A 57,671-nucleotide genomic window follows, 5' to 3' on the forward strand; every position below is an offset into this window, starting at 1 on the left:
CAACACTTACTTTACGACGTAATGCAGTCCAACAACCTATAACAAGAAGTAAAGGTAGGATGTTTGGAGCAATTTTATCTAGTATATCAGCTTGTACGCTTATTGGTTCTCCTATTGAAAGTGGAATATCATACTTAACTTTAAAATTAATATAACGTGCAGTTAAAGTTCCTGCAGCTAATAAACCAACCATACTTGCCCCTTCTGTTACCTTGTTTAATAAACCTGTTGCCATAAGTTTCGTTAGTAAAGGACGTCCTTCTTTATAAGACTTTCTAAACCACCAATAATCTAAAGGATATGAAATACCTAATGCTAATATTGTAAACAATATCGGTCCAAAAGAATTTCCTTGTAACCCTAAACCAATACCTATTGACAATAATATTGGGAAAATAGTTGCTTGGAAAATAGAGTCTCCCAATCCTGCAAGAGGTCCCATAAGAGAAACTTTAACTGCATTTATAGTTTCACCTTCTACTTCAGCTCCATTTGCTTTTTGCTCTTCCATAGCAGCTGTAATCCCTAATATTATAGAACCTGTTGTCCCATTTGTATTAAAAAAAGTTAAATGTCTTTGATACGCTGAAACTCTATCTTCCTTTTTACTGTAAAGTTTCTTTATAACAGGTGAAATAGCGTGGCAAAATCCAACTCCTTGCATCCTTTCATAGTTCACAAAACCATTTAGAAAACATACCCATCTTGCCCAAATCCCTAAAAGATCACGATCATTTAAAGTTACTTGTACATTTTCTTTAGCCTTACTCAAAGTTGCCCACCCCCCTTGTTTTAGGTATATAAATCATAAATGCTACACATATACCTATACCTACAACTGCCAATATGTCTAACCCTAAAAATGCTGCTAGGATAAATCCAATAAAGAACATTGGTAGCATTCCTAAGCTAGTTGCTGTCATATAATGTAATAACATCGAATATCCTACAGCTGGTAAAAGTTTACCTGTTGCTTGCAGACCAGCAATTAATGGGGCTGGTAAAAATCCAAGAACAGCTTCCACTGCTTCTGGCCCATAATAAACAGCAAGGAAAGTCGCAATTCCTGGATATATAAAGGCAAATACAATTGGTGGGATAACATTAACCATAGCAATACCTCTAGGATTATCTTCTTCAGCATATTTATCTGCCTTATGAGAAAGAACGGAAAAGAACGATTGCCTTAGTGTTCTAAAAGAAACCCCTACTAGAGCAATAGGAACAACAACAGCAAGTGCCATTGCAGGTGTCATATCAGCTAATATTCCTAATGCAGGTCCAAGGACACCTGCAGTTCTGGTATCTGCAGGTGTTTGATCGCCAACTACTATTACTCCTATATATACTGCATTAATAGTTGCACCAATTATTGTTCCTTTTACAGGATCACCTAATATAAGACCAACAATTAATCCAGATACTAGTGGACGCCCAAAAGCAAAAAATCGAGTGTTAAATGTTAAAGGACTTTCAATCCAGAATGCATAAAGAGCCACTAATAAAGCTTTAATAAACATTTTTATACCTCCATCTCTTTAAAAATTTTTTAATTTGTTTTCAGTAATCCTCCTTCATGATTTATTATTTTAGGTGATTAATTTTATCTACCCTCCTTTACAATAAATTTTTATAAAGATTTGTCTATTTATTAAAAATTTTTATCTGATATTTGTCATGACATTTGTTCTTATGTGACATACTCGTAAATTTTCTCTGTAGTCCTTTTTTTTTCTGAAAATTTTCCGAATTTAAAATTATGTAATCAATTTTTACTTTTTGCAATTTATGTGCCAATCTAATTTTCAAAAAATAATAATATTGTTTATAAAACCATCTTATGATAAGTAGATACTTTCAATAGATATAGTCATTGAAAATCATATACTAATTTAGTGTAAATATTTACAAATATTATATTTCCATATATAAAGAAGAGCGGATTATTAAAATGATAATCTTTTTATCATTTTGATAATCCGCTCTTCTTTTGTAAAATGCTAATGTGTTTTATTTCCTGAACATAATTATCGTTTTGATAATTATGTTTTCATTTTTCTATATAGAGTTGCTACACCAATACCCAATTTCTCTGCTGCTAATTTTTTACCTTCCGTACTGGTTCCATATATATCTAGAGCTTTTTGTATGTATTCATGTTCCAATTCTTGAAGTGTTTTTAGCGTTTCTTCATTATGCTCCTTTCTATGTTCTTCGTTATAAACTGTTCGATTGTTTAAAACAGCATCTGGTAACATATTTTTTCTCAGTATACCTTTATCACCACAAAGGTTTATCATAAACTCAATAGTATTTTGAAGCTCTCTTACGTTTCCAGGCCATGAATAGTTTGATATTGCCTCTTTGACATCATTTTCAATTGTATGAATATATTTATTAAAAAGTCGGCCATACTTTTCAACAAGTTTTGTCATTATTAATAAAACATCTCCCTCTCGCTCTCTTAATGGTGGCAGTTCTACAGGGATTACATTTAATCTATAATATAAATCTTCTCTAAACTTTTTCTCTTTAACTTTTTCTTTCAAATTGAAATTAGTTGCTGCAATAACTCTTATATCTAGTTTAATTGACTGATTAGATCCTACTCTGGTAAGTGTTCTTTCTTGTAATACTCTTAACAATTTAACTTGTAGATATAAAGGCATGTCTCCTATCTCATCTAAAAAAATAATTCCACCGTTGGCAAGCTCAAATTTTCCAATTTTGCCATTAGGGTTAGCGCCAGTAAAAGCACCTTTCACATAACCGAAAAGCTCACTCTCAATGAGAGTTTCAGGAATTGCACCACAGTTTACTGCAACAAAAGGTTTATGTCTTATGTCACTTTCAGCATGGATTGCTCTTGCTACTAATTCTTTTCCTGTACCACTTTCTCCAGAAATAAGAACTGTAGATTTTGTAAAAGCTATTTTTCTTATCTTTTCTTTTAATTGTCTCATTGGTATAGATTCACCAATTATTGTATCTAGTCTTATCTTTCTTTCACTTGTTGTTATTTTATAGATATCCGAATTTATTTTATCCATGTTGTTAAAAATGAATACTTTTACATATTCCTTGGAAATGGAATGTATTGGTATCATATTTCCAACAAGAAAAAAGCTTTTATTATCTATTTTTACCTCGTGAAGCTCTCCGCCCATTATGTACTCATTCTTGTTTATAATTTCTACCTGCTTATTTATATAAAATGGAGAAAGGACTAACTCTCTCATAGCACTATTATTAATTATTGTTATTTTATTTTCAGCATCTAATACTATAACTCCTTTATCAATATTATTCAGAATTTTTTTTAGCATATCTGTTCTTTGAGCCTGCATTTTTGTTTCTTGACGCTGATAAATCTTTGAACAAATAAAATCACTTATCTGATACAAAAACTGCATTTGTGAGTCTAAGTCTTCCATTATACGCTTTTTTTGCTCATTAGTCGAACACACTAAGCCAATTACTCCTATTATGTCTTCTTCATAAATAAGTGGAGTTGATATCTCCATCTTTTCTATACATGTATCTTTTTCAATGCAGTCTTTGCAAATTTCATGCTCTCTTGGATTTACTATTACTTGAGATTGTCCTGTTTCAATTACAGTTTTATAAACTGAGCCTTTATTTACTATATCTATTCTATCTTTAAAAATACCTGTACCAGCAATTCTTCTCATATCTATATCAACAATTTCTACATCTACTTTTATTGCATTAGATATTACTTCAGCATACTTCATTACATCCTCTTTTATTTCTGACAATAGAGAACTATCCATGATCCACCTCTTTCCTATCATTATCATATAATTAACTCTACCAACTCAAATTAAAATCATTGTATATTGAACAAATTTTCTAATATTTTATTAAGTTCTATTATATTGAATGATTTATGTATCGTCAAAGGTGTCTTTACATACATTTCTTGTGTTTTTAAATTATATGCTTGAATTTTACTCTATACTTGACAACTTGTCTATTAATTCATAATATAGTTATTGACTGAAATTAAGGGAGGACATAATTAATGAACAGCTATACACCAAGAGGAGTTTGCTCTAAATTGATTAATTTCACTATTGAGGGTAATATAGTAAGGAACGTATCTTTTTACTCAGGTTGTCCAGGTAATCTTCAAGGTATCAGCAAATTGGTTGAAGGAATGGATATATATGAAGTAATTAATAAATTAAAAGGAATAACCTGTGGCGGAAAAAGTACTTCTTGTCCAGATCAACTATCTAAAGCGCTGGAAGAGTACATGAAAGAAAATAGCTCAATTGAAGAGATTGCGTAGCTAATAGATAGCAGAGTATACACTCTGCTATTTTTTTGTATTTTTTTATGACAAATAGGAAAAATAAACTGTACATAGAGATAAAAAAAGGAGTATTGCTATGGAAAAAAGATATTTATCACCTTCTGAAGTTGCAAATGCAACTATAAACGCAGGTATTACAAAAGCAAAGCTATCTATAACTAGAATACTGCTATTAGGAATCTTTGCTGGTATATTTATAGGACTAGGTGCTTTTGGCGATATTGTCGTAATGCAAACTTTAAAAGGCATTGATATTGGAGTAATGAAGCTTATTGGAGCTTCTGTTTTCCCAGTAGGTCTCATGCTAGTTGTAATAGCTGGTGCAGAGCTGTTTACAGGAAATTGTTTAATGACAATGGCTATTATGGATAAAAAAATTACGCTTGGTGAAATGCTCAAAAATTGGTTTTTTGTTTATCTAGGCAACTTCATTGGAGCAGTTCTATTAGCTTTTATTATACTCAAAGCTGAATTATTACAAGGCCATGTATTAGAGATGGCTGCTAGCATAGGTACTGCAAAGCTATCTCTAAGTTTTCAAGCCGCTTTCCTAAGAGGGATTCTATGCAATATTGTTGTTGTACTCGCTGTATGGTTAGGTGCTGCAGCACTTGATGTAGTTTCTCGATTATTAGCAATCTGGTTTCCTATAATGCTTTTTGTACTGTCAGGCTATGAGCATAGCATAGCTAATATGTTCTTTATACCATTAGCTAAATTTGCTGGTGTTAATGTGCCTTGGTTATCAATATGGACTGATAATCTTATTCCAGTCACTTTAGGAAATATTGTAGGTGGAGCTATTATTGTACCTGTAGTATATTACATAGTTTATGTTCTTCCAGCTAAAAACTCAGATTAATAAAAAATATAAGTAAAATAGCTTGTAGTATAATCATATCCATTTTCTGCAATTATAGCAGAATTACTATGGTTAAGCATTTTTTGATTATCTGCCTTCACTTCGTCCATAGCAGCAAGTAAAGTAATAATAGAAGCTGGAGAATCCATAAAGTCATTATTCATGCAGTTTATTTGCTGTATGTTTCTGTCTTCTAGTGCACTTCTTGTAATCTCATCCATTTCATTAGCTTTTTCTAGTGATAAATAATGAGAAAAATCTACCGATGCTATAAAAAGACACTTTTTCTCTTTCATTAAGTCTTCTAAGCTCTCTCCTAGCTCCTTTGATTGTTTCAAGGTATATGTGCCAGAAACCAAAACTGGTACAATCTTGGCATCTGGCATAAAATATTTAATATATGGAACAATAGCTGAAATAGAATGTTCATTTTCCATTAGTTCAAAATTAGTCTCAGCTATTTTTGTCTTAACTAAATAATCTGTTACTCCCCTATCAGATTCTAATATTCCAAAAGGGGTCATCCACCCCCAACCTCCAGTGTGAACCTTACTCACCCCAGCTCCGGTATGATTGGGACCAATTATTATGACTGTTTCAGGCTGTTTAACAGATGCTACTTTAAAAAATTCTGCAATCATTTTATCTGCTAAGAGATGATGTGGAACTATTCCGCCCATTATTTCTACCTTATCTAGTGTACCCTCTGAAGTTGTATTTAAAGACATGTTGAATCTTGTCTCATCAAAGTATTTGCACACTAATAAGTTTTGATGTTCCTTAGCACTATTATTTATACACTTTGGTGTATTACTCTGTTCAGAAATATTAAATATAATAATAAAAGCTATAACTAAAATAATAATAGTTTTTTTCATGACAGACCTTCCATTTAAAAAGTATTTTTATCTAAAATTTGATTATCTATAGACAAACTTTAGATATATTCTACCAAAATTATACTACAAAACCATATGACAATAAATAATCATGTTAGCTTTAATAAGTTTAGTTATAAAAAATGCTCTTTCTGGATTTAATTTTATTTTATTTTTCTCCAAAAAAAGCATTATTTTCATTTATATACACTTATATTTCAATATCTAGCTTTCTTAGCCTCTCTTATACAATGCTAATTTTTTTCCTAACTCTTCGCATTTAGCCTCGTCTTCACCCTCTGGAGTTAACTTAACTATTAATCCATCATCAATTAAAGTTGCACCATAGCTTCTCATCTTATCTTCCCAATCTCTTATCCATTCTCCATCTCCCCAATCATATGAACCAAACAGTGCAATTCTTTTATTACTAAAATCTACCCCTTCAAGAGAATCTATAAATGGCTCCATAAAGCTTTCTTCGAGAACCTCATTTCCCATAGCTGGGCAACCAAAAGCCACAGCATCTGCTTTTATAACGTCTCCTTTTGTAGCTTCTTCAACACTTATAATATCTACTTTATTGTCATTCAAGCTTGCTCCCTTTGCTACTAAGTTTGCCATTAATTCAGTGTTTCCTGTTCCACTCCAATAAATTACTTTAACATTTTCCATTACCTATCCCTCCACTTTTTTAAATTTTTAAATATAAAATAAAATATTTTCTGGTTTATTATATTTTAGTAGTTCTTTTATCATTTTTTTTGCGTTTATAATACTATTAAATTTTTCATCTGATATTTTAGGATCTCCATATACTCTCCATCCATTTACTTTAGTAAGCTTCAAAGAAGAATGTCCTATAAATCCCATAACATCCTTAAGTGGATATCCCAAGAATATTCCTATTTCATCAGGAATACGTCCATTTTTCATTTTCGATATGATATATTCTAAATAACTGTCCATTTTATATTCATCTGGATACCCAAGACTCTTAAGAAAATAAGTGTTTCTATGATCTTTTAAACAGTTATCTAAAACCATCGGATTGTAAAAAAACACTTTAATACTACTTTGATTATATGAAAATATTTTATAAGAAAGCTTATTACATTTTTTCATGCAATTTTTGACAATGTTTAACTTATTTGATGCCTTTTTATCACATATAGGCAAACTTATTAGTTCAGATGGTTTAGTTCCATATAACAATGGTCCAAGATTTTCCACAAGCCATGTTATAAATTTATCATTATTGTTTTGCTTTAATATACATTCTTTACATGAATTTTGCATAATATTGTCTCCCCAATATATTGATAATTATTATTTATTGATAATTATCATTTATTGATAATTATTATCAATATTATGTTACCATGATATTCTTATTTTGTAAATAGTGATATCATAAAATAATTTTTTCCCTAATATAAAAATAAAAAGATTCCTATAGAAGCATTAATATATTAAAGAGACCTTTTTTGAAACCAATTTTACGCTGAGAAATTTAGGACTTTCTTATAGGTTATAAAAAAATTGCCAACCTATAAGATTTTTATAACGATCTCATAAACTTGGCAATTATAATAAGCTATTTATTGAATTTTTGATTTTTTCTTATTCATTAATATCTACATGATATTTATTTTGAAAGCTTTATTCTTTAATTATTATCCTTTGCTGATCTGCAACACCTAGCGTATCACTCATATAATGTTTCAAAATAGCATAATCTGATGTATATTCTCCTGGACTTACAGCTCTTGCATAATATACAATACCATCCTTTGGCTCTCCTTTTTTATAATAGTATCCAAAAGTTACCTTCTGACCGTTTCTGTCGTTTGGATACCATCGTCTGTCTCCATAGTTGAAGTCTTTAACGTATCTTAGTCCTGATGGCAGAATATCAGTTACTTCATAATATCCATCAGGGGCAGTTTCTGAGAATTCAGGTGTCAAAACAATTTTTACTAAGGTTGAATGCTCAAAGCTGTCAGTAAGCTTGCCTAAGCTAGAATAGCTTCTTGATAAGGATATATTATCATCTTTATCGCTAATGGCATCTATAACAGAGCTCATAAAACTGTTAGCAACTTCTACCTCTCCTTCTATATCCTTAAACTTAATACTATTAACTTCTTCAGGCTTTAACAGCAATTCACAGGTCTCATTGTTTGATAATGTAACTTTTTTCTCTATACCATTTAATGCATAACTAAAACTTACTTTTTGTTCTTTTGCAGGTTTATCATTCGCAACGCAAATAAGCTGCTCTAAATTTGTTAATATATCTTTTGCTTGATTTTGCACTACATATTTAAACAAAGCATATCTATCATTCATTTTCAATTTTGTTGAAAGAACTGAAGCTAAAGAAGTTGCCTCTAAAATATCATCCTTGTCACCATCAACACTTACATAACTACTAGTTCCACTTGATTTACCATAATTATTTATCAATTTGTTATACATTTCTTCTGCTTTAACTGTATCTCCAAGCTCAAACAGTGCAACACCAAGTATTAATTCATCCTTAACACTCAAATCTGGCTCTTCAAGTAATCTCTCAATATCAATCAAAACAGGCTCATCCAATACTGCTAACCCCCAGTATGCATAGAATACATCGTCCTTTGTAGAGTTTTGATTATTAATGATGTTATAGAAATATCCCTTTAACCCATTCTCATCAAATAAATCTACTGCCAGTGAAGCAACTTTAGCTGATAAGCTTGGTTCACTATCAGAATAAGGCAGAAGTGCGATACCGCCATCGTTCAACTGATATTTACTAAGCTCATCATCTTGAATATATCCTTCTGTATTATTATTCTTATTTAACATACTTGTAGCCATAATCCTAGAAAGCTGCTGGTCAACTCTTTCTCCCCATGTATTCTTTAGAGATGTAAGTGAATTATAATAGAGTGCACTACTTTTATTATAGAATTGAAGTCTTGTGAGTCCCTTTCCGCTTTCAAATTCTATATTCTTATTTAACCTCTGATAATTTGTTTTAATAACCTCAAGTGTAGAATCTACAACTTCAAATTCCTTTCTAATCCCATCATAGTATCCATTACTTCGTGCTTCTATGGTAACTGCATACTTGCCTTCATCAAGGCCTTTGAGTCCTACATTTGCATATTCGTTGCCCTTAGCAATTTTATTAAAGCTTTGTATATTACCCTTCTGATCTGTTAGTAAAACTGTGTAGCTTACATCATCCTTTTCACCTAACTCTGTTCCAAAGCTTCTTAAGGTCATATAAGGACTATCGTCCTTCATATATTTGTCAGTCATGATAACATTAACAAAGAAGGGAAGCTTAGCATTTATATTCATTCTTCCATTTCCAGCATATAAGTTTTTTGTTATACCTTGATATGTTATTCTCCAAGAGGTCAGATTATCTGGAAGCTTAAAGCTTATTGAAGCTTTTCCATTGTTATCTGTTGTCGCCGTTTTAAAAATTGCAGTATCTTTAAAATCAGTTCTTAATGCCTCATTGTCACCTTCTCCACCTTCAGCCATTCCTCTACCATACAAATTTATTTCCGTATATGAAACATAATCCATAATCATACCTGTTCCATAACAGTAATTATATATTGACCGTAGAGTATCTACATATTGCTCCCGTACTGCAAAAAATGCTTCATCAACAGCACTTATATTGACGTCGGCTTTTACTGGTTTGCCCTTTAAATCCTTAGTGCTTATATCGAGTTTAACAGTGTCCCCCGGTTTATATTCTATCTTATCTGTGTTGATGTCTATATTGATTTGCTTTTCCGTATAGTCATATAATACTTGCTTTAATCCAGCCTTATATATGTTTTCCCCATCAAAATATACTCCTCTGATATAATAATTTGGTATTAAATCTTTTTCAAATTCAAAGCTGTTTTTCACATTGTCAGAAATCTCAAATGACTTTAGTCCATCCTGTAAAACAAGATATAGCATTTTATCTCCATCCGATTCACTTACATCTTTATTCATGTATTGGAGCTTTAGTTTAACATCCTCACCTGTCCTATAACTATCTTTATTACTATCTGTTTCTACGATATTGTATTTATTTTCGAAATATGGATCATAAATATCATAGATACTTATGTATCTGCTTTCTGTAATGGCATTCCCTCTTGTGTCTTCTCCAAATACTTCGATATAATAATTTTTTTCTTCTTCTAATGGGATTTCAAATAAGTAAATACCACTAACAGTTTTAGCATCTATCTTTTTAATCAACTTGGATTTTTCAGTGTAATCATATTTTTTATATATCTTTTTATTTACAAAATCATAATATTCTCCAACTTCATGTTTTTCATAATATCTTTCATATATTTTAACTTTAAGGTTTCTATCTATTGGTTGGCCTTTAAAGATATCCTCATAATTCCAATTGTCCTCTTTTTCAATTTTCTTATTTATATCTATTTTGTTAGTCTCAATGCTTACTTGTGCAGCTGTTTTGTCTTCAGATATCTGCATCTTTGTATTAATCATAATATCCTTAGGAAATACTTTTATGCTTTCGTCAATCCATACTTCCTCGTCTTCTGCTTCTGCATTTTGAATATTCATATATATATTTTTTGGACGCCAGTCAACAGTAGCTATGTCAGGCTTATATTCAAATTCTACAAAACCATTTGTATCACAATTAAGAGTACCTGATTTACGCTTACTTTCTCTGCCACTATCTTCATAATAATGATAATCTAGCTTTAGACCTGATACTGGAGACTCTTCAAAAAAGTTTGCATTTATTTTCAACTTAGAGGTATCCCAAGCAAAAATATTTTTCTTATCAAATTCAGCCTTTACTTTATATGCAGGCTTAGTATATTTGGCAATCTCAAAGTATTTCTTAGATATGACCTCATCATTAACTTTTAGTTCTATAGAATATCTACCTGGCATAAGGTTTGTAAATTCAAAGCTCCCATCATAGCAGCCAAATTCGTTAAATATCACTTCTTTTTTCTCTACTTCAAGATTTTTGTCTCCATAGTCTGAACTATTTAAATATAACACTCCTTTTTTAGGTACATCTAAATGGTCTCTAGATTTTACCAGTCCCCATATGTTTATTTTATCATCAGGAAGATATAGACCCCTATCCATATATAGATATGTCCAATATGAAGTGTTATCTATGTCTCCATAATAATCATCAAAGTAATAGTGTTGATAATCATAGAAATCCGGTATTACCCTAACAAAAAAGCTAGGTCTTTCAGTTTTATCTATTTTAAAATAAGCTCTGTTAAATGGCTCTTCAATTGATACACTATCTTCTATAATTGCAATACCTTGTTTATTAGTGACACTATGCTTTTTATCTCCTGCAACAAATACTTTAGCTGATTCTACAGGCTTGCCTGTAATGCTATCATTAACCCATATTAAGTTCTCTTTCTCTCCTACCATTGCATAAACTGCTAAATCATTGACTTGAATATGAGTTTGATAGTTTTCATCATTATGTATTACATTTATCAAATAATCTCCTTCACTTAAAGGTTCAGGTAATCCTATAAACGTACTATTCCAATAGTTTTTATCAGCACGCATTAAAGTTGTGTTAAATCCTAGTATTTTATCTAGCTTGTTTAGATCTAGCGCAACCTTTATATCACTTTTTTCATGCCAGCTAAATTTACAGTCATCTATTTTAATAATGTTATCTATAAAATCCTGTTTTTGCTTATACTTATACACTTCAATGTTCAAATCCTTACCCTTGAATGTCTCACTGGCATATACTTCTAGATACGAAATGTTCTTTGAAGTTACGTTATACATTTCATCTGAAAATCTAAAAAAGCTGTTGAATCTATCTGTCTTTTTTTCTGTCTTAAACTTAAAAATATATTCTTCACTAGTTTTTTCTGTGCTGTTTTTTAGTTTTATGCCAGGCTTAAGCTTAACAGTATATACAGTATTTTCTTCGAGACCCTTATGTATAAAAACAGCAGTGCCTTTATGATATTCAAATCTTCCTTCTACCTTTGGAGTAATCTCAAAATAATTATCTATCGGCTCAATGTCAGAATAGCTGAATTGTATTTCTATACCTGAATTGATTGGAACATATGTACCTTTATCTCTAGGAAGAGATCGAACAACCTTAAACTCTTTTTTTGTTTGGAATGCCCATGAAAGCTCTCTATCACCTTCATTTTTTAACGATACTTTATAAAGACTATTTGGCGATAAAGTTTCATTAAAGCTGATAATAAACTCTTTGTCAGAAACCTTTTTAACATCATATGGCTTACTCGGCATAATAGAGAGTAACTTTTTAACATCTGATAATTTCACTGGATCTCTACAGAGCAATTTTAACTCAGAATTCAAATTCATTCCCGCGCTATCTGCAGATAGTGCAACAATGTCAAAGTTTCTATCTATGGGAATGATTTCTATATCAGATGAGGTCCTATCTAAACTTCTACCTCGAACAGCATAATATATCATTCCAGTAACAATTACTAATAATAACAATAATACAGCCCACTTTTTTTGATTACTCATATCCTCTCAACTCCCCTGAATCTTTTCTAGAATATTATACATATACTTAGACTATTTTCCTGCTATTTTGTTCCATTATATGCAAAAAAATAAAAAAAGTCTATTACCACAATCAATGGCATAAGACTCTTCTTCTCTCTTTGCAATGATTTTTACTTCCACGATTTATCTAATAAATAACTTTAACATCTTTAAAGTCATGCTACCGATTCTAGGATATATCTTTCGTACCTCATTAACAAATACTTCTTTATCTACAGGGAATTTCATCAACACATCACCAGTACCCTTTGTTTCATAAGCTCCTAATATACCTTTTACTGTGTCTCCAACAGCTATATTAGCTTGAGCATAAGCCCCTATAGCAAAATGCTTTGCAATTGCCATACCACCTATCGACATGTAGTAACTAATGGTTGCACCACCTAAAGCAATTCCTAATGATCCTGCAAATCCACCTAGAGCAATCAACAACCCTAAAGAAAATCCTCCTAATGACAATAATCCTATAGAAATACCACCAACACTTACAACTCCTACTGAAATTCCTCCTACTGCAATAATCCCTCTAGCAAATCCATTTCTTCTGTAGTTTATGTGAACTAATGGCCACCCAAATACTCTAGTTTCTGAAATATATTCATATTCACTTCTATAATCTTCCTTTATACTTAGATTCTCTCTAAACTCCTTTGCCACCTCATGTGGATCTCCTAAAAGCTTCCACGGATCATTTTCTCCTGTTTCTTGCGATTTAACTTGTATGTGACTTAATAAATCTTCTTTTATCTTTTTTCGAGTCTTTCCATTACACCTAATATTATTTACAACAGAATTGATATACCTTTCATAGCATGATTTTGCCATTTATTTCCCCTCCTCGTCTAGCAAACTTTTAGCCGCTATTAAGAATTCATTCCACTCATCAATATAGACATTTAAAACAGCGCTGCCTTTTTTAGTAATTTTATAGTATTTTCTTGGCACAGTTCTTTTAGCAGGATCCTTATTCCAATAGCTTTCAATTAGTTCTTCATCTTCAAGTCTATATAGTATTGGATAAAGTGAACCCTCCTTAAGTTTAAAATATCCTCCACTCTTATCTTCCATAATCTGAATCATTTCATATCCGTACATATCTTGCCGGTTTATAAGCTTTAGTATAAGAATCTCTAAAACACCTTTTTTAAGCTGTTTACCAATTTCACTCAAGCTTACACCTCCTATTGCATAGTATTTAGTATTACTAAGTATATTATTACACTAATCATTTAAGAGTGCAAGTGTTTTTTTGATAATGCATATAAAAAAAGAAACCAAGGTCTTCTATATCCTGGTTTCTTTTTGAGTTAAAAAGTAAACTATATTTATTTTACATTAACTATTCACATAATAAGTCATGAGACCATCACCTGCGTCACCTAAATCATTAAAGTTTTATCACTATTGATACTAATATCGGAACTGCAGTTGAAAGTATTACTCCATTTATGAAAGAAACTATGGCTGTTTCTGGATTTGTTGAGCTTGATATTAATGGCAAAGAAGTATCCATTGATGTAGCTCCTGCTGGTGCTATGCTTTCAAAATCACCGATATACTTAGCTATTATAGGTATAATCAACAATGCTATTATCTCTCTTGTAACATTAGAGATAAATGCCAATGCACTTAGCTTTGCAGAATAAGTCGATAGCATCATGGACGATAGTGAATACCATCCTAATCCTGCTCCAACTGCACCTGCTTCATTCACAGGTAGTCCTAAAAATAATCCTGCTATAATACTGCCGCCAATACTTCCTATAATAATAGCTGCTGGGATTAACAATACTTTAAACCCTATTTTTTTAATTTTTTGAAGTACGTCTTTATTTCTGCCAATATCTATTCCAACAAAAAACAACAGCAAACAAAGTCCAATGTCTATAATGTAATCAGTGTATTGAAGTATATCTCCTGGCAGTAGAAAATACCCCACACCTACTCCTACAGCTACTGATAATATAATCCTAAGGCTCATTATTTCGAACCTCCTTTTCTCCATTTCTAACTATAAGTTTTTTTGCAAGCTTAACAAGCAATACACTAAATGCTATGGTGAAAATAGATATTATTACAGCTTGAAAGCCAAGTTCGAGAAAAGAAGAAATGACCTTATCATCAAGTCCCATTCTTACTCCCATAATAAACAGTAGAAACAATAGACATATAGTTTGTATAATATTTAATTTAGACTCTAGCTTTTTACCACCAAGCTCCTTGTATCCAGCTAAAGCCCCTATGAGTAAGATTCCCAGATACAATAATAATCTTGTACCCATCCTTGCTACCTCCTATTCTCTACTTAATTTTAAAGGTGTGATACCATCAACAGAAAAAGCTTTAAATACTAACCCAAATTTGAAGCTTTCAGCAGAAAGCTTATACTGAGGTAGCTGCTTAGGTCCACAGCTTCCACTGCCTAGTCCTAACTGCTTGTAATCAATATTCAATGTTACAAAATCTCTGGGCCGAAGCTCATTCATATGCTTTGCTTTTTCTAAATCTTCAACGGTAAACCTATGTGTACTAAATTCAATATTCTGCTTTCCTTTTACAAACAGTCCTATTCCTCTTTCTTCTGTTATAGATAGCCACTTTACATCTGTGTGATTACCATTTTCTTGAGGATAAACATATGGAGTAAACATTTCATCTACTGTACTTTTATATAACCCTATTTTGTTTGCTCTTTTGCTATCACAATAATTTTCTCCAGGACCTCTTCCATACCACTCTACAATGTCAAAGTCACGAGGTAGCTCTAGGTTAACTCCAATTCGAGGAATTGAATCAGGCAGCTTTCCAATAGACTCTCCCTCTACCTCAAGCTCTATAGTTCCATCTCCATAGATTTTGTAGTTATAACTACACTTAATACTCCAGTTAAGTGTAGGAGGTGCTATAGTTACTCCGACATTTATCTCAGCAGAGTTACTATCTATAGCTTTAAAAGCTACTTCATCTATTCTGTGCTGAAGCCTATCTAGATAATTTTTTCTCCATTCTTCAACTAAATACATATCATTATCTATCGCTGCACGCCAGAAGTTAAGTTTTGGTCCCCTACTTACTATATTTACACCATTATACATTATTTCTTCGACCATTCCATTAAACTTATTGAACGTTATGTTGAAGTTATATCCTTCAAGCTTAATATATTTTCTATCCTCACTGTGATTTAAAGGATATCCATAATATTTCTTATCAGTTTTGATTACTTTATTTTCTATAGGAAGCTTAAACTGCTCTGAAGTTATTTCATATCCATTTTGAGCCCAAACAGTATCATGTGCTAATGTAAAATAAATGTTTAACAGATATTCTTCACATGATATTAGTTCATCAGTACTATAAGGAATTAAAATATTTTTTGACATTCCAGCTTGGATATCTGGTAGTTCAACAGTGCCACTTTGAATAACCTGTCCATCTCCTATTATACTCCATGAACAGTTTAAATGGTCAAGTGTTATAAAATCATAAAGATTTTTAACGTTTATTTCTCCACCGTGAAGATCAATAAACTCCACTTTAACAGGTTCTATTACCTTTTTATATTCTAATAATCCTGGCGAAGGCTTATGATTTGGATAAACAAGCCCATCTATGCAAAAGTTAGAGTTGTTAGGATAGTCGTTAAAGTCACCACCATAAGCAAAATATTCTCTTCTATTCTCATCATATTGTCTTAACCCATGATCATTCCATTCCCATACAAATCCACCTTGAAGTCTCTTATACTTATAAAACGTATCTATATACTCAGTAAGTCCTCCAGGCCCATTTCCCATAGCATGTGCAAACTCACAGATAATATGAGGTTTATCTAGTCCTTCTTTTCGTCCATGCTCTTCCATTTTTTCAACAGACGAGTACATAGTGCTATAAACATCACTTACTTTTGCTTCAACATCACCTTCATAGTGTACAAGTCTTGTATCATCTATCTCTTTACACACTTTTGCCATAGCTTCATGGTTACAGCCGAAACCAGATTCATTACCTAAAGACCACATTATAATGCAAGGATGGTTTTTATCTCTGTGAACCATTCTCTCCATTCTATCTACGTAAGCCGATTCCCAATTTGAATCATTACTTATAATATTAATATCACCTATAAGTTCAAATCCATGGCATTCTAGATCAGTTTCATCTATAACATATAAGCCGTATTTATCGCATAAGTCGTAAAATCTTGGATCATTTGGATAATGTGCAGTACGTACTGCATTTATATTGTGTTGCTTCATAAGCATTACATCTTCCTTCATCCATTGATAAGGAACTGCTCTACCTAAACCAGGATGATAGTCATGTCTATTTACACCCTTTAGCATTATTGCTTTACCATTAACTAAGAAGTTTCCATCTTTTAATTCTATTTTTCTGAAGCCAACCTTTGATGCAACTGAGTGAACTTCTTTGCCATTGTCATCAACAAGAGTTATTATGAGACTATATAGATATGGTTTTTCTGCCGACCACTTTTCAGGATCTGCAACTGGTATTTCTATATCTACTATTTTGGTTTCATTCTGTCTTATATTTAATTCTGCTTCTATTTCATTAGAAACTATGCTTTTATTTATTGCATCTAATAAGTCTATCTTTATTTTATAATTCTCAATGCTTTGTACAAGATTATTATTCCAAGTTGTTTTTAATTTTAGAATACCATTCTGATAATTTTCATCTATGTCGGTTTTTACATGAAAATCATTTAGATGAACTAATGGACGTGAAATAATAGAAACATCTCTAAAAATGCCACTTAACCACCACATATCTTGATCCTCAATATAACTTCCATCACTCCATTGATATACCTTTACCGTAACATCATTTTTGCCATAATGTATGTAAGGAGTTATATCAAATTCTGAAGGAAGTCTACTTCCCTGACTATATCCAACAGGCTGTCCATTAACCCATAAGTGAAATGCACTATCTACCCCTTCAAATCTAATAATAGTTTGTTTATCAAACCAATTATTAGAGATATAAAAATCTCTTTTGTATATACCTACAGGGTTTTCTGATGGCACAAATGGCGGATTTATGGGAAAAGGATAATAAAGGTCTGTGTAATGAGGTTTATCATACCCATTGAGCTGCCAATGAGAAGGCACTACAATTTTATCCCAATCCTCAGTATTACAATCAATATCATAGAAGTTTTCTGGAATATCATATGGATTATTTGAATAATAAAACTTCCACATACCATTTAACAGCTGGAACCAGTTAGAGTTCCCTCTTTCTAGTGTTAAAGCTGAATTCTTACTCTGGAAATATATAAAATAACTCCTGTTAATTAGTCTATTTCTATGAAGCATATTATTATTTTCCCAGTCATTAGTAGATTTCATTTGATTTTTCATCACCTTTACCGCCCCCTATGCTTATTTTCTAAAACCATTTGGATTGTTTTTATGCCAGTTCCAAGCTGTCTGAATGATTGCTCCAAGATTATCATATTTTGGTGTCCATCCTAGCTCAGCTTTAATTTTATCCGACGAAGCTATAAGTACAGCAGGATCTCCTACTCTTCTTTGAGCCATCTCTGTAGGTATGCTGTGCCCAGTAATCATCCTAACCGTATCAATTACTTCCTTAACTGTAATTCCACTTCCGCTGCCTAGATTATATAAAGAACTATCTCCACCATTTCTCATTTTCTCAAATGCTAATATATGAGCCTGCGCAAGGTCAGAAACATGAATATAATCTCTAACACACGTTCCATCCTTTGTGTCGTAATCATCTCCGTATATTAGTATCTTTTCTTTTTTGCCTAAAGCTACTTGAAATATTATAGGTATCAGGTGTGTTTCTGGAATATGATCTTCTCCAATTTTCCCGCTTTCATCTGCACCTGCTGCATTAAAATATCTAAGTGCTGTGTATCTAATCCCATAGCCTTTATTAAACCACTTCATCATCTTTTCCATACTCAGCTTTGTCTCACCATATGTATTGGTCGGTTCTGTTTTATCACTTTCCAGTATTGGTATGTTTTCAGGTTCTCCATATGTAGCTGCTGTAGATGAAAATACTATTTTATCAACTCTCTTTTCCTTCATTTTGTCTAAAAGCATAAGAGTACCATACACATTATTATGATAGTATTTGAATGGGTCATTCATACTTTCACCTACTAAGGAATCAGCAGCAAAATGTATAACACCCTCAATATCATTTTCTTTGAACACCTTATCTAAAAACTCTCCATCCCTTATATCTCCAACATAAAGCTTACCACCTAGTACTGAATCCTTATGTCCTTTGTAAAGACTATCGACTACTATAACTTCTTCGCCCTTATTTAAAAGCTCAAGTACAGTGTGAGAACCTATATAACCTGCTCCTCCAGTAACTAAAATAGACATTTTAGTCCTCCTTTATCTGTTTTACTCCATCTCCAATATTACACACATAAAAATCAGCATCATGACCAAACTTACTCCTATACTTACTTCCAACAATCCTTTTATAATCATCAACATTTGCCTTAAGCACAAGTGATACTGTACATCCACCAAAACCAGCTCCAGTCATTCTAGACCCCATTACTCCATCAACGCCTAGTGCCGTATCCACTAGTAAATCTAGTTCTCTACATGATACTTGATAAAGTTCTCTTAGGGATTCATGTGATTCAGTCATCAGCCCTCCTAGCTTATCAATGTCATGGCTTTTCAATGCTTGAACTGATTTTAACACTCTTTCATTTTCATTTATTACATGAAATGCTCTATTTCTTGCTACATCATCTTTTATTAAATAGCTATAGCTATCAAAATCTTCTTTACTTAGTTCACTAAGATTACTGATATCACAAAACTGTGTTTTCATGTATTTTACAGCAATCTCACATTGCTGTCTTCTTGTGTTATACTCAGAATCTACAAGTTCTCTTTTCTTATTGGAATTGCTAATCACTATCCTATAATCTCCAATATCAAATGGAACCAGTTCATAATCTAAAGTATTACAATTGATCAGTAATGCATGGTTTTTCTTCCCGAGAGATACAACAAACTGATCCATTATGCCAACATTCACCCCAATAAATCGGTTTTCGGATTCTTGTGCAATTCTTGCTATTTCTACTCTATCAACATCATAGCCTTCATATGTCAGAAGCCCAAAGGCTGTAACTAGCTGTATCGAAGCGGATGATGATAACCCTGCTCCATTTGGTATATTGCCGCAATATAGTATGTCGTAACCGTTAAGCTCATATCCTCTTTTAGCAAGATGATAGATAATACCTTTTGGATAGTTTGTCCATCCATGACCTGTATCATATTCAATATTATCTAAAGAAACTGATCGTTTAAAAGAGAAGTTATTAGATGAAAAATTAATGATTCTATCGTTTCTTCTTCTGATGACCATATAAGTCCCAAAATCTAAAGCAGCAGGGAAAACAAAACCTCCATTGTAATCAGTATGCTCACCGATAATATTAACTCTGCCTGGTGCAAAATAAACCTGCATGCTTTCCTTACTTTTGCCATAAAGCTGTTCAAAGTCATCTAATAAATAATCTAAGTTTTCCATACTAATCACCTTCTCTCTAAGAATCTTCTATAGGCTTCTTTTAATTCTTTTGCTGTTTCTTCTACAGCTTTTGTATTGCATGGAGCCCATGCTCCTGTTTCTGATGAAGCGTTATATTTCACTTTATCTTTTGATCTCATTGGAGGATAAAATTCTATATGAAAATGATAATAATCATCTACACTCTCACTATTTACTGGCGCTTGATGTATCGCCATCATATATGGGAATTTATAATCAAATAATGAATCAAGTGTGCCAGTAGTGTCTTTCAGTATTTTTGCAAGGCTGTTTTTCTCTCTTGAATTTAGCTGAGCTATGCTGCTTTTATGATTTTTGCTGACAATAAATACTCCATAAGGATAGTCAGTAAAAAACGGAATATATGTAATGAAATCTTCATTCTGTATTATTACTCTTTCTTTGAATTTGATTTCTTCATCATTCATTTTACAGATTAAGCATTCATTGTTAGTTTGGAAATATCTTTTGCAGTTATCAAGCTCTGTTCTTATTTTCAACGGTATATATGGATAAGTATATATTTGCCCATGAGGATGCGGCATTGTTACACCTACAAGCTCTCCTCTGTTTTCAAAAATAAATATATACTTATGTTTAAAATCTTTTGACAGTTCTACTGTCCTTTCAATCCACAAATCAACAAGCTTTTCTATATGCTCTACACTAAGCTCAGGTAATGTAATAGTATGTTCGGAAGAATAAAGTATGACCTCGCATTTGCCATATGCTTGTTTTGTCTGATAAAGCTCTGAACCTACGTTATCTGGCTGTGGAGGTTTCTGTGACAACGCTGGAAAGTCGTTATCATACTTTAATACTTCATATTCATCTGGTACTTTGCCAGAGCCTGGACAAAATGGACACCAGTCTTTAGGCATATCAGGCCTATTTTGTCTATGAGATGCAACCATAGTCCAATCATCTAAAAGTGGGTTATATCTCAGTTCAGCCATATTTATCACTCCTAACTTTTTAAGTTTGGTTTTGGACTCTTAAATAGTTCTCTTAATACTAATGTAGCTGCTCCAATTAAACCACAGTTCTCACCAAGTCCTGTCGGTCCTATGAAAGTATTTCTCGCATTATGTGACATTGCTTTATGAAGTACAGTTTCTTTTATTGGATCAAACAAAAATTTTCCTGCATTTGATACTCCACCGCCAATTAGTATCATCTCAGGATTTAATAAATTTACAATTACAGCTACACCTAATCCAATATACTTTCCTGTTTCATTCAGTACTTCTACAGCTAGCTTATCTCCCTCTAGTGCTGCATGATAAATTACAGCACCGTCGATTTCATCTAGCTTACCATTAACAAAATCAACAGCGATAGATTTCTCCCCATATTTAATTTTTTCAATAAACCTATCTACTATGGCTATCCCAGAAGCCGCAACCTCTAAGCAGCCGTAGTTACCACAGTTGCATTTAGGTCCTCTATTCATTACGTTTATATGACCTATCTCACCAGCACCAAAGCTTGAACCTCTGTAAAGTTCTCCATTCAGAAACATTCCTGCTCCTATTCCAGTTCCAATATTTAAGCATACGAAGTTAGATGCTTGCTTTGCACTTCCAAACCATTTTTCTGCTAATGCCATAACTCTTACATCATTGTCAACAATTACTGGTACAGAAAACTCTCCTTCAAAGTATTCTTTGAAGTCTATGTCATGCCAATTAAATGCTGGAGCATAAATTGATATGCCTTTATCATGATTTACCAGTCCATGTATTCCCATCCCAATACCAATAATTCTTTCAATATCTTCTTCATTTTCTGGCATAGCACTAAGTATAGATTCTTTAATAGTTTTTAGTACATCAGCATACGAACTATTTGTATTAAATGGATTTACAACTTTTTTAACTATTTCTCCTTCTATATCAATTAGAGCAGTGGAAACTTTTGTTGTTCCCATATCTACTCCTATAACATAAAATGCTTTAGGATTAAGCTCCAAAAGAACAGGTTTTCTTCCTCCACTTGACTCCCCTATACCTATTTCTCTAATAATATTCATGTCGATTAAATTTCCAACATTATTTGAAACAGTTGCTCTATTTAGCCCAGTTATTTTGGATATGTCTGCTCTGGATATAGGTTCATTATTTCTAATTATTTGTAATATAGTTGATGTGTTAATTTGCTTTATTAAGCTTTTGTGCGCAATTTTAATTTTACCCATGTCTATCAACCTACTTTGTTTTATGATTAAACTAAGTATGTATTTACATACCTATACATACATTTTTAGCTTATCATCCTCATATATTCTGTGTCAACCTAAATATCTAATATTCTGGGTATGATTAATTATCCTGACTGTTCGTGCAATATTATCTTAAGCATTTCAGCTATTATCGACTTAGTTTATATATTATACAAAGTATTAGTAATGTATCTTATGTGCAAACATGTAATATATTTTTATATATACTAATAGAATGAATTAAGACAACTTCCTAAATATATTTTATATTTTTTTGCTTTAAAGCAGGAAAGTTGTAAAGCAACGTAGAATTATATATTAAATTTTTATTAATTTTTTGTAATACTTATTTAAAAAGGAGGAATATAATGAAACGTTCAGTAGCTATTTTTTTGGTTATGTGTTTGGTAATATCAATGGTCGCGGGTTGTTCAGCAAAAAACACATCAAATCAAGCTGAAAATGGGGATGTAATAAAAATAGGTGTATTTGAACCAATGACTGGTGCTTCAGCAGCTGGTGGAGAAATGACTGTAGAAGGCATTAAGTTAGCTAACGAAATGTTTTCAGAGGCTCTTGGAAAAAAAGTTGAAATCATAGTATTAGATAACAAATCTGATAAGGTAGAGGCAGCGAATGCAGTAGCAAGACTAATAGAAAAGGATAAAGTGAATGCGATAATAGGAAGTTACGGAAGCTCACTTTCTATGTCTGCCGGGGATCTAGTTAAACAAAATAAAGTCCCTGCAGTTGGATGTTCACCTACTAATCCTCTAGTTACATTAAACAATGATTTTTATTTCCGTGTATGTTTTATAGATCCTTTCCAAGGAACTGTAATGGCTAATTATGCAGTTAAAGATCTAAAAGCTAAAAAAGCTGCTATTATCCAAGACGTTACACAAGACTATTCTGTTGGACTAAGCAAGTTCTTCGTTGAGTCGTTTAAAAAGTTGACAAACGACGAAAATAGTATTGTTGAAATCAGTTCATACAACACAGGTGATCAAGACTTTACTGCTCAGTTAACAAACGTTAAGAGCAAAAACCCTGATGTTATATTCGCACCTGGAAACTATGGTGAAAGTGCATTACTTATAAAGCAAGCTAGAGAGTTAGGCATAAATATTCCAATATTAGGTGGGGATACTTGGGAAGCTCCTGAATTCTTAGATATCGGTGGAGATTCTGTTGAAGGTATAGTATTCAGTACACACTTTACTGCTGAAGCTCCTGTAACTGATATGTCCAAAGATTTCCTAGAATCATATAAGAAAAAGTATAATAAGGATGCTAATGCGTTTGCAGCTCTTGGATTCGATGCTTATCTAGTTATACTAGATGCAATTGAAAGAGCAAACTCTGCAGCTCCTGTAGATATACAAAAAGCTCTATCAGAAACTAAAAACTTCATGGGCGCTACTGGAATAATAAATCTAGACGAGAATGGCGATGCAGTTAAGAGTGCTGTAATAAACCAAGTTAATGGTGGAAAATTTAAATATTTAACTACTGTTGAGCCTCAATAGAATAAAAAGTTTAGAAACTTCCAGTATTTGCTGGAAGTTTCTAATTACACTAATCCTAAGGTTAGGAGGTAATAATATGAGTTTTGAGCTGTTTTTTCAGCATCTGTCAAATGGAATATCATTAGGAAGCTTATATGCTCTAATTGCTATTGGCTACACAATGGTATATGGAATACTTAGACTTATAAACTTTGCTCATGGAGATATATTCATGATAGCAACATATGTAGCTTTTTATGGAATAATGATCTTTTCTCTGCCATGGCCATTGGCTTTTATTATTGCAATTTTACTTACTGCTTTAATAGGTATGGGTATAGAAAAAACTGCATATAGACCGCTAAGAAATTCTCCACGTATTTCGATTCTTATTTCTGCTATAGGAGTTTCTTTTTTTATAGAGAATCTAGCAGTAGTTGTTTTTGGCGGAAGACCTAAGGCTTTTCCAAGACCAGAAATGTTTGATAAAGTATTAAACATAAAAGGCGTCTCTATCACAAGTCTTTCTTTCTATATTCCAGTTATTACATTAGTACTTCTTTTTGTACTAGTATATGTTATTCATTACACTAAAACAGGAATGGCAATGAGAGCAGTATCAAAAGACTATGAGACAGCCAGGTTAATGGCTATAGATGTAAATAAAATAATTTCTCTTACATTTGGTATAGGTTCAGGTCTAGCTGCTGTAGGAGGTATAATGTGGGGACTAAAGTTTCCTCAGATTCTTCCATTAATGGGTGTTATGCCAGGACTTAAATGTTTTATAGCAGCAGTTGTAGGAGGTATAGGAAATATTAAAGGAGCAGTTTTAGGTGGCTTCATACTAGGTATAGGTGAAATAATGCTCGTAGCATTTTTCCCTTCTTTAACTGGATATAGAGATGCATTTGCTTTTGTACTGTTAATCTTTATATTACTATTAAAGCCAACCGGCTTAATGGGCCAAAAAATTGCGGAGAAGGTGTAAGTTATGAATACGAAAAAATTAAAGTATACCTTAATCTCATTAGTTGTTTTTATTGTATTTTTGATATTAGCAAATCTTTTTATGAATCAATATCAACTTAGAATACTTAATTTATGTGCTATATATGTGATCTTAGGTTTAAGTCTTAACTTAGTAAATGGCTTTACAGGTCTTTTCGTTCTAGGACATGCAGGCTTCATGGCTGTAGGAGCATATACCACTGCTCTACTTACTCTTTCACCAGAAATGAAAGCATCAAACTTCTTTATTAAACCAATAATTGCACCACTAGCAACTATACAGCTTCCATTTCCAATTGCATTATTAGTTGCAGGATTAATGGCAGCTATTGCTGGATTTATAATAGGTGCACCAGCACTTAAGCTGAAAGATGATTACTTAGCTATTGCTACACTTGGCTTTGCGGAAATAATTCGTGTTGTATTTACTAATACTCAGTCTATTACAAATGGAGCATTAGGATTAAAAGGTGTTCCTGTACTTACTAACATTTGGTGGTCATGGGGTTTAGCTATTCTTACAATACTATTTGTAGTGAGAATTGTGAAAAGCAGCTATGGAAATGCTTTTAGAGCTATACGTGATGATGATATCGCTGCTCAAGCAATGGGAGTTAACTTATTTAAGCATAAGGTTATATCTTTTATGATAGGTGCTTTTCTAGCAGGTGTTGGTGGAGGTTTACTTGGGAATCTATTAGGTACAGTTGACCCAAATATGTTTAGATTTTTGTTAACATTCCAGATCCTTTTAATAGTCGTACTTGGCGGCAGTGGTAGCATAACTGGAACAGTTATTTCAGCAATTGTTGTAACTGTAGGAATGGAGGCATTAAGAGTACTTGATCAAGATATAAACTTAGGATTTACTGTTATCCCTGGTATATCTGGAATGCGTATGGTTATATTCTCTGCACTACTACTTATTGTCATATTGTTTTATCAACAGGGTCTTATGGGTAACCGTGAATTTTCATGGGACTATATAGATATTGTTAAGATAAAACTGCGTAAATTGATTAAGAAGGATGTGGAAGCATGAGTTTATTAAAGGTTGATAATATTACAATGAGATTTGGTGGACTTGTTGCTGTTTCTGATTTTTCACTACAAATGGATCAAAATGAAATAGTCGGCTTAATAGGCCCAAACGGAGCAGGCAAAACTACTGCTTTCAATATGATAACTGGAGTTTACCAACCATCTGAAGGAAATATATATTTTGAAGATACTAACCTAGTAAAGAAAAAGCCTGATCAGATAACAAAGCTAGGTATAGCTAGAACCTTCCAAAACATCCGTCTTTTTAAAGAAATGACTGTACTTGAAAATGTGCTAGTTGCTAATCACCTAAGAATTAAATCTGGATTATGGTCAGCAATACTTAACTTGCCGTGGTATAGCTCAGAAGAAAGAAAAATGTATGATAGATCTATGACACTGCTAGAAAGCGTAAATCTTGCTGATGTAGCAAATGAAAAAGCAACTTCATTGCCTTACGGAAAACAAAGACGTCTAGAAATAGCTAGAGCATTAGCTACAAATCCTCGGATTCTACTTCTAGATGAGCCAGCTGCCGGCATGAATTCTCAGGAATCTATTGAGCTTATGGATTTTATAAAAGAAGTACGGGATAATTTTAATATTTCTATTCTAATGATTGAGCATCACATGCAGGTAGTTATGGGGATATGCGAAAGAATAATAGTTCTAGACCACGGAGAAACAATAGCTGAGGGTGTACCTAAGGAAATTCAATCTAATCCTAAGGTCATAGAAGCGTATTTGGGGGTGGATTAGATGCTTAAAATAGAAAACTTACATGTGAATTATGGAGGTATCCAAGCACTTCAGGGTATAAACATTGATGTTTCTGAAAACAAGATTGTAACTTTGGTAGGAGCTAATGGTGCTGGTAAAAGCACTACTTTAAGAAGTATAGTTGGCCTGGTAAAGAAAACAGAAGGAGCTGTTCATTACAACAACGAAGATATAACAAATAAACCAACAAAGGAAATTGTAGAGTCTGGAATTACACTTGTACCTGAAGGAAGAAGAGTGTTCCCTGACCTTACTGTAAAAGAGAACCTGCTTTTAGGAGCATATTATAGAAAAGACAAGGTGCAAATCACTAAGGATTTAGATTGGGTATATGAAATATTTCCTAGACTTAATGAAAGAGTATGGCAAAAAGCAGGTACTTTGTCTGGAGGCGAACAGCAGATGCTAGCTGTTGGAAGAGCTCTAATGTCAAAACCAAAGCTGATTATGATGGATGAACCGTCATTAGGTCTTGCACCAATACTTGTAAAAGATATATTTTCTATTATTAAAGAAATAAAGAATAATAATGTATCTATATTGCTGATAGAGCAAAATGCTAAAGCAGCTCTTGAAATTGCTGATTATGGATACGTACTAGAAATAGGAAAAATCGTAATGCAGGGTGAAGGAAAAACCTTACTTCAAGATGAAAACGTAAAGAAAGCATATTTAGGAGAAGTATAATCATTAAAGCTCTAAGTTTAAACTTAGAGCTTTTTTATTTGATTGTAATCACATATTTTATAAGTAATACGGTTTATAATAAAGACACAAAGATTATGATAGAAGGAGGAGTCAAAATGACAAGAGTATTTAATAAAAATCAAAAACTTGGTGAAATAGCTGCTGTGTTCCCTAAAGCAACTGAGACTTTTATGAAACATGATATTGATTTTTGCTGTGGTGGTGATAGAACACTTGAATTAGCTTTAAACGATAAGGGTCTTGATATTGACATGATATTAGATGAGCTTGATAAAGCTTACACCGAATATAATGCTATAAAAAATGATGATATAGATTGGAGAAATTCAGATTTTTCTACTCTTATAGATTTTATTGTTAACAAGCATCATTCATTCATGAAAAAAGAGCTTCCTTTAATCGATACCTTAGTAAATAAAATTTTGAAGGTGCATTTCATTGATAATGGAGAAGTACTAACAAAAGTTCATAAACTATTTGGTCAGTTAAAAACCGAGATAGAAACTCATCTCATTAAAGAAGAAGAAGTACTATTTCCGTTAATTAAGCAATATGAAAAGACTCCATCTGATGAGCTTTTAAATAAGATAATAAATGTAATGAATGAAACTGAAGATGAACATGATGCTGCTGGTGATATATTAAAGGAATTGAGAAAAGTAACAAATCAATATGAAGTTCCTCCTACAGGATGTAACTCATTTAAGCTGACTTATGAAAAACTAATGTCTGTTGAAGTAGACTTATTCCATCATATTCATCTTGAAAATAATATAATGTTTGAAAGATTAAAATCATTACAATCTGATTAAAATGGGTAAATAAGCCATGAGTAAAACTCATGGCTTATTTATAGTCTATATACATGTATGATGTTGCTTTTATCCTGTTTATAATAAATTTACCTTCCTGGTATTTCCTTAATGATATCATCACAGCAACTGTATCAGAATTTGCAATCCCTGTAATTCTAGTATATCCCTCTAGTTCATATGTTCCGTCTTTATCATAATCTACTGGTCTCAATAGCTGATATCCGCTTGCATTTATTCCTACTGGTCTGAGTAGCTTACCTTCTTTATCATATACATCGCCAATGTATCTAGGTTTTTTTGCTGAAAGATCGATTATTATTGTACTATTTGTTTCTGCATTGTTTATATCTGCCTTAAAACCATCAATAAACTCTCCTTTAAATTCAACCCCCCTACTAAGTTCTTCTAGTGATATAATCGTATCTGGATTATTGTCAACAAATGAATATATTCCATAACTAATAAAACCTCCACTGCCCCCTGTTGGACTTTCTAACAATACATCCTTTATCTTATCTCTATTGAAATCTCCTAAAAAAAGTCTATTTTTATATCCTCCTGAGTTCTTTATTGATAGCTTGGAGTATTTATCAGTATTGCCATCCTTTACAAGGATATCAAGATTCTCAGCATAAATTGCTTCTTTCGACTCTTTATCACCTATCAATAATACTGTGTCTTCAACATTATCACCTGTTACATCACCTTTTTTAATGTCAAGTATATATTTCCCTGTTATACCAAACTTCTTTAGCTCTATTTTATCGTTTATTTTAAAGTCATCGTTAATTATGTTGATTACACTTGCATCATCATTTGATAATATAATACCCGAAAGTAATATTAATCCAATTCCTGCTATTATTAATGCATAAAACTTGATATTTTTGATTATAATCACACTCCTCAAATAGCTTCTTACAATATTTCTATTCTGTTATTTTTATAACTATGATTGTAAGTTTTCAAAAAAGTTTATAAAATATAAGTATTCTTAAGATTTGATATGTATTTTTTATGGGTATATTAATATTAATAACATTAGTAAAGGATGTGTTTACATGATAAGCATAAAAAATGATTCAAACAATCCATACTTTAATCTTGCATTAGAAGAATATGCACTAAAATATCTTGATTTAAATGAAGATATTATTATAATGTGGCAAAACGAGCCAACTGTAGTAATAGGAAGAAATCAAAATACTATTGAAGAAATCAATAGTAAGTTTATAAAAGAAAATGATATTAATGTGGTAAGACGACTTTCTGGAGGAGGAGCTGTATTTCATGATTTAGGTAATCTTAATTTTACCTTCATCACTTCTAGTCACGAAAACAGTGTTAATAACTTTAAAAAGTTTACTAAGCCTGTAATCGATGCGTTACATAAGCTAGGTGTAAATGCAGAGTTCTCTGGTCGTAATGATATAACTGTTGATGGTAAAAAGGTTTCTGGTAATGCACAATACTATTATAAGGATAAGATGCTTCATCATGGTACTATTCTATTTGATGCAAACCTTGATATATTAAAGGATGTACTAAATGTAAAGCTAGATAAAATAGAATCAAAGGGTATTAAATCAGTTAGAAGCAGAGTTTCTAATATCTACCCTTATTTAGAAGAAAAAATGAGTGTAACTGAATTCAAGGATACAATTCTTAAATTTATGCTTGGAACTAATGATATAGAAAGTAATCAATACATTCTAAATGATGAAGATTTAAGTAAAATAAATAAAATAATGGAAGAAAGATACCTTACATGGGAATGGGTATATGGAGAATCGCCTAACTTCAACCTTCAAAAGACTAGAAGATTTGCAGGTGGAAACCTTGACTTAAGACTAGATGTTCAAAACGGTATTATAAAGCAATGTAAAATATACGGAGACTTTTTTGGTCAAAATGAGCTCTCAGAGCTTGAAGAGCTTTTAGTCGACAGTAAGTTTGAAGAGCAAGCAATTAGAAACATTCTCCATTCTATAAATTTTGATGAATATTTCTACGGAATTACTATAGACGATTTTATTGACTGCATGTTCTACTAAAATTTAAAATTGTATAAAATAAGTTAATTTGTCTATTACAAATATAAACAGTGCAAATTTTTAAATAGGACAATAAAAACTCCACTCTTTTCATAGAGGATAAAATAGTTATATCATATATTATTTGGGATAAATAAATGGATCAGCAAGTATTTAAACTTAACTGATCCATTCTATTTTATAAAGAATTATGTTTGTTACCTCTTTGGTGTTAGTATATTATCAAGAACAGTTCAAGTTATTGTATTTATATATAATTACTTATATTTCATTTTGTTATCAAAAATTTTATCTTTTATATTACTTCCTTTTTTATCATAAAAAGTAACTTTTAAATTATTAAAAGTATAAAACTATAGGATATTAAACTAGATACTAAAAACATTATTTTTTATAGAATCCTTCTCTCTTCAATTCTTTTAATGCTTCTTTGACCCCTATTTTAACAGCTACAGTTATTATTGCAAAAAGAGTTATTCCAACTATAATTAGACTACCCAAGTTTTGTATCATTTAGTTCACTTCCTTCCTTATATTAGTATAATTTCCACAGAAGTAAATGATTCCCTTCTTTTGTGAGCATTATTCTTGTGAATTTTACGAAATTATCTTAAGTAATATTCACATTATTCTCACAGTTATAAAATATATTAAGGAAGCTTTTATGAAACTCATTTAACAGAAAGTTTATATTAAGGAAAGCTAGAACTTCCCTAGGGTTATAAAAAAGAATCCAAAACATTAATTTTGGTTCAACCTTAAATTTTGTGATAGATAATGCACTTACCTTGTCAACAGTTAGTTTACAGGAAAATAATTGATTTATTTTCCATGGAATTGGAAACACAGATATTCCTGTATTTCATTAAAACTCCTATGTAGTATAAATAGAATTAATAATTTAAAAGACATGAAATAATAAGTTTAACTCTTTACTGAAAAAGAAAAAGCATGAAATACTCGATAAAAATTCGAATATTTTATACTTTTTTTAGTTTAAACATAGATTCGCTTTTTCAGTGCATCCGAATTACCTGGGGTTTTTTTTATATAAAACAATAAGTTTATAATTACAATTATAGGTGCTAGTTTATAAAGAGCCATATCTTTTGTTATAAAAAGTATTAAAAGAGGTATTACTATTGCTAATTTATAAATTATACAACTTTCTTTTAGATACTTTTTGAATTTATTCATTAAATCACCTCTTTTCATTTCTAGCTTTTTTAGGTAGTTAGAACAGACTAGATAATTCAACTTGTTTAGATACCTAAAAGGTTTTATAATAACATCTATTCCTTATATTCACCATAATTTATTATACCATAAATTGTAATGATATAGGAGTATTTGTAATAAATGCAAAAAGCTATAAATTAATTGCTAAATAAATTTATTTAAATACTATAAATGAGTGTTTTTGATAGAATAATTTTCCATCAACAAAGCTTATACTTCTCCCTATGCAATTTTCAAGGTTTTTAAAATATCAGATAGTGGTACATCAGCTTGAGCTTTTTCATAGACCCAACGAATCTTGCATTCTTCAACTTCACTCCGTACCTTCTTTAAACCTTGACTAAAACCAAGGGTAGTACCTTTAATTTCTAGTTCACAGTAAATGTAGGTAAGCACTACTAATGCCATATAGCGTTTGATACCTTTTGTACTTCTGATTTGATATTGATCAAACCCAAGATAGCTCTTGCTTTCTCTAAAGAAGGTTTCTACGGGCCAACGTTTAATGTAATAATTCAAAAGTTGTTTTTCTGACATTTTGATATCTAAGCTGATATAAGTTTTCATTGCCTTTTCATTATAAAGAGCATCTTTTGGCCAACTAATAACTATTTTTGCCTTTTTTGCGCTATTGATCTTTCCTAGATAGGTATACGTGTAGTATGTTTTGCCACCAACTGTCACCAAGTTGAATTCATGCATTTTAAGCGTCTTTGCAAAAGCTCCTATCTGTATACCTTTCTTTCTATGGCCTCTTGGGTAAATAATTCTGTTGGATTTAAAAGCTCCTAGATAACTGTATCTTTGATTATGAGCTACCTCGAAAAGCTTTTTACAAGTATACCAGCTATCTCCCAAAACATACCCTTTATCTACAGGTTTAGGTAAATCTTTGATTATACTTTGGGCAATTTCATTCTTACTCATCTTGTCCTTATTATAGAGGACGATGTCAAAAAGAACTACAACATTATTGCATCTTAGCATAACTGTTACAAATTGATGTCCATAAACCATTTTACCTTTAAGATGTGACTTGTGAAAAAAGCAACCTTGTATAGTATTTTGCACCTTTGACGAGGGCATAGTCTTTTCACAGATTGTATCATCAATAATGACATAAATAGGCTGTTTAGTTGCTTTAGCGATCTGCCAGATGCGTTTTATGGCATGTTCTCTTATTGCATGAAGTAAAAATGTTTCATCCCAGGGACTTTTATTCAAGAAATCAGCAATACTTGTTCTGTGTCTATATGATGTAAGTTGTTCAACATCAGATACTTTACCGTTATAACCTTTAAGCACCATAGATAAAACAAATATAATAATATGTTTAAGTTGAGGTTTTGTAAAAAATAGGTCTAAATCCAGTTTTTTCAGTGCCTTGATTAATTCATTTGTAATCTAGTTAAAGTTATACGTGTATCTCCTTCTGTATATGGACTAGAAAAAGGCTGTAATAGTAAGTTACTCGTTGGTCTATTTTCATAATCTGCATAATTAATTTTTAATTTAGGAGTATAAGTTGTTTCATCTTTTATTTTAACACAATTTCTATAATTTACATATTGGTCATTTGGACTATCCGCAAAACAAATAACAGTACTGTTAAAAATTAGAAAACCTAAAAGTAATATTGAAACAAATTTTTTATATTAATATACTTTCTATAAAAGTAAATTACTTGCTTATTTTTGCGAAAATTTTTTTGTGAATTTCACGAAATTATTTTAAGTAATATTCACATTATTTTCGCTGTCATGAAATATATTTGAACTTAACATAAAAAAAGAATCCAAAATGCTAATTATTATAACAAAATAGTAATTAGCATTTTGGATTACTCTATGACACCACTGTTTTTTTAAATGTCTTTATCAACTCATCTCTATCATTATTATTTTAGCATATGAATTGGACTATCTATGGCTCCATGAGCTGCTTCCATTATTATTTCCGAAAGAGTTGGATGTGGATGAATTGCTTTTGCAAGCTCATGCACTGTTCCTTCAAGCTCCATAGTAGTAACAGCCTCTGCTATCATATCTGTAGCATTTGGAGCTAATATATGAACACCTAATATCTCTCCATATTCTTTATCTGCCACAATTTTTACAAAGCCTTCGCTTTCTCCTTCTGCTAGTGCCTTACCATTAGCACTGAGAGGGAAAGTGCTTACGATAATTTCATGCCCTTTTTCTTTTGCGTCTTCTTCTGTCATTCCTACTACTCCTATTTCAGGAAAGCCATATATACATGAAGGAACTTTTCTGTATTCAATCTTAGAATCCTTTCCTAGTATATTTTCTACTGCAATTATTCCTTCTGCAGATGCAACATGTGCTAAGAGATACTTACCGTTTACATCTCCAATAGCATATACTCCTTTTACACTTGTTTCTAATCTTTCATTAGTTACTATGCCTCTTTTATCAATTTCAAGACCTAGCTTTTCTAAACCATTTATGTTAGGAGTTCTTCCTACACTTATAAGAATCTTATCTCCAGTAAACTCTTTGCTTTCACCCTTAATATTAACTATTACTTTGTTGTTATCTATTTTTTCTATAGATGCACCGTATACAATCTTTACTCCATTGCGTTTGAGGATTCTAGCCATTGTCTTGCTAACATCCTTATCAATGCTTGAAAGTATACCTTCTGATCTTTGGAGTATTGTTACATTGCTTCCAAGAGAGTTATATAATGTAGCAAACTCAATACTTACTACACCTGCACCTATTACTATAAGCTCTTTAGGAATCTCACTTAGCTCTAGTATGCCTTTGCTTGTTAGTACATATCCATTTTCAATAGCTTCTTTTATTCCATCAATATTGGGTATTCTAGGAGATGAACCAGTTGCTATAATAAGATTTTCTACATGCAAAGTTTCTTCATTTACCTTAATAGTGTTTTTATCAATGATTTCACCGTAACCATCGTATATATCTACACCGTTTTTCTCAAGCAGCATCTTAACGCCACCAGTCAGTCTTTTTACAACTTGTTCTTTTCTTTTTTGCATATTGGGCCAATTTATAGTTATAGTGTTCTTATTCTCTATATCAATACCGTATTTTTCTGAATTAAGAATATTCTCATACACCTTGGCATTCTTTAAAAGTGTCTTTGTAGGAATACACCCCCAGTTCAAGCATACTCCACCTAATTCATTTTTTTCTACAATAGCAACTTTGGCTCCCATTTGTGCTGCTTTTATTGCGGCTACATATCCACCTGGACCAGCTCCTATTATAACTATTTCATATTGTTTCATCGACTGTACACCTCCCTAGCTTAATAGCAATAGCATAGGATTGCTAAGGTATTCTTTTAGCTTAATTAAAAATCTTCCTGCATCTGCTCCATCTATAATTCTGTGGTCTATACTAAGTGATACTGGCATCATGTCTCTTATTACGATTTCATCGTCAACAACAACAGGCTTTTTAGCAATCTTACCTATTCCTAATATTGCGCTCTCTGGATATTTAATAACAGGAACACCATATGTTGAGCCTAATGCCCCATAATTCGTAATAGAGAATGTTCCTCCACTTAGCTCACTAATACCTATAGTCTTGTTCCTAGCCTTTTCAACAATGCTTTCTAACTCTGACGCTATCTGTAGTATTCCTTTCTTGTCAGCATCTTTAATTACTGGAACCATTAATCCGTCTGGTGTATCTGTTGCGATACCAATATTATAGTATTTTTTTAATATTATCTCTTCATTCTTTCCATCAAAGCTGGAGTTAAAAACTGGGAACTGTTTCATAGCTAATACTACAGCTTTTATAACAAATGGCATATATGTTAAGTTTACACCTTGCTCTCTAGCCATTTCCTTTTGTTCTTTACGAAGATTTACCAGAGCTGATACATCAAAATCATCCATTGTTGTTGCATGTGGAATAATTGATTTTGACAACACCATATTTTCTGCAATAGTTTTTCTTAGTCTTGAAATAGGAACTCTTTCCACCTCACCACTAACCTTAATTTCATGAGCCTCAGCTGACGCTTTATAGAAAGTATCACCAACAGGTTGGATAAACACATCTTGTTTTTTAACTGTACTTTCTTTAGCCTTATAAATATCTTCCTTCATTACTCTTCCAACTGGACCAGTTCCTTTTATAGTGTTTATATCTATGCCTAAATCCTTAGCTAGCTTTCTTGCAACTGGAGTAGCTAAAACTTTCTTATCACTAGTAGATCTTTCAGTTTCTTTACCCTCTTCGCTGCTTTCAATAACTTCTGATGATACTTCTATTTCTCCAACAACTCCGGCACCTTTTTCATCTTCGCTTAATACTTTCTTTTCTTTGCTCTCAGTATTTGTTTGACTTCCATCATCTATTTTAACAACGACATCTCCAACATGAATAACATCACCTACATCTGCCATTAACTTCGCAATCTTTCCATTCACAGGAGATGGTATATCAGCATTTACCTTGTCAGTTTCTACTAGAAAAAGAGTATCTCCTTCTTTTACAACATCGCCTTCTTTAAACATCCATTTTAAAAGCTTTCCTTCGTGTATTCCTTCTCCTATATCTGCAAATCTAAAATCATACATCTAATCACCTCCAATTAAAAACTCACTAATTCTTTTATTTTATCTGATATTTGCTTCGGTTCTATTATAAAGTGATGCTCGCCTTTTGGTAGGGGTATTGTTATATCAAACCCAGTTAATCTAGTTGGTGGTGCTTCTAGATATAAGAATGCACCTTCATTAACTATTGAAATCAATTCAGCACCTGGTCCAAATGATTTAACAGCCTCATGAACAACTAAAAATCTTCCTGTTTTTTTAACTGAATCTATTATTGTTTTCTTATCAATAGGTGATATTGTTCTAAGGTCTATTAGTTCGACGCTAATTCCATCACCTTCTATATCTTTAATAGCTTTCTGCACTTCTCTAACTAGTGCTCCCCACGCTACAACTGTGATATCCTTTCCAGTTTGCACAATTTTAGCTTTTCCTATTGGCACTGTATAGTCTTCTTCGGGAACCTCTTGTTTAAAAGCTCTATATATTCTTTTAGGCTCTAGGAATATTACTGGATCTGGATCTCTTATTGCGGATAAAATCAATCCTTTTGTATCATAAGGAGTAGATGGAATAACTACCTTTAATCCAGGAATATGTGCAAATAAGGTTTCTGGACTCTCTGAGTGGTGCTCAAGAGCTCTTATTCCACCTCCATATGGCATCCTTATGACCATCGGTAAATTATATTTTCCTCTTGTTCTATTTCTCATTCTAGCTACATGAGCCACAATTTGATTATAAGCTGGAAGCATGAATCCTGAAAACTGCATTTCAACTACAGGTTTAAGTCCATTTATAGCCATACCAACAGCACTTCCTACTATCCCAGCTTCAGCTAACGGTGTATCAAAGCATCTATCCTTTCCAAACTTCGCTTGAAGTCCTGCTGTTGCTCTAAAAACCCCTCCTTCAAATCCAACATCTTCTCCATACACTATTACAGATTTATCTCTTTCCATTTCCTGCTCTAACGCCTTTGTCAAAGCTCCTATATTATTTAGTAAAGCCATTATTTCACACCCTCCTCTTCAATATACTTTTTATATTCTTCATATTGCTCAATCAGGTTTGGAGTCATTTCAGAGTATGTGAATTTAAAAATATCTTCTAAAGGCACTAAGCCTGAGTTCTCCACTTTCTTGAATGTGTCGCCTACATGGCTTTCAAATTCTTCAATCTGTTTTTGTTCCTTTTCTTCACTCCATAAACCTTTATCTATCAGGTATTTCTTAAATCTTATAAGTGGATCCTTAATACTCCATTCATCTACTTCTTTATCATCTCTATATATTGTAGGATCATCTGATGTTGTATGTGGTCCTAATCTATATGTCACTGCCTCTATGAGTGTTGGACCTTCACCATTTCTTGCCCTATCAATAGCCTCTTTAGTAGCAGCATAAACTGCTAAAACATCATTACCATCAACTTGGATTCCGGGTAATCCATAGGCCACAGCTTTTTGAGCTAATGTCTTAGCCTTTGTCTGTGAGCTTCTAGGCACCGAAATAGCCCATTGATTGTTCTGTATTATAAAAACAGTTGGTGTGTTAAAGGCTCCTGCAAAATTTAAAGCCTCATGAAATTCTCCTTGTGATGTTCCTCCATCACCAACATATGCAATAGCTACGTCTTTTTCTCCTTTTATTTTACTTGCCATAGATATTCCAACAGCATGATTCAGTTGAGAAGCTATAGGAACTGATATAGGAAGCATCTTAACATCATCAGGAAACTTACTTCCATTTTCATTCCCATACCAGTAGAGATATATATTTTCTAACGATACACCTTTATATAGCCATGCTCCTATCTCTCTAAAAGCTGGTACAAGCCAGTCAGTTTTTTCAGCAGGAGCAATTGAACCAACCTGTGCAGCCTCTTGTCCTCTATTAGGTGCATAAGTTAGCATTCTTCCTTGGCGCTGGTATTGTAATGCCTTTATATCGGCTATTCTTGATAACAGCATAGTTTTATACATTTCTATCAATATATCTTCTTGTATATTTGGTTCTAAATCTCTTTCAATTACACTGCCTTCTATATCTAATATTTGAAGCATTTTATCTTCAAGTGGATTATATTTGTCAATAAGCATATTAGCAATCCTCCTTACAAATTTTGTTTATTGTGTTATTCCATAAATACCCCACTAATATTTAATAAAACTATAGTTTATTTTTTAACATCTTTATAAACAAAAAGAGATAGCTGCCTTAGCAACTATCTCTTTTAAAGTTATACTAATCTTCTTTTATTTTATATTTGTTCTGAGGTCTTCCAACTTTGCCGTATTCCAGCTCTAGAACAACTTTTTGTTCCTTTTCAAGGAAATCTAGATATCTTCTTGCAGTAATCCTCGAAACACCTATTTTTTTTGCCACCTGCTGAGCAGTAAAGGTTTTATCCTTCATCTCTTCCAAAAAACTTAAAACCTTTTCATAAGTGTATTGACTAAAGCCTTTCATGTCGCCAAGTTCATCAGCGATCTTTTGATTTACTTTTTTTTCATTAAGAATATATTTATCAATATCCTCTTGGTCAAGACAATTATTATTTTCGAGATTTAATTTTCTGTTTTTATACTGAAGCATTGCCTCTTTAAATCTATCAAATACAAATGGTTTTACTAAATAATCAACTGCTCCATAGCGAAATGCTTCCTCAACTGTATCCATACTTCTATCTGCAGTTATAAGAATAACGTCAGATTTTATAGCCTTCATTCGAATCCATTTAAGGAAGTCAAGACCTTTCCCCTGAGGAAAAAATATATCAAGTAACACTAAATCTGGCTTACCTTTTACTATACTCTCTTTTGCTTTTTCTATGGAATTAACGCTATCATATAACGTATATCCTTCTATCCTTTTTAAAAATTTTTCATTAATCTCTCTTACCATAGGGTCATCTTCAACTATAAGAACCTTAATCAAATTTTATCCCCCTTTTCATAGGTATAAAAATATCCCAAGTTGTTCCATCTCCAGTGATAATATTAATATTACCTCCTGCACTGTCAATGATTTTCTTGACAATATTCAGCCCGAATCCTCTATTCCCTACTTTCGTTGTATACCCTCTTTCAAATATTTTATTCTTTACTTCATCTTTTATACCAGGTCCATTGTCTTCAACCCAAATATTAAGTCCAGCATCATCAGAATAAATTTTAACATATATCTTGCCATTCTCAATCTTCACAAGCTCCTCAATGGCATTTTCAATTAAATTTCCTAGAACAGAGCAGATTTCATCAACTGTTATATCTTCTGGTATTTCTTTTAAATGTGAATCTGGGTCTATTACCATATCGATCTTAGATTCTAACGCTTGATTATACTTTGATAAAAGTATTCCTGCTATATGAACATCTTTTATTTTATAAGTCAATGTGCCGAGAATTTCATGTCTTTGTCTAGATAAATCAGAAATATATGTTATAGCCTTGTCATATTCTTCTAACTGTATAAGTCCAGATATTGTATGCAATTTATTCAGAAACTCATGATTCTGTGCTCTTAAATCATAAGTTAACTTTTTAATCCCTGTCAGTTCTTCAGCCATTTGCTTTACTTCGGTAAGATCTTGAAAACTAGATACAACACCAATTACTTCGTTTTTGTGATCACGTAATAATGTATGACTACACAATAGTATAATTTTAGGATTAATCTTTATTTCTTGGTTATAAATAGATTCTTCGTTTTTCAATGCTTCCATAATATCTCGCATATAAGCAGTATCAAAATTATTAATACTTTTTCCGATATCTTCATCGGACAATCCTAATACTTCTTTTGCATGTTTATTAAGTAACAATATATTGCCATCTTGATTTACTGCTATAATACCATATTTTAAACTGTGGAGAATATTGTCTCTCTGTCCTAACAATAGTGCGATTTCCTTAGGTTCAAGACCAAATATAGTTTTCTTTATGTTATATGACAATAGCGCAGCACTAGCTACACCAATAATCAACCCTATTACTAAAGTCATCTTAAAACTGAAAGTATATGAACTGATTTCTTCATATACAGTATTATTAAGAAGTCCGACTAGTACAGCACCTACTTGTTCACCATTGTAATAAATTGGGGCAAATGCTCTTATAGCAGATATTAGAACGTTTCTATCAGCAGATATATATGATTCCCCAGTTTCTAGAACTCTTTCTTCTCCACCACTAATATATTTTTTTCCTAAATCGTATTCTATTGGATACGAGTACTTTATACCATCCATATCCATAACTATGATATATTGAAATCTAGTATCATGCTTAAAGCTTTCAATTTTATCCTGAATAATCCTATAGTCCTTTGTAGTTCCTAGTGTTTCCTTTATAACATCCATAGATGCTATAGTCACTGCTAAGTCCATTGCGTTATTTCCCATTTGTGTTTCAATTGTTTTTTCAACTTGCCTAAAGGTTAGGACTCCTATTCCTCCAATTACAGTCACTAGCAAAATCGTCATAAATAACGTAATTTTATATTGCAGCTTCATTATGATACCGCCTTATATGCTTTCTTCAGTCCATCTTTTATTGCATCAATGAGTCCATGACTTGTATATGAAGCCCCTGCAACTACGTCAACATCAGCACTATTAGTCTTTATAACCTTTTTTGGTATTTTATCATATACAATCTTTGCAAGTTCAGGCATTTCATATTCTTCAATTATTTTTATATCCAAGATAGAATATTCATCTGTTGTAACAATAACTTTTATTGGACCATGGTGGCCTTGTCCTACACCTTCATACTCTCCTGCTTCATATAATACTTTCTCATTCTTGCAGCTTAATAACAGTGATGCAGACATGATTGCTATAAATAGAATAACGGTCTTTTTCATATATATTCCCCCTTACTAAATACGAGCTGCTAGTAAGTTTAAATATTAACCTTATAATTCCATTATAACATGTTTGGCATTTATTTAACACAAAATCATTTCCACTTGCAAATAAGGTTCTCCACAATGTCAATAATTATAAAAAAAGAGAGTCCTATCAAGCTTAAAACAATTATACCTGAATACATCTGGATATAATTAACACGCATCCATGAGTCCATAATAAAGTAACCCATTCCATACTCTGTTCCGAAATTTTCAGTAAAAAACAATACTGATATGGCTGTTCCTATTCCTATTCTTATTGATGTTAGTATAGTTGGTATAATCCCAGGAAGAACTATTTCCTTGACTATCTGGAGATTACTTGCCCCAAGTGAAGTCATGGGGTAATAAACCTCACTAGACATATTTCTGACGTCATCTCTAATGTTAACCACAACTGGAAAAAATGTTATCAATAATATCATTACTATTTTAGTAGACTCACCTAATCCTAAAACCAACATCACTATAGGTAGCAGTGCTATTTTAGGTATGGGATAACTAAAATACATCAGTGGTGAAAATATTCTGTCAATCCGCTCAAAATATCCCATAGCAATACCTAAGGGAACTCCTATAATTAAAGAAAATAATATACCTATAATAATTCTCTTTAAGCTAAACAAAGCATGTACTATGATTTGGCTTTTAAAATCTTTCAGTATGTTCATTAAAATGGTATGCACAGGAGGAAATATATTATTATTAGCTATTAATCCAAATATCTCCCACACTATGACTATAATTAAAAAAGATAAAATGTAATTGATCGTCTTAGTATCTTTAAGCCTCATAATTTTTTACCTCTTTTAAAATATCTCTAAGTCTTTTGTTCATTTCACCATGTTCTTTGTTCATAGCACAGCAAGTCTTCCCGAAAAAAGGATTATCTATTATTTTTACTATTGTCCCTGGAGCTGGTGAAAAAACTGCAATCTTGTTTCCAAGATAAATAGCCTCATTTATATCATGAGTAACTAGAATAGTTGTCACTTTTTTTTCTTTCCATATTCCCATAAACATCTTCTGAACCTCTTCTCTTGTCAATGCATCTAATGCTGAAAAAGGTTCATCCATTAAAATTAATTCTGGAGCTAATAAAAAAGCTCTAGCAAGTGAGACTCTTTGTCTTTGGCCTCCACTTAGTTGCTTTGGATATCTCTTTACACATTCTTCTATTCCAAGTTTTTTGATAATATCATAGTACATATCGCTATCAAAATTATGTTTACCATCTTTAATTTTCTTGGAAAGCAAAATGTTTTTCTTAACAGTTTTCCATTCTATTAGTCCATAATTTTGTGGAATAAACCCAATTCTATTGTTCTTAGGATCAACAGGTTTATTATTAATTAGTGCTTGCCCTTCATAATCTCTGATTATTCCAGCAAGAACCTTTAGAAGAGTAGATTTACCCCCTCCAGACGGCCCAATTATTGCACATATCTGACCATCTTCTATCTCTAGATTTATATTATGAAGAGCTTTAACACATTTATCTTTATTCTTATACTCTACTGATAGATTAGAAATAGATATCATATTATCACACCTAAATTTAGTTTTCTCTTATCTTTTTTATTCATATTCATGGACTATTTACTGATAAACAAATGTATCCAATAAACTAAACAACATAATTATCATACTAACTATTTGATTTATATTATAGGATGCAATTTTCATTTTCTTTTCATTGGCAGGTGATACTATGTAGTGCTCAAGTATCAGTAATATAGCACTAATAAATATCCCAGCTAAATATATCCACCCCATATTCATAATAAAGTAAAGACTAAATAAAAGTAAAACCATTACAAGATGGAACATACTTGAAATAAAAAGTGCATAATTAAGTCCAAATCTAGCTGGAATCGAAAATAATCCATTTTGTCTGTCAAAATCTATGTCCTGTGTTCCATAAATTATGTCAAATCCAGATACCCATAGTGTTACAATTGTAGCAAGAATAAAAGGTGGAAATGCAAACTTTCCTGTAACTGCAAGCCATGCCCCAACTGGAGCACCTGCACATGCTATTCCTAGAATTATATGGCACGCCCAAGTAAACCTTTTGGTATAAGAATAAGTAAAAAACAGTAAAAGTGCAGCTGGTGTGAGCATAAAGCAAAGTGGATTTAGTTTATATGCTGCAAAAATAAATATTATGAAACAAAATATAACTATGCCCCACGCCTCATACTCTTTTACTATACCTTTAGGCATATGACGATTTGCAGTTCTAGGGTTTTTCTTATCTATATCTTTATCTACAATCCTATTTAAAGCATTAGCTCCATTCCTTGCTCCAATCAATGCAACTAATATCCATAGTACAGTATCTAGAGATGGTAATCCTTTTGCAGCCCATACCATACTGATTAATGCAAAAGGAAGTGAAAATAACGTATGGGAGAACATTACTAGTTCCCCATACGTTCTAATCTTCTTTAAAACCATATTCTTTCCACCTCTTATCTACCAATTCTTTGATGTCCTGTGACATCTCAATATCATCCGGCCAAGGTCTCATATGACTTTCTGTTGTCCATTTTTTTGTCGCATCAATACCTAGTCTGTGTCCAAAATGTGCATGATCTGAGGCATGATCCAAAGCATCTAATGGACCTTCAGATATAATTAAATCTCGTTTTGGATCAATGTTGTTGAAAACTTTCCAAGCTACTGTGGATAGATCATGTGGATCAACATTTTCATCTACAATAATAATCATTTTTGTATACATCATTTGTCCTAGTCCCCACAAAGCATACATTACTTTCTGAGCGTGCTTTGGAAATGCCTTTTTAATAGAAACAATGACGCAATTATGAAATACTCCTTCTAAAGGAAAATTCATATCAACTATTTCTGGACACTGAACCTTTATAAGAGGAAGGAAAATTCTCTCGGTAGCTTTTCCTATATAACAATCTTCCATAGGAGGCTTTCCGACAATAGTAGCTGGATATATAGGCTTTTTCTTTCTAGTAATCTTCTCAACATGAAAAACAGGATACATATCAGCCAATGAATAGTATCCTGTATGATCTCCAAATGGCCCTTCAAGCTTCATTTCGTCAAGATTAACGTATCCCTCTAATATAAATTCTGCATTTGCAGGAACATATATATCATTGGTCACACACTTTACTATTTCTAACGGTGACTTTCTTAAAAATCCAGAAAAAATCATCTCATCTATCATTTTAGGAAGCGGAGCAGTAGCAGAATATATAGTTGCAGGGTCGCACCCTAATGCAACTGCAACTGGCATTTTCTTTCCAAGCTTTCTATATTTCTCATATATCTCTCTGCCATCTTTATGCAGATGCCAATGCATTCCTGTAGTTTTTTTATCATAAACCTGAAGTCTATACATTCCCATGTTTTGCTGCCCAGTTTCTGGATCCTTTGTAATCACTAAAGGAAGAGTCATATATCTTCCTCCATCTTGAGGCCAACACTTTAATATAGGTAGTTTGTCCAGGTCAGGAGCTTCTATAACTTCTTGACAAGCTGCTTTAGTTACCTTCTTAGGAAATACTCTTGCAAGTCTTGCAAGCTTAGGAACTGATTTTATTTTATTAACTAATGTCACATAATTAGACATATCCATAAAATCCACTATTGTATCAGCTATCTCGTCTAGTTCCTCTACTTCAAGTCCAAGATTCATTCTTTCATAAGTGCCTAAAGTATTTATTACTAAAGGATATGGTGAGCCTTTAATATTTTTGAATAATAAGGCTTTGCCATACTTTTTAGATACTCTATCAGCTATTTCAGTAATCTCTAAATCACTATCTACTTCTACATCGATTTCATGTAAAAGGTTTTCTTTACTGAGACAATCTATAAAGTCCTGTAAATCCTTATAAGCCATTAAATCCTCTCCTTATGTTTACTAATAGTTTCTGCTTAATAGTTTTTTAACTGCATATCTTATAATCTCTTTTGCCTCACATTCTGGAAGTTTATCGACACTATCAAGTGCCTTCTGTGTGTATTTATCTGCAACAGCCTTAGCCTTTTCTATTCCTTTATATTCTTTTACTAATGAAATCACTTTCATTGTCTCCTCATCATTAAGAGCCTTTTTATCAATTAATTTCAATATTTTTTGTTCTTTATCATTCTCCAATGCATATATGAGTGGCAGCGTATAATATCCTCTCTTTAGATCCCTCAAAGCTGCTTTTCCCAATAATTTAGAATCTCCGTTATAATCAAGTAAATCATCCATTATCTGAAAAGCCATTCCGCTGTTATATCCTATTCTAGCCAGAAGCTTTGAAGTAGATTTGTCACATTCTGCCTCGTTAGCTCCAACATAAAAGCTAAGTGCAAATAATGCAGCAGTTTTACCTGATATTATTCTAATGTATTTTCTAAAGTTCATGTTTTTCCCATACCTGAGGTTGTATTGTCGTATTTCTCCCATACATATCTTAGATATTACCTTTGAAATATTTTTTAAATCTTCCATTGTATAGTCATACTCAGAAAGCATCATAATACACTGACAGAAAAGAAAATCTCCAATATATACAGCATAGTCCTTTCCATACTTGTGCTGTATTGTCTCACATCCTCTTCTCAATTTAGAATCATCAATAATATCATCATGTACTAAAGTAGCTAAGTGTAGCATTTCAATAACTGCAGCTATATTATGAAGCTTTTTTTCATCATAGTTACCAAATTTACTAGCCAGTAACAAAAAGGCGGGTCTTAACATTTTTCCTCCGCCTTCAACCATTGGTAAAATTGATTCTTCTAAGTAATTCTCTCTGGATTTAATGTTTTTCTTTATAATATTTCTAACGTCATCTAATTCATCAATAACTCGAGGGAAATCTTTCCAAAATTTATTCATCTCATCACCTTTATTCATACAATTTAGATTAGAACAGATATTTATAGACATACTATATGGCAGAAAACTATCAGTGTATGTCATTATTTGTATTTTCTTGCATACTATTAGTTATATTATACCGTGATTTAAGCTAAATTGGTATTAAATTGGGACACTTTATAATATTAATATAATTCAAATAAAATTCTCATAAATAATCAAATGTCCTTCTAAAGAAATCTTTAAAAGGACACTTGAATTAATTGCTTTTAATCAATATACAGGTAGGATTTCCTTACCCATCCTATTTTCTTCCATCTTTTCTTTAAGAAAGGTAGTACATAATAATCTAAACCAAATGTACTTCCTGAGCCTCCTATTAAAGCTACTCCTGCAGCTAAATACCATAACATCTCTGTAGGTGCCATTCCAGACGACCATATCATAACACCCATAGCTATAGAAATTATCGATGCAAGGGCACTAAATAAGCCTACTATTAACATTAATCCTACAATAATTTCTGCAATTACCATACCTGCTTGGAACACTTCTGCTAATGTAGTATATCCACCATCACCAGTATAGAAAAATGTATCCATTGACCATTTTACAATATTTTCTATAAAACCTGGTACTGGCAATGCTGTTCCCCATTGAGAAGCAGCTTCTGCTGCTGCCTGACCACCTGCTGAAGCTGCAGCTGTTGCATCTGCTGCTGCTGACGCTCCTGCAGTTGCAGCTGTAGGTGGCGGAGGAATCAAAAATATTTTTGATGGATCTTTAATTATTCCTGGCAACTTGTGTAATCCCTGCTCTAACCATTTGTATCCAACGAACATTCTTAAAGGTAATAACCAGAAATTTGGAGAAGCCTTTGAAAAATATCCGCCTACTAAGCTTCTGTTATCTTTAATATGGAATATCTCATGCATTAAATATGACCAGCATTTATTAAATCCTGCTACTTGGAAGAAATATACGATGTTAATAAAATGCTTAACAAACATTGCAAAGAATCCTGAAAGTCCAAAAAACTTACCTGGCATACCTAAATGTGCTAATCCATACCTTCCACCGATACAAACCATTGCACCATGGAATGCTGGATTGTATGACTTTTTCTCTCCACCTTTAATATCTGCAAAAATATTATGTGCTACTAATGAAGCTGAGTGTTCAGCATTTTCAACCATCTGAGGAACTGGTCTCTTTAATCCCTCAGGCATGTAGAAGATATTATCTCCTACTGCATAAACATTTTCATAATCTAGTGATTGAAGCTTATCGTTAGTAGCTATTCTTTTCCTTCCTTCTTGCTTAAGCTCCATTTTTCCAACTATATCCGAGCCTTCGACACCTGCTGCCCATACTACAGTATTAGTGTCTATGCTACCTTTGTCACCCATTGTAACTAAATCATTGCTGACCTCTGTTATTCCTGCTCCAGTTATGATTTGAACGCCTAATTTTCTAAGTCTTTTTTCTGCTTTATTTATTAATTTATCTGGGAATATAGGGAGAATTTTAGGAAGCGCATCTACTACATATAGTTTGACTTCTTCCTCATCTACATAGAAATCCTTGCAAAGTCTATTTTTCCACTCTGCTAGTTCCCCTATCATCTCAACACCTGTAAATCCCCCACCTACTACTACAAATGTAAGCATTTTCTTTCTTTTCTCTCTATCAGTTTCTTTAACTGCTTCTCTAAACATATTCAATATATGTTCTTTCAAATTTACAGCATCTTCATATGACCAAAGCTTGTGAGTATATTCTTTTGCACCTGGAATACCAAAATAAGTTGGTTGACATCCAGTCCCCACAACAAGATAATCATACTCATAAGAATTTTTTGATGATTTCAATACCTGGTTTTTAAAGTCTAATTCAGTTATTTCGTCAAGTATAACGTTTACCTTACGCTTCTCAAATATTTTTGCTAGTTCAATTCTTATTGAATCCTCTGGCGCTCTATTTGCTGCTACCTCATGAAGCTCAGTAAGTAAAGTTTGATATGGCTTTTTATCTATAAGAGTGATTTCGATGTTCTCATCTTTTTTGAACTTTTTAGCAAGCTTCTTTGCTGTCAATACTCCACCATATCCGCCGCCGAGTATGATTATTTTTTTCGTATCTTGCATACCCTGTCCCTCCTTTTAAATACTCTATAAAAAACATGATAATAAATTAGTGCTGTTTCGATATTTCCCTTAAAATATTCAGTTTTCTTAGTTAAAATTTTATCATAACGCTTTTAAATGTCTATACGTATCTGTTTTTTGGTCATTAGAGATACATTTTGTAAATTTTGTTCATGAATAATTTCATTAAAACTGTCAAAAATATATTTATTTATGATGAAAATTAAATATACTTTGTTTTTCTTTAAACAATCTATTAATAGTGTTATAATAAAAAATATATAGTGCTGTTTCACTTGTATCAAGCTATTTTCCGTTCGATATTTCCTTTCTATTGCATTTTCTTTTCAATTAGCATTTAGTTTCTTCTGTTCCAATTAATTCAAGCAGGAGGTTTTCTATGAGAAAAAATAAAAATTTAGTAATATTTGTGTTAATAATTATGATTTTATCAAGTATTTCTGTAGGATGTAATAAGCAGTCTTCAGATAAACTTCAACAAAATGCACCGTTATCAAAAACTGGCTTCTTCTTAGACACAGTGGTGACTATAAAAATCTATGAGCAAGTGCCAGAAAGTGTTTTTACAGACATTTTCAATATGATTGAGTCGATTGAAAACAAGATGAGCATACACATTAAAAATAGTGAAGTCAGCATGATAAATGAAAAAGCCGGGGTATCATATGTTAAAGTTTCTCCAGAAACATTTTATGTAATAGAACGTGGAAAATATTATTCGTCACTTTCAGATGGACACTTTGACATTAGTATAGGACCATTAGTTCAGCTTTGGGGAATAAACTCTGAAGGTGCTAAAGTACCCACTCAAAAAGAACTCGATACTGCATTAAGCAAAATTGACTATAATAAAGTGCTTCTTAATAAGTCTGACTCAAGTGTAAAGTTAGCTGAGCAAGGAATGATAATTGATCTTGGAGCAATAGCAAAAGGATATGTAGCTGATGAAATAGCAAAGTATTTAAAATCAAAAGATGTAAAAAGTGCTATTATCGATTTAGGTGGCAATGTATATGCCTTAGGAGCAAAAAGTGGTAACGAACCATGGAGTATTGGTGTTCAAAATCCATTTGAGCCTAGAGGCAAGCATATTGGCATTCTAACACTGAAGGATAAAACAGTAGTAACCTCAGGGATATACGAAAGATTTTTCGAGGAAAATGGTAAAAGATATCATCATATACTCAATCCTTTTACTGGTTACCCAGTTGAAAATTCATTAGCTGCAGTAGCAATTGTAGCTGATAAATCTATTGATGCGGATGGTTTATCAACAACAATTTTCTCATTGGGTCTCAAGGAAGGTAGTGCTTTAATTGAAACCCTTGATGGAATTGATGCCATTTTTATTGATAAAGATAAAAATGTATATAAAACTTCAGGTCTAAAAGATGACTTTAATATATCAAATGAAAGCTTTAAATTAAAAGATATTGAATAAAATCAGAGGAGAATTATCAATGAAAAAAAACATAGCAGTTTTTTTATTAATTTTACTAGCAATCTCATTTTCTGTAGGATGTTCTAAAAATATCGAACAGAATACATCCGTAGAAAGTCAGTCAACATTAACTATAGGACTTATGCCAGATGTTGATTCAATACCATTCATTATTGCCGAACATAATGGCTATTTTAAGGATGAAGGATTAAATATAAAAATAGAACACTTCAAGAGTGCCATGGATAGAGATACAGCTATACAGACAGGAAACATAGATGGAGCTATCTCAGATATGCTTGCTGTAGTTTTTTTAAATGACAATAATTTCGATATAAAGATAACATCAAAGACAGATGGCAGCTTTAAGCTTATTTCATCAAAACAGTCAAATATAACTGACTTAAAACAATTTAATAATAATAGCATAGGCATATCTAAAAACACAATAATCGAATATTTAACCGATAGAATTCTTGATGCCAACGATGTAAGTATCGATGCTATAGAAAAAGTTGCTATTCCTAAAATTCCAACTCGTTTAGAAATGTTACAAAACGGCAAATTAGATTCAGCAACCTTACCTGAGCCTCTTGCTAGTGTTGCAATTTCTAATGATGGAAACTTGTTAAATAGTTCAGACCAACTAGGAATCAATCCAGGTGTAATGATTTTTACCAGTAAATCAATAAATGAAAAACCTGATGAAATAAAGGCTCTTTATAGAGCTTACAATAAGGCTGTTCAATATTTAATTTCTAATCAAAAAGAAGATTATATAGATGTCTTAATAAAAGAGGCTGGTTTCCCTGAGATAGTAAAAGATACTTTATCGCTTCCTCAATATACAAATGCAGCAATGCCAGAAGAGAAAGAATTTAATGAGGTCATGAATTGGCTTAAATCTAAGGAGCTTACTAAGAATAATTATTCACTAAAAGAGCTTTCTACTAATAATTTTATTCACTAATTATTTAGGAAGCCAGCATTAGTGTTTTAATATTTACAAAATAACATGAAAAAAGGTGTTCATTATGAGTAGATTTTTTGGAAATCAAGAAGTTGAACTTCTTGCGCCAGTTGGAACTTTTGAAATATTTGATGATGTAATAAGAAGTGGAGCTGATGCAGTATATTTGGGAGGTAAAATCCTTAACATGCGTATGCATAGAAAGGATTACAATTTAACTAATCAAGAGATTGAGAATGCAATTAAATTTGCACACTCATTAAATAAAAAAGTCTATATAACAGTAAATAATCTTTTTAGCCAACATGATTTAGAAGCTGCAAAGGATTATTTATTATTTCTGAACGAAGTAAAGCCTGATGCACTAATCATACAAGATTTTAGTGTACTTGATTTAGTTAAGAGCTTAAATATTGATATTCCTTTACATTCATCTGTAATGATGAATGTTCATAATATAGCAACAATAAACGCTTTAAAAGACTTAGGTGTGACAAGAATAGTTGCATCAAGAGAAATGGATTTAAAAACAGTAAAGCTACTCCAAGCTCAAACAAGCATTGAATTTGAGTATTTCACCCATGGAGATATGTGTATAGTTCATGGAGCTCAATGCCTATATAGTGGTGTTCTATTTGGTAAAAGCAGTAATCGTGGACTTTGTATGAAGCCTTGCAGATGGAACTTTGCCATAAAAAAAGATGGCAAATTGTATCCTTCTGAGTACCCTATGGCTGTAAAGGACATGTATATGTATGAGCATATCCCCGAGATGATAGATGCAGGTATAGTTTCTTTTAAAATTGAAGGAAGAATGAGAGATTCAGACTATCTAATTAGTTTGATTAACAGCTACAGTGACGCTATAAACAGATATATTGATGATCCAATATGCTATGACAGAAAAAAAGGCTCTAAAGTTTTATATGAGCGTAGGAAAAGAGATTTATCAACTGGTTATGCATTTGGAAAACCTGGTCTCTCAAATATTAACAGGCGCTATGAGGGAACTGGTGTGTTTTATAGCCATGGTAAGGTATTTAGCAATCCTGTTGAGGAAATAGAAATATCTGAACAAAGAATAAATAAAATAAAAAACATACTAACTGATAATAGTAAACCAAAAGATAAGCCTTCTCTATCAGTAAAGGTAAATAACTATACGCAAGCTAAAATGGCTATAGAAGAAAATGTAGATTTGATTTATCTATCTGGAGATGTTCTTATACCAGACAAACCTTTTAGTAAAAATGAAATATTAGATTTAATATGCAGTAAAAAGAATTCAAAGATTTATCTTTGTCTACCAAGAATGATGTCAGAAAAAGATTTTGCTGAATATCAGCATCTACTACAGAAAAATGCTCTTAGTATAGATGGCTTGGTTGTAACTAACCTCGGTGCAATACAAGAATTTAATGACTTAGGTATTGAATTAGTTGGAGATTATTGTATGAACATATATAATAACAAGGCTGCAAACTTCTTTAAACAACAAGGTTTATCAGTATCTACACTTTCTATAGAAGCTCCATTAAAGGATGTGATGCATACTGTCATGCACTCAGATATGCCTATAGAGCTTATAGCTCATGGTTCTCCAGTAGTTATGTATCTAGAGCATGATTTGTATGAGAATACAAAAATATTAGATCCCATAAAAGATGAAAACAACAAGCACTTTGACAATAACGTTTTAACTCTAGTAGATGATAAAGGCTTTGAACACCCTGTGTTTAAAGATAATAAGGAAAGAAATCACGTTTTATTGTATAAAGATATATGTTACTTGCCTATATTAAAAGAACTCTATGATACTGGTGTAACACGTTTTAGGATAGAAGGCTGTCATTACAATGTTAGTGAGTTAAAAAGCATTATAAAGATTTACAAAAGAGCATTAGAAAACCTTAATAATTGCAAGGAGCTTTATGATGCTTTAAAGCCTATACATGCTGGATTTACTTTAGGTTCATTTCAGTTTGATTAAGGAGTGATTATGTGAATAGCTATATTGGACCTCAAAAAATTATAGAAAAGAAAAAAGAATTTCTATTTCCTTGCTCTCAACATTTCTATAAATCTCCTCCTCAACTTGTTAAGGGAGAAATGCAATATTTATATGATAGTGAAGGAAAAAAGTATCTTGACTTCTATTCAGGTGTTTCTGTAATGAACTGTGGTCATTGCAACCCTGTCATTTTAGAAGCAACTATTAATCAAATGAAAGCTTTACAGCATACTACTACAATATATCTTACTCAGCCCATAGTAGACCTAGCTGAAAAACTTGCAAATATACTACCAGGAGATATAAAACACTCCTTCTTCTGCTGTACAGGCTCTGAAGCCAATGAAGGCGCTTTATTGCTAGCTCGTTTGCATACTAAAAAGAAAGACTTCATATCATTAAAGGGTGCCCTCCATGGAAGAACTCATTTAACAATGGGAACTACTGGAATCCCTATGTGGAGAGCAGATCCATACTTAGATGGAAGTGTAACATTTGTTCCAAATGCTTATGATGGATCATTGTCCTTAGATGAAGCAGCTAATATATCTTTACAATATATAGAGAACATAATAAAGTCAAATGATGCTAATAAATTTGCTGCTCTAATAGCTGAACCTATACAAGGAAATGGAGGTATCATTACGCCTCCAACTTGGTACTTTAAAAAGCTTAAAGAAATACTCCAAAAGCATAATATACTTCTAATCATAGATGAAGTTCAAACAGGCTTTGGAAGAACAGGTAAGATGTTTGCTATAGAAAACTATGATGTTGTTCCAGATATAATTACTATTGCTAAAGCTTTAGGTAATGGTATGCCAATAGCAGCGTTTTGCACTAGTGATAATATTGCTAGCTCTTTTACAAAGCCTTCAGCTTCAACCTTAGGTGGAAATCCAGTTTCATCTAGAACTGCAATAGCTGTACTAAACTATATAGAAAATAATAAACTCTGTGAAAATGCACATGTATTAGGAAATAAGCTAAAATCTGGATTACTGAAGTTAAAAGAAAAACATCCTATAATAAATGATGTCAGGGGGATTGGACTCATGCTAGGAGCTGAATTGATTAACAAGCATGGAGAACCTGCTACTGAAGAAGCTGACTTCATATTAGAAAATCTTAAAGATAGAGGTATACTCATCGGAAAAAACGGCATTGGAAGAAATGTTCTAGCCTTTCAACCTCCACTTGTCATTAATGATAAAGATGTAGACTTTGTACTTAATATTTTAGATAATGCGCTAGGTTTGATTGGCTAAACAAAACAGCATGGATTTTATCCATGCTGTTTCTTTATATAATTTTATGTTATTTTATATCTATTTTGCTTGGCTTAAGGCTTCTTCTGCTAATTCAAAGAATTCAGCAACCTTAATTGATACTCCAGAAACTACATCAACGTGTCCATCATCATCTGTATAAGTTATGGCTTTTGGATCTTGCTTTTCTAGTAAGAAAGCTTCCATTGTATCAGCTTGTTCATGCCATGGAGTACCGCCTTCTTTCATCACATATTGTCCGTTTGCTGATTGAGTGTTTTTATCATCTCCACCATCTTTATGAGCTGCATTCCAGCTAGCTGCTACTATATTACCATTTATTACTGTAATGTCAACTGTGCTCTTCCAGCCTGAATTTTCACTGAATTCTTTTTGTTCAGCATGATAAGCACCATCTTTGTAAGGTCCTTTTTCTATTGGAGCACTTGCTAAAGCTTGATCTGCTAACTCAAAGAAATCTTTACACTTAATTGATACTCCAGATACTACATCAACATGTCCATCATCGTCTGTATAAGCAATAGCCTTTGGATCTTGTTTTTCAATTAAGTAATCTTCCATTTTCTTAGCTTGCTCATGCCATGGAGTTCCACCTTCTACCATTACATACTCTCCATCTTTAGATAAAGTTTTCTTATCTTTTCCAGCATCTTTATTCGCACCGTTCCAGTCAGCTGCAACTATTTTTCCATCTTTTACTTCGATAGTAACCATGTATTTCCAACCAGTTTTTTCATCAAAGTTTTGCTGAGCAAAGTAAGTACCATCTTGATATTTGCTTTCAGATTGATTTGTATCTGTTGTTTGTTGATTTTCTTGTTGAGTAGTTTCATTGTTAGCAGGTTCTTCTTTTGTACCACATCCTGCTAATAAGCCTGTAGCTACAACTAGTGATAGTCCTAATGCTAAAATACTATTTCTTTTCATTAATAACCCCTCCTAAGTCTAATTAAATAATGATAACGCTTACCTATAATATATTTCCATGACAAACTTTTGTCAATATTGTTGAATTGTTTTGGTCATATTGTTAATTTTTAAATTATATTGTTCATAAAGTTAACAGAATGACGCTATTTTAATAGCGTCATTCTGTTATATGTAAAAAAAAGTTTGTTAAAAATTATACTTTAAATACATTAATTGCTTCATGTAATCTTTCAATTAAATCGTTTAAACTAACTATTGAAGATGCAATTTCTTGAATAGATGCTGATTGTTCTTCTGAAGAAGAGCTAATTTCTTCTGTAGATGCTGCTGACTCTTCAGCTACTGAGTATATATTCTCTAACGCTCTTAAAACTTCATCTTTAGAATTTTCAACATATGTTATATCATCATTTAAAACTTGAATACTTTCTATTACTTTATCTGCTGAAATCTTTATTGAATCAAAGCTTTCCTTTGTCTGTTCTAGATTCAAATCTGATTTTTCAGCAATTTTTTTAGATTCCTCTATTGAACTGCTTACATTATTGATTATATCAGTTATTTGCTGTAAGGTTTTCTGGATTTCTTTTGTTGCTGATGAAGATTCCTCTGCCAGATTTCTTACTTCATCGGCAACTACAGCGAAGCCTCTTCCATGCTCACCAGCTCTAGCAGCTTCAATGGCAGCATTTAAAGCTAATAGATTTGTCTGAGAAGCTATTGAGTCAATAGTAGCTACAATACCATCTATTGCTTTTGATTTCTGATTAAGGTCATTTATCTTATCGATTAAGCTTAATCTATTTTTCATATCAACTTTGAAGCTGTCATCTAAATCAATTATGGCCTTCATTCCTGTATCATTTTTTTCTTTCATACTTAAGGCGTCCTTCACAGTAAGCTCTAAATTATCAAGCATATTGTTTAACTTAATTGATAAATTATTTGTCACCTCTAAGCTCTTGCTGATATCTTCAGCTTGATTATATGCACCGCTGGCAATCTCCTGGATTGTCCTTGCTATCTCTTCACTAGAAATAGTAATTGAGTCAGTAGAAGATGTTATTTTACTAGAAGATGCTTCGACTTTATCAGTAGTATTTTTAATTTTTTCTATCAAATGTCTGGTATTATTAATCATTTCGTTGAAGCTAGATGATAATATTCCTATTTCATCATTTCTGTAATTCTTGTCGTCCTCTATGTTTAATTCAAAGTTGGCAACAAGCTTTGCTTTATCAGCTATTTCTTGTATAGGTTTTGATATTCTTCTTGATAATAAGAACCCTACTGCTAAACATATAAGCAGTATAATCATTTCCACAATTAGAAAAGTCATTTTTAGCTTTTCAAAAGCATCAAGGGCTTCTTGTGCATCATAATCAATACCAACTATTCCTATGACTTGTCCACTGTTATCCTTTATAGGATAATATGCACTTAGAACTGCACCATATTCTTCACTAATCCATATTTTGTCTTCATGAAATGCTCCTTCATTCCATGCTTTTTCATAGCTTCTATCGTTATCTATCCTGCCAAACTCAGAAACATCTTCTTTTTTATCTGAAGTATCAAATATATATGCTAAATCTCCATTTTGGTTTTTATTTAGTACATATACATATTTTGCACCTGCTATTTTTCTTATGTAGTTTAAGTCATTTCTCATATTAGAATAACTCTGGGTTTTAGTATCAGCAATCGTCTCAATTTTAACAAATTCAGTCAAATCAATATTTTCAGCGGCTATCTTTGAAACCTGAAGTGCGCTGCCACCAACATTGTCTACAAGCATTTCATAGCTTTCACTATACATTAATCCAAATAATAGGGCTGTAGCAATAAAGCTTACTATTAAAAAATTTACTGTAAGCTTTGTTCTTATCTTACGTGTCTTTTGTTGTTCGATAATACTCATCTCCTCATAAAGAAATTTTATCTTTTTGTTAAATTGTTTAAAAATGCTCATTTTATTTCGACATATTTTTAAAACAAAGTACTTCACAATTTTAGAATATTTTAAATAAGAATTCAACTAAATCTTAGAAACATTACAAATAGTTCAAAAAAACAGCACCAGAAGTAAGGGTGCTGTTTTTTGAACTATTCATTATATAATTTTCATATTATATAATTTCTTCTTTTCTTAAAAGTTCTATAAACCTATTTGTTAATCTGTTTGTATTTATACTCGTTCTGAAAAGCTCACCATCTGCTACCACCTGTAATCTTGCTTTTTTATCTGGGAAGTTAAATCCATCATTATATAGTACAGGACTGCCATTAACAGGCCAGAATATTCCACTACCATAGTTCTTGTTTACTTTAAAGTAGTCGTGATTTTCCATAGAAATATCAGTCAGTATTTCAAAAGGCTTAGTGTATTCTATCTTTCTGCTAAGTGCATTAGCTAATTTGATGATAATCTGCCAGTTTTCATATCCTGTCATAGGTATAATAGCTTGATTTATTTTTTGTATCCTTCTTTCTGAACTTGTAAATGTTCCTCTTGATTCAGCAAAACTGACTGCTGGAATCACTACATCAGCTAATTTTGCAGTTTCTGTCAAGTGTGTATCTTGAACCATTAAGAAATTCAATTTACTTAGATCAACATCTCGAATGTCTTCACCAAATACTAACAAGCCTTTAATAGATTGATTTTCAATGCCTCTTTTTACTTCAACAGGATCTACAGAAATGCCCATATCAATCAAACCTTGACTATTATTGTTTGGTTTTAACTGAACAATACCACTTCTTGGTTTTCCAATATGTCCAGAAATAACAGCCATATTAGCTAACATCTTTGCAGTCTCTATGCTTACAGCGTTTTGCTCAAATACTATCATTGCTTTTTTTG

General features: G+C 32.2%; 49 protein-coding genes (2 of these 49 running past the window's edge). 13 read left to right on the forward strand and 36 right to left on the reverse strand.

Annotation, left to right across the window (positions count from 1 at the left end):
* The 3 genes from HNR33_RS09010 to HNR33_RS09020 form a co-directional block, all read right to left on the reverse strand.
* Positions 1-772: the 5' portion of a PTS system mannose/fructose/sorbose family transporter subunit IID gene (locus tag HNR33_RS09010; protein WP_429082537.1), read on the reverse strand. The gene continues 62 nt to the left of window position 1, outside the view; 772 of the gene's 834 nt are visible here — the first part of the coding sequence; it begins with the start codon at positions 770-772; its stop codon lies beyond the left edge, outside the window.
* Positions 765-1,520: a PTS mannose/fructose/sorbose/N-acetylgalactosamine transporter subunit IIC gene (locus HNR33_RS09015; RefSeq protein ID WP_429082540.1), complete on the reverse strand. Its 756-nt coding sequence runs from the start codon at positions 1,518-1,520 to the stop codon at positions 765-767. The genes HNR33_RS09010 and HNR33_RS09015 overlap by 8 nt, the downstream gene beginning before the upstream one ends.
* 522 nt (positions 1,521-2,042) lie before the next feature.
* Positions 2,043-3,794: a sigma 54-interacting transcriptional regulator gene (locus tag HNR33_RS09020; protein WP_429082543.1), complete on the reverse strand. Its 1,752-nt coding sequence runs from the start codon at positions 3,792-3,794 to the stop codon at positions 2,043-2,045.
* 251 nt (positions 3,795-4,045) lie between these two features.
* Between HNR33_RS09020 and HNR33_RS09025 the strand changes: the two genes are divergently transcribed.
* Positions 4,046-4,315, forward strand: coding sequence for a TIGR03905 family TSCPD domain-containing protein (locus tag HNR33_RS09025; protein WP_429082546.1), 270 nt, complete (start codon positions 4,046-4,048; stop codon positions 4,313-4,315).
* Positions 4,316-4,415: 100 nt separating this feature from the next.
* Positions 4,416-5,201 (forward strand): formate/nitrite transporter family protein, encoded by a 786-nt coding sequence (locus tag HNR33_RS09030; RefSeq protein ID WP_429082549.1) that lies wholly within the window; start codon positions 4,416-4,418, stop codon positions 5,199-5,201.
* Here HNR33_RS09030 and amrB read toward each other — a convergent pair.
* From amrB to HNR33_RS09095, 13 genes are all read right to left on the reverse strand, one after another.
* Positions 5,198-6,079: an AmmeMemoRadiSam system protein B gene (amrB, locus tag HNR33_RS09035; protein WP_429082551.1), complete on the reverse strand. Its 882-nt coding sequence runs from the start codon at positions 6,077-6,079 to the stop codon at positions 5,198-5,200. The genes HNR33_RS09030 and amrB overlap by 4 nt on opposite strands.
* 234 nt (positions 6,080-6,313) lie before the next feature.
* On the reverse strand, positions 6,314-6,754 hold the full coding sequence (locus HNR33_RS09040; protein WP_429082554.1) for a flavodoxin: 441 nt from the start codon (positions 6,752-6,754) through the stop codon (positions 6,314-6,316).
* A 27-nt stretch (positions 6,755-6,781) separates the two neighbouring features.
* On the reverse strand, positions 6,782-7,378 hold the full coding sequence (locus HNR33_RS09045; RefSeq protein WP_429082557.1) for a DUF3793 family protein: 597 nt from the start codon (positions 7,376-7,378) through the stop codon (positions 6,782-6,784).
* A 363-nt stretch (positions 7,379-7,741) separates the two neighbouring features.
* Entirely contained in the window at positions 7,742-12,640 is a 4,899-nt protein-coding gene (locus HNR33_RS09050) for an Ig-like domain-containing alpha-2-macroglobulin family protein (RefSeq protein WP_429082560.1), read from the reverse strand.
* Positions 12,641-12,805: 165 nt separating this feature from the next.
* Positions 12,806-13,507, reverse strand: a complete 702-nt coding sequence (locus HNR33_RS09055; RefSeq protein ID WP_429082562.1) for a DUF1700 domain-containing protein — start codon at positions 13,505-13,507, stop codon at positions 12,806-12,808.
* A complete protein-coding gene (locus HNR33_RS09060) occupies positions 13,508-13,852 on the reverse strand; it encodes a PadR family transcriptional regulator (protein ID WP_429082563.1) in 345 nt (114 codons plus the stop codon).
* A gap of 217 nt (positions 13,853-14,069) precedes the next feature.
* Complete coding sequence (locus tag HNR33_RS09065) at positions 14,070-14,663, reverse strand: LysO family transporter (protein ID WP_429082564.1); 594 nt, start codon at positions 14,661-14,663, stop codon at positions 14,070-14,072.
* Positions 14,653-14,964, reverse strand: coding sequence for a LysO family transporter (locus HNR33_RS09070; protein ID WP_429082565.1), 312 nt, complete (start codon positions 14,962-14,964; stop codon positions 14,653-14,655). The genes HNR33_RS09065 and HNR33_RS09070 overlap by 11 nt, the downstream gene beginning before the upstream one ends.
* A gap of 12 nt (positions 14,965-14,976) precedes the next feature.
* A complete protein-coding gene (gene ebgA / locus HNR33_RS09075; protein ID WP_429082567.1) occupies positions 14,977-18,072 on the reverse strand; it encodes a beta-galactosidase subunit alpha in 3,096 nt (1,031 codons plus the stop codon).
* Positions 18,073-18,093: 21 nt separating this feature from the next.
* Positions 18,094-19,080 carry a UDP-glucose 4-epimerase GalE gene (gene galE / locus HNR33_RS09080; RefSeq protein ID WP_429082568.1) on the reverse strand — a complete coding sequence of 329 codons (987 nt, stop codon included), beginning with the start codon at positions 19,078-19,080 and terminating at the stop codon, positions 18,094-18,096.
* Position 19,081: 1 nt separating this feature from the next.
* Positions 19,082-20,257 (reverse strand): galactokinase, encoded by a 1,176-nt coding sequence (locus HNR33_RS09085; RefSeq protein WP_429082569.1) that lies wholly within the window; start codon positions 20,255-20,257, stop codon positions 19,082-19,084.
* Between the two features lie 5 nt (positions 20,258-20,262).
* Positions 20,263-21,234, reverse strand: a complete 972-nt coding sequence (gene galT / locus HNR33_RS09090) for a galactose-1-phosphate uridylyltransferase (protein WP_429082571.1) — start codon at positions 21,232-21,234, stop codon at positions 20,263-20,265.
* Positions 21,235-21,245: 11 nt separating this feature from the next.
* Positions 21,246-22,475: an ROK family transcriptional regulator gene (locus tag HNR33_RS09095; protein WP_429082573.1), complete on the reverse strand. Its 1,230-nt coding sequence runs from the start codon at positions 22,473-22,475 to the stop codon at positions 21,246-21,248.
* Between the two features lie 392 nt (positions 22,476-22,867).
* On the opposite strand from HNR33_RS09095, the gene HNR33_RS09100 reads away from it, so the two are divergent.
* From HNR33_RS09100 to ric, 6 genes are all read left to right on the forward strand, one after another.
* Complete coding sequence (locus HNR33_RS09100) at positions 22,868-24,028, forward strand: ABC transporter substrate-binding protein (RefSeq protein WP_429082576.1); 1,161 nt, start codon at positions 22,868-22,870, stop codon at positions 24,026-24,028.
* Positions 24,029-24,104: 76 nt separating this feature from the next.
* Complete coding sequence (locus HNR33_RS09105; RefSeq protein ID WP_429082578.1) at positions 24,105-24,998, forward strand: branched-chain amino acid ABC transporter permease; 894 nt, start codon at positions 24,105-24,107, stop codon at positions 24,996-24,998.
* 3 nt (positions 24,999-25,001) lie between these two features.
* Positions 25,002-26,060 (forward strand): branched-chain amino acid ABC transporter permease, encoded by a 1,059-nt coding sequence (locus tag HNR33_RS09110; protein ID WP_429082580.1) that lies wholly within the window; start codon positions 25,002-25,004, stop codon positions 26,058-26,060.
* Positions 26,057-26,818 carry an ABC transporter ATP-binding protein gene (locus tag HNR33_RS09115; RefSeq protein ID WP_429082582.1) on the forward strand — a complete coding sequence of 254 codons (762 nt, stop codon included), beginning with the start codon at positions 26,057-26,059 and terminating at the stop codon, positions 26,816-26,818. Before HNR33_RS09110 ends, HNR33_RS09115 begins: the two co-directional genes overlap by 4 nt.
* Positions 26,819-27,526, forward strand: coding sequence for an ABC transporter ATP-binding protein (locus HNR33_RS09120; RefSeq protein ID WP_429082585.1), 708 nt, complete (start codon positions 26,819-26,821; stop codon positions 27,524-27,526).
* Positions 27,527-27,642: 116 nt separating this feature from the next.
* Positions 27,643-28,359 carry an iron-sulfur cluster repair di-iron protein gene (gene ric / locus HNR33_RS09125; RefSeq protein WP_429082586.1) on the forward strand — a complete coding sequence of 239 codons (717 nt, stop codon included), beginning with the start codon at positions 27,643-27,645 and terminating at the stop codon, positions 28,357-28,359.
* A 34-nt stretch (positions 28,360-28,393) separates the two neighbouring features.
* On the opposite strand, the gene HNR33_RS09130 is transcribed toward ric, so the two are convergent.
* Positions 28,394-29,263, reverse strand: coding sequence for a hypothetical protein (locus tag HNR33_RS09130; protein ID WP_429082588.1), 870 nt, complete (start codon positions 29,261-29,263; stop codon positions 28,394-28,396).
* A gap of 160 nt (positions 29,264-29,423) precedes the next feature.
* Between HNR33_RS09130 and lplA the strand changes: the two genes are divergently transcribed.
* Positions 29,424-30,416, forward strand: a complete 993-nt coding sequence (gene lplA, locus HNR33_RS09135) for a lipoate--protein ligase (protein ID WP_429082589.1) — start codon at positions 29,424-29,426, stop codon at positions 30,414-30,416.
* Positions 30,417-30,800: 384 nt separating this feature from the next.
* Here the strand turns inward: lplA and HNR33_RS09140 are convergent, their stop codons facing one another.
* From HNR33_RS09140 to HNR33_RS09215, 16 genes are all read right to left on the reverse strand, one after another.
* Positions 30,801-30,929: a DUF6019 family protein gene (locus tag HNR33_RS09140; protein WP_429082592.1), complete on the reverse strand. Its 129-nt coding sequence runs from the start codon at positions 30,927-30,929 to the stop codon at positions 30,801-30,803.
* Positions 30,930-31,412: 483 nt separating this feature from the next.
* Positions 31,413-31,613: a hypothetical protein gene (locus HNR33_RS09145; RefSeq protein WP_429082595.1), complete on the reverse strand. Its 201-nt coding sequence runs from the start codon at positions 31,611-31,613 to the stop codon at positions 31,413-31,415.
* Between the two features lie 264 nt (positions 31,614-31,877).
* A complete protein-coding gene (locus HNR33_RS09150) occupies positions 31,878-33,059 on the reverse strand; it encodes an IS701 family transposase (RefSeq protein ID WP_429082695.1) in 1,182 nt (393 codons plus the stop codon).
* A 493-nt stretch (positions 33,060-33,552) separates the two neighbouring features.
* Positions 33,553-34,935: a dihydrolipoyl dehydrogenase gene (gene lpdA, locus HNR33_RS09155; RefSeq protein WP_429082598.1), complete on the reverse strand. Its 1,383-nt coding sequence runs from the start codon at positions 34,933-34,935 to the stop codon at positions 33,553-33,555.
* Positions 34,936-34,950: 15 nt separating this feature from the next.
* Positions 34,951-36,243, reverse strand: a complete 1,293-nt coding sequence (locus HNR33_RS09160; protein ID WP_429082601.1) for a dihydrolipoamide acetyltransferase family protein — start codon at positions 36,241-36,243, stop codon at positions 34,951-34,953.
* Positions 36,244-36,257: 14 nt separating this feature from the next.
* Positions 36,258-37,235 (reverse strand): alpha-ketoacid dehydrogenase subunit beta, encoded by a 978-nt coding sequence (locus HNR33_RS09165; RefSeq protein ID WP_429082603.1) that lies wholly within the window; start codon positions 37,233-37,235, stop codon positions 36,258-36,260.
* The gene (gene pdhA, locus HNR33_RS09170) at positions 37,235-38,323 is read right to left on the reverse strand and encodes a pyruvate dehydrogenase (acetyl-transferring) E1 component subunit alpha (protein ID WP_429082605.1); all 1,089 of its coding nucleotides are present in this window, start codon (positions 38,321-38,323) and stop codon (positions 37,235-37,237) included. The genes HNR33_RS09165 and pdhA overlap by 1 nt, the downstream gene beginning before the upstream one ends.
* 145 nt (positions 38,324-38,468) lie before the next feature.
* Positions 38,469-39,161, reverse strand: coding sequence for a response regulator (locus tag HNR33_RS09175; protein WP_429082607.1), 693 nt, complete (start codon positions 39,159-39,161; stop codon positions 38,469-38,471).
* The gene (locus HNR33_RS09180) at positions 39,154-40,737 is read right to left on the reverse strand and encodes an ATP-binding protein (protein WP_429082609.1); all 1,584 of its coding nucleotides are present in this window, start codon (positions 40,735-40,737) and stop codon (positions 39,154-39,156) included. The genes HNR33_RS09175 and HNR33_RS09180 overlap by 8 nt, the downstream gene beginning before the upstream one ends.
* Entirely contained in the window at positions 40,737-41,090 is a 354-nt protein-coding gene (locus HNR33_RS09185) for an FMN-binding protein (protein ID WP_429082611.1), read from the reverse strand. Before HNR33_RS09185 ends, HNR33_RS09180 begins: the two co-directional genes overlap by 1 nt.
* A gap of 95 nt (positions 41,091-41,185) precedes the next feature.
* Positions 41,186-41,929 (reverse strand): ABC transporter permease, encoded by a 744-nt coding sequence (locus tag HNR33_RS09190; protein ID WP_429082612.1) that lies wholly within the window; start codon positions 41,927-41,929, stop codon positions 41,186-41,188.
* Positions 41,919-42,677, reverse strand: coding sequence for an ABC transporter ATP-binding protein (locus HNR33_RS09195; protein ID WP_429082614.1), 759 nt, complete (start codon positions 42,675-42,677; stop codon positions 41,919-41,921). Before HNR33_RS09195 ends, HNR33_RS09190 begins: the two co-directional genes overlap by 11 nt.
* Positions 42,678-42,734: 57 nt before the next feature.
* Entirely contained in the window at positions 42,735-43,595 is an 861-nt protein-coding gene (locus tag HNR33_RS09200; RefSeq protein WP_429082617.1) for a UbiA-like polyprenyltransferase, read from the reverse strand.
* On the reverse strand, positions 43,576-45,021 hold the full coding sequence (locus HNR33_RS09205; protein ID WP_429082619.1) for a menaquinone biosynthesis decarboxylase: 1,446 nt from the start codon (positions 45,019-45,021) through the stop codon (positions 43,576-43,578). Before HNR33_RS09205 ends, HNR33_RS09200 begins: the two co-directional genes overlap by 20 nt.
* 21 nt (positions 45,022-45,042) lie before the next feature.
* The gene (locus tag HNR33_RS09210; protein ID WP_429082621.1) at positions 45,043-46,014 is read right to left on the reverse strand and encodes a polyprenyl synthetase family protein; all 972 of its coding nucleotides are present in this window, start codon (positions 46,012-46,014) and stop codon (positions 45,043-45,045) included.
* A 251-nt stretch (positions 46,015-46,265) separates the two neighbouring features.
* Entirely contained in the window at positions 46,266-48,143 is a 1,878-nt protein-coding gene (locus tag HNR33_RS09215) for an FAD-dependent oxidoreductase (RefSeq protein WP_429082624.1), read from the reverse strand.
* Positions 48,144-48,543: 400 nt separating this feature from the next.
* On the opposite strand from HNR33_RS09215, the gene HNR33_RS09220 reads away from it, so the two are divergent.
* The 4 genes from HNR33_RS09220 to HNR33_RS09235 all read left to right on the forward strand — a co-directional run bounded on the left by HNR33_RS09220 (position 48,544) and on the right by HNR33_RS09235 (position 53,854).
* On the forward strand, positions 48,544-49,605 hold the full coding sequence (locus HNR33_RS09220) for an FAD:protein FMN transferase (protein ID WP_429082626.1): 1,062 nt from the start codon (positions 48,544-48,546) through the stop codon (positions 49,603-49,605).
* A 19-nt stretch (positions 49,606-49,624) separates the two neighbouring features.
* Positions 49,625-50,575 (forward strand): ABC transporter substrate-binding protein, encoded by a 951-nt coding sequence (locus HNR33_RS09225; RefSeq protein WP_429082629.1) that lies wholly within the window; start codon positions 49,625-49,627, stop codon positions 50,573-50,575.
* Between the two features lie 64 nt (positions 50,576-50,639).
* The gene (locus tag HNR33_RS09230) at positions 50,640-52,565 is read left to right on the forward strand and encodes a peptidase U32 family protein (protein WP_429082631.1); all 1,926 of its coding nucleotides are present in this window, start codon (positions 50,640-50,642) and stop codon (positions 52,563-52,565) included.
* A gap of 11 nt (positions 52,566-52,576) precedes the next feature.
* Positions 52,577-53,854 (forward strand): aspartate aminotransferase family protein, encoded by a 1,278-nt coding sequence (locus HNR33_RS09235; RefSeq protein ID WP_429082633.1) that lies wholly within the window; start codon positions 52,577-52,579, stop codon positions 53,852-53,854.
* A gap of 60 nt (positions 53,855-53,914) precedes the next feature.
* Here HNR33_RS09235 and HNR33_RS09240 read toward each other — a convergent pair whose 3' ends face one another.
* The 3 genes from HNR33_RS09240 to HNR33_RS09250 all read right to left on the reverse strand — a co-directional run.
* A complete protein-coding gene (locus HNR33_RS09240; RefSeq protein ID WP_429082636.1) occupies positions 53,915-54,802 on the reverse strand; it encodes a hypothetical protein in 888 nt (295 codons plus the stop codon).
* Between the two features lie 196 nt (positions 54,803-54,998).
* Entirely contained in the window at positions 54,999-56,777 is a 1,779-nt protein-coding gene (locus HNR33_RS09245; RefSeq protein ID WP_429082638.1) for a methyl-accepting chemotaxis protein, read from the reverse strand.
* 157 nt (positions 56,778-56,934) lie between these two features.
* Positions 56,935-57,671 carry the final stretch of an FAD-dependent oxidoreductase gene (locus HNR33_RS09250; RefSeq protein ID WP_429082641.1) on the reverse strand. It continues 2,842 nt past the right edge of the window, so only the last 737 of its 3,579 coding nucleotides appear in the window; the start codon falls outside the window, past its right edge — the gene reads right to left on this strand; the stop codon is at positions 56,935-56,937.

This window comes from Brassicibacter mesophilus, assembly GCF_050433385.1.
Lineage (GTDB): Bacteria > Bacillota > Clostridia > Tissierellales > Proteiniboraceae > Brassicibacter > Brassicibacter mesophilus.

Excerpts from the sequence above, each read along its gene's own strand:
- HNR33_RS09015 (WP_429082540.1), bottom strand. The coding sequence starts at position 1,520 with ATGTTTATTAAAGCTTTATTAGTGGCTCTTTATGCATTCTGGATTGAA.
- HNR33_RS09020 (WP_429082543.1), bottom strand. The coding sequence starts at position 3,794 with ATGGATAGTTCTCTATTGTCAGAAATAAAAGAGGATGTAATGAAGTAT.
- HNR33_RS09025 (WP_429082546.1), top strand. The coding sequence starts at position 4,046 with ATGAACAGCTATACACCAAGAGGAGTTTGCTCTAAATTGATTAATTTC.
- HNR33_RS09030 (WP_429082549.1), top strand. The coding sequence starts at position 4,416 with ATGGAAAAAAGATATTTATCACCTTCTGAAGTTGCAAATGCAACTATA.
- amrB (WP_429082551.1), bottom strand. The coding sequence starts at position 6,079 with ATGAAAAAAACTATTATTATTTTAGTTATAGCTTTTATTATTATATTT.
- HNR33_RS09040 (WP_429082554.1), bottom strand. The coding sequence starts at position 6,754 with ATGGAAAATGTTAAAGTAATTTATTGGAGTGGAACAGGAAACACTGAA.
- HNR33_RS09045 (WP_429082557.1), bottom strand. The coding sequence starts at position 7,378 with ATGCAAAATTCATGTAAAGAATGTATATTAAAGCAAAACAATAATGAT.
- HNR33_RS09050 (WP_429082560.1), bottom strand. The coding sequence starts at position 12,640 with ATGAGTAATCAAAAAAAGTGGGCTGTATTATTGTTATTATTAGTAATT.
- HNR33_RS09055 (WP_429082562.1), bottom strand. The coding sequence starts at position 13,507 with ATGGCAAAATCATGCTATGAAAGGTATATCAATTCTGTTGTAAATAAT.
- HNR33_RS09065 (WP_429082564.1), bottom strand. The coding sequence starts at position 14,663 with ATGAGCCTTAGGATTATATTATCAGTAGCTGTAGGAGTAGGTGTGGGG.
- HNR33_RS09070 (WP_429082565.1), bottom strand. The coding sequence starts at position 14,964 with ATGGGTACAAGATTATTATTGTATCTGGGAATCTTACTCATAGGGGCT.
- ebgA (WP_429082567.1), bottom strand. The coding sequence starts at position 18,072 with ATGAAAAATCAAATGAAATCTACTAATGACTGGGAAAATAATAATATG.
- galE (WP_429082568.1), bottom strand. The coding sequence starts at position 19,080 with ATGTCTATTTTAGTTACTGGAGGAGCAGGTTATATAGGTTCTCACACT.
- HNR33_RS09085 (WP_429082569.1), bottom strand. The coding sequence starts at position 20,257 with ATGGAAAACTTAGATTATTTATTAGATGACTTTGAACAGCTTTATGGC.
- galT (WP_429082571.1), bottom strand. The coding sequence starts at position 21,234 with ATGGCTGAACTGAGATATAACCCACTTTTAGATGATTGGACTATGGTT.
- HNR33_RS09095 (WP_429082573.1), bottom strand. The coding sequence starts at position 22,475 with ATGGGTAAAATTAAAATTGCGCACAAAAGCTTAATAAAGCAAATTAAC.
- HNR33_RS09100 (WP_429082576.1), top strand. The coding sequence starts at position 22,868 with ATGAAACGTTCAGTAGCTATTTTTTTGGTTATGTGTTTGGTAATATCA.
- HNR33_RS09105 (WP_429082578.1), top strand. The coding sequence starts at position 24,105 with ATGAGTTTTGAGCTGTTTTTTCAGCATCTGTCAAATGGAATATCATTA.
- HNR33_RS09110 (WP_429082580.1), top strand. The coding sequence starts at position 25,002 with ATGAATACGAAAAAATTAAAGTATACCTTAATCTCATTAGTTGTTTTT.
- HNR33_RS09115 (WP_429082582.1), top strand. The coding sequence starts at position 26,057 with ATGAGTTTATTAAAGGTTGATAATATTACAATGAGATTTGGTGGACTT.
- HNR33_RS09120 (WP_429082585.1), top strand. The coding sequence starts at position 26,819 with ATGCTTAAAATAGAAAACTTACATGTGAATTATGGAGGTATCCAAGCA.
- ric (WP_429082586.1), top strand. The coding sequence starts at position 27,643 with ATGACAAGAGTATTTAATAAAAATCAAAAACTTGGTGAAATAGCTGCT.
- lplA (WP_429082589.1), top strand. The coding sequence starts at position 29,424 with ATGATAAGCATAAAAAATGATTCAAACAATCCATACTTTAATCTTGCA.
- HNR33_RS09140 (WP_429082592.1), bottom strand. The coding sequence starts at position 30,929 with ATGATACAAAACTTGGGTAGTCTAATTATAGTTGGAATAACTCTTTTT.
- HNR33_RS09145 (WP_429082595.1), bottom strand. The coding sequence starts at position 31,613 with ATGAATAAATTCAAAAAGTATCTAAAAGAAAGTTGTATAATTTATAAA.
- lpdA (WP_429082598.1), bottom strand. The coding sequence starts at position 34,935 with ATGAAACAATATGAAATAGTTATAATAGGAGCTGGTCCAGGTGGATAT.
- HNR33_RS09160 (WP_429082601.1), bottom strand. The coding sequence starts at position 36,243 with ATGTATGATTTTAGATTTGCAGATATAGGAGAAGGAATACACGAAGGA.
- HNR33_RS09165 (WP_429082603.1), bottom strand. The coding sequence starts at position 37,235 with ATGGCTTTACTAAATAATATAGGAGCTTTGACAAAGGCGTTAGAGCAG.
- pdhA (WP_429082605.1), bottom strand. The coding sequence starts at position 38,323 with ATGCTTATTGACAAATATAATCCACTTGAAGATAAAATGCTTCAAATA.
- HNR33_RS09180 (WP_429082609.1), bottom strand. The coding sequence starts at position 40,737 with ATGAAGCTGCAATATAAAATTACGTTATTTATGACGATTTTGCTAGTG.
- HNR33_RS09185 (WP_429082611.1), bottom strand. The coding sequence starts at position 41,090 with ATGAAAAAGACCGTTATTCTATTTATAGCAATCATGTCTGCATCACTG.
- HNR33_RS09190 (WP_429082612.1), bottom strand. The coding sequence starts at position 41,929 with ATGAGGCTTAAAGATACTAAGACGATCAATTACATTTTATCTTTTTTA.
- HNR33_RS09195 (WP_429082614.1), bottom strand. The coding sequence starts at position 42,677 with ATGATATCTATTTCTAATCTATCAGTAGAGTATAAGAATAAAGATAAA.
- HNR33_RS09200 (WP_429082617.1), bottom strand. The coding sequence starts at position 43,595 with ATGGTTTTAAAGAAGATTAGAACGTATGGGGAACTAGTAATGTTCTCC.
- HNR33_RS09205 (WP_429082619.1), bottom strand. The coding sequence starts at position 45,021 with ATGGCTTATAAGGATTTACAGGACTTTATAGATTGTCTCAGTAAAGAA.
- HNR33_RS09210 (WP_429082621.1), bottom strand. The coding sequence starts at position 46,014 with ATGAATAAATTTTGGAAAGATTTCCCTCGAGTTATTGATGAATTAGAT.
- HNR33_RS09215 (WP_429082624.1), bottom strand. The coding sequence starts at position 48,143 with ATGCAAGATACGAAAAAAATAATCATACTCGGCGGCGGATATGGTGGA.
- HNR33_RS09220 (WP_429082626.1), top strand. The coding sequence starts at position 48,544 with ATGAGAAAAAATAAAAATTTAGTAATATTTGTGTTAATAATTATGATT.
- HNR33_RS09225 (WP_429082629.1), top strand. The coding sequence starts at position 49,625 with ATGAAAAAAAACATAGCAGTTTTTTTATTAATTTTACTAGCAATCTCA.
- HNR33_RS09230 (WP_429082631.1), top strand. The coding sequence starts at position 50,640 with ATGAGTAGATTTTTTGGAAATCAAGAAGTTGAACTTCTTGCGCCAGTT.
- HNR33_RS09240 (WP_429082636.1), bottom strand. The coding sequence starts at position 54,802 with ATGAAAAGAAATAGTATTTTAGCATTAGGACTATCACTAGTTGTAGCT.
- HNR33_RS09245 (WP_429082638.1), bottom strand. The coding sequence starts at position 56,777 with ATGAGCATTTTTAAACAATTTAACAAAAAGATAAAATTTCTTTATGAG.